Source organism: Bartonella sp. AA168HLJHH (genome assembly GCF_042197365.1).
Classification (GTDB): domain Bacteria; phylum Pseudomonadota; class Alphaproteobacteria; order Rhizobiales; family Rhizobiaceae; genus Bartonella.
Map to the genome: position 1 here is coordinate 57,672 of NZ_JBHIRS010000004.1, position 57,671 is coordinate 115,342.

Below are 57,671 nucleotides of genomic sequence, written 5' to 3' on the forward strand. Positions count from 1 at the left end.
ATAAGGAAAAGTGCAGCATATTTACACATTTGATAAAAAGACCCTTAACAAAACTTTATTCGAATCTATTAACGGACTCATAAAGATCATTGATTCGAGAGATTAGAATGTGATCTCTCCATTTTCCAGAAATCATCAAATAGTCTTTGGCATAGCCTTCTTTTTCAAAATGAAGGCATTTTAATAAACGTTCGCTTTTTATGTTCTCAGGTCTATAATTTGCCATCACTCTATGTAGATGATAAACATGAAAGATATGGCGTATTAGAGCCGATAAACTCTCAAACATGAGACCTTTGCCTTGTTGTTTTTCATCAAGAGAAAAACCAAGATGACAGGCTTGAAAAACACCCCGAACCACATTTGTAAAATTCACAACACCGATGACTGTGTTTTCATTTTTTAATCGTACAGCATATCGGTATGCTTGTCCCTGTGCACTTTCATAAGCAAATGCATTGGCTCGTGTTTCCCAAGCTGTTAGGCTGTGGTAACCATCAGATCTAACAGGTTCAAAAGGACGCAGATGATTCGCATTACGGAGGAAATAAGAAGACAGTTCAGCTGCATCTTCTAAACCGATCAATGTGGAAATTGTTCGCTTTGTTTTAATTGCCATCATTTCCTCCTCCTAGACAATGTCACAATAACACGTTGATTTATCTTAACAAATCATCATTTTTAAACTTAAATTATAACATCAAATACAGTAAGCTTTTCTCATCACAACACTTCTTACGTTAGAATTAATAAGGATCATTTGCTTTTCCGTCATAAGTGGGGGTGGTATGTTTAAAGCATAAGGTAAAGACAAGGGCATGTTTCTTATGAATGCTCTCAAATTCCAAGGGGCGCTATAGCAACACTAAGAGCGAGCAAAATATGCAATGGAACTGGCATATTTCCATATACGAAATTTTGAAAAAACTCACGGCAAAGATAGTTTTGTTTCTTTGCCTTGTAAGCTCAGAGCATGCTTGTTTTAGGCTACCATATCACTACCCCCGTATACAAATTCCAATGACCATCACCTTGAGATGCTATATGTTACAGTGCGATCTAAAAAGTCTCTGCCATAACCCGTCAACAACACTGTTCGCGCTAAATCAGCCACAAACTCTTGTAACAAATCAAAGAAAAGCGATGATGCAATACGAATTAAAATGCTTAGATCTTAATATCTGAAACATTACCGTGAACACGCTTCCATTTCTTCGCGTAAAATTTCAAGTTCTAACCACTCTTCTTCTTTTTGTGTGCAAGTATTTTTCTTTTTTTCCAACGCTGTTGATAAACGCTCAAAACGCTCTTTATCACTGCGATAAAGGGCTGGATCAGAGAGTTCTTGCTCAATTTTTTTGATTTCGTCCTGCAAAACAGCAATTTCTTCAGGCAATTTTTCTAATGCATAAACCTGCTTATAAGACAATTTACCTCGTGTTTTTTTCTCTCGCCCTATCAAGCGATCATCTGTTGATGTGTCCTGCTTTGAAAGCTCTCCCGCATGAGATTTTGAAGGTGCTTTACGTTGCGATAATTCTGTTCTTTTGCGTTGTAAGCGAAGAGCATGCTGGTTTTGCGCCATCATATCACTATAGCCGCCCGCATACAAAACCCAATGACCATCACCTTGAGGTGCCAACATATGCGTTACAGTACGATCTAAAAAGTCTCTGTCATGGCTGACCAACAATACTGTTCCCGCAAAATCAGCAATAAATTCTTGCAACAAATCCAAAGTTTCCATATCCAAATCATTGGTCGGTTCATCAAGAATCAAAAAGTTTGCAGGACGAGAAAGAAGTCGTGCAAGCATGAGGCGTGCTCTTTCTCCCCCTGAAAATTCTTTAAGGGGAGTGCGTGCTTGTTCAGGTGAAAATAAAAAGTCTTTCATATAAGAAACCACATGCCGCTCCAGCCCATTGATCACAAGAGTATCACCTCTTCCTCCCGTTAAATAATGCGCTAAAGTTTCTTCTTCATTTAAAATACGTTGCTGATCAAGCAATGCCATGGAGAGGTTATAGCCATGCCTCACCGTTCCACTATCCACGGCTTCTTGCCCAATTAATGCAGAAAGGAGCGTTGTCTTTCCGATACCATTGGGTCCTACCAAACCGATTCGATCACCCCGCTGAATGCGCAAAGAGAAATCTTTCACGATAATGCGATCACCATAGGATTTTGAAATTTTCTTTGCTTCAAGCACCAATTGCCCAGAATCATGACTTTTTGCTGCTGTCAAAAGTGCATTTCCTGGCTGCCCTTTATAGGTTTGATGACGCTGTCTTAAGTCTTTTAATTCGCCCAAGCGCCGTACATTACGCTTACGCCGTGCGCTCACGCCATAACGCAACCATTGCTCTTCACGAGCAATTTGGCGCCCCAATTTATGCTGTTCGATGGCTTCTTCTTCCAGTGCTTTATCACGCCAATTTTCAAACTCAGAAAAACGCTTTTCCAGCCTTTTGGTTGTACCACGATCAAGCCATACCGTTGACCGTGTAACATTTTCTAAAAATCGTCGATCATGGGAAATCACCACAATCGCTGAACGCAAAGAAGCCAAAACAGCTTCCAGCCATTCAATAGTTGGTAAATCAAGATGATTGGTTGGTTCATCTAAGAACAAAATATCGGGTTTTGCAGCAATGGCTCGTAACAACGAAACACGCCGCTTTTCGCCTCCCGAAAGCGTTTCCAATTTTTCCGTCCCAGAAAACCCTAAATTTGTGCGAAGCGTATTAATCCACTGAACATCAGATATATCATCCAGCCCCGCTTCCATATAAGCGTTAATATCTTCAAATCCTGAACAATCCGGATTTTGTGAGACATAACGGAGCGTTACTCGCGGGTGGCGAAAAATTTCGCCACCATGAGGTTCTAATATTCCTGCGGCAATTTTTAACAGGGTCGATTTTCCACAACCATTACGGCCAACCAACGCAATACGCGCCCCCTGCTCAACCGATAAAGAAGCTTGATTGAGCAAAGGCGTTTTTCCAAAATTTAAGAAAATGCGGTCAAGCCGCAAAAGCGGCACCGCCATTAACGAACGCGGCGCGGACAAGGTGCTTTATACATCACCCCTCTTGCATCACGGTAAGCACACAATTGCCGTACAGGAACTCTCTGTCCACAAGGTGCTTGGTAAACATGCCCTCTACGACCACGATACGTGCACAATTGTGATACCTGTCTTTGTTGTTTTCTTTGATTTGCAGCTGCACCTGTTACTGTTCCAGCCAAAGCACCAAATGCTGCACCGGTAAGTGCTGCTCCAGGCGTACTTCCAGCAATAGCAGTTCCAGCCAAAGCACCGATTGCTGCTCCTCCTACGCCGTAACGTGCAACGCGTTCATCGTTTGTAGTACAAGCGACTGAACTGAAACCAATGGCTGAAACAACGGCCACTTTAAAAATTGATTTTAACATATCAAAACCTTTCCTTCTCAAGATCAATACATATATCGTTTATGTCGGCACTTCATCACTAGGCCCCCCCCTGCCTTATTCAGAATATATTGGAAGAGCTTTATGGAATAGATACAGACGCTAACAATATAGCTTTTCCAGAACCTAAATGGCAAGAAAAGGTTCCACAAATACGGTTAGAAAGTGTTAAAGAAGAGCCAAATGACACATTTTTGTCACAAATTGGCCATTTTACCCCTTTAAGAGTTAAGCTCTTTAAATCAGAAAAGCCGATAATACTAAACAAACATCCCTTAGGCAAATCATACGAACAAGGTTTTGACAAAACCGGCCAACCTTCTTCCGAACCGCTTGTCAACAACACTGAAATACCCCTTTCAGCCATCATCAACGCTTGCGTCATATGAGAAAGGCTATGATCACTTCGCTCCCCTCCCAAAGCACCGCACAAAATAAGCTTTTTAGCGCCATTTTGCAGCGCTCTTTCACATGCCAGAGCACTATCTGTCATATCTTTATCAGAGGGAAAAACTTCACGCGGAACATGACTATATTGACGGATTAAGTTCTCATCTGATGAATCAAAGTCCCCTAACCACAACTCAGGCGTCACATTAAGCGCTGCCGCATGACGCATACCACCATCAGCAGCAATTACCCGACTGTTTTGAATTTGATTAAGCAAACGATCAGTGATATGAACATCCCCATTTAATAATATCGTAAATGTTGTCATGCCATACTTTGCCTTTCACAAAATTTTCTTTACAGTGCATCTTTTTATAAGTGAGAGTCATTTTTTATAAACAAAAAGCGTGATATAGCCAAACGAATCCTTATTCTTAATGCCTTTCTTAAAGAAACATACGATACAAAGATACAAATGCAATTTGCCAAATTACTCCGCAGAAATAATGTGCACCATGGTCCAACGCACCCCATTTTTCACCGCAATTTTCTTTTTCGCTCTTGCCTGTATAAAGCCACTCTCATAAGTCTAACGTTTCTCCTTTCGGCTTGTCATACACCACTTTCTCAAAATGATAGGCTTTCTTCCACTTCTTCTAAAACGATCAAACGTACCAACAACCACAATATCTATGTCACATTAAGCGCTCTGCAACACCCACGTATTTTGCAAATGTATGGTGGCGCTTATCATGATGCAAAACTTGAACACCTTTTAGCAAAGATTGTCCGTAAACTGGCAGTTGCATCCCATAGTTCTCATCAAAGCTATTCTGTAACAATTTTAAACTCAGAAACTATCAACGCTTTTGCGCTCCCCAACGGCTCGATCTACATCACTCGTGGTATGCTGGCATTAGCCAATGATTCTTCAGAAGTTGCAGCCATTTTAGCCCATGAGATAGCACATATCAGAGCCAATCATGGCATTTTACGCCTGCAAAAAGAAGCCCAATTAAAGATGACCAATCACATGTCTTCACGTCTTCTTTCTTCTATTGGCAAAAAACTTCATAACCCTATGCAAAACAAGCAACAACTCGCGCAATTTTCCCGCAATCAAGAGCTGGAAGCTGATTCCCTTGCGCTCGAAATGCTCCAACAATCAGGATATGATCCTTTTGCTTCACCGCGCTTTCTTCAAACAATGGAAGCCTATAGTGCTTTTCGTAATATTTCTGGCACCCAAAATGCCTCTCTAGATTTTTTAGCCTCCCACCCAACTACCCCTCAACGCATTCGGCTTGCGATAGAAAAAGCGCGTAAAATCAGTAAAGGGAATAGTAAAATATCCGATCATGATTCTTTTCTCAAAAGCATTGATGGCATAATTTTTGGAGGAGGCTTTTATACAGGTTTTGTACGAGGCAACCAATTTATTCACCCACAATTGCGCATAGCTTTTTCTGTTCCAAACAATTTTACAATAGAACATTCAGCACACACTGTTTGGGCCAGTGGACCAGATAAAATTGCGATTCGTTTTGACGCCATCCCACATCCTGCTGAAATATCTGCGAGTGATTATTTGAAAAGCGGCTGGATTATCGGTCTAGACCAATCATCTATCCGCCCCATCACAATTCAAGGACTTACAAGTCAAGGTTTTCAAAGCCAAAGTTTACTTGGAGCGCGGGCCCATGCTACCAATGATCAATGGCAATTTGATGTGGTTGTCATTCCATTCAACAACCACATCTTTCGTTTTTTGACGGCCGCTCCACATAATTCTCGAAATTTTGCAGAGGTTGCCCAAAAAACGCTACAAAGCTTTCATTCTCTTTCATCTTCACAGTTAAAAAAATTGCAGCCCTTAAAAATCCGTGTTGTCCGTGTTAAACAAGGAGAAACCGTTGCCAATCTTGCAGATAAAATGCAATACACACCCTATAAAGAAAAACTCTTTCGCATCCTCAACGCCCTCTCACCAGCGCAAACTTTACCTGCAGGTACAAAAGTGAAAATTATTACAGAATAAGCCTTTCTTCTCATCCGTTACAGTTTTGATTCTTTTACAGTTTTGATTCTTTTCTGTCTGTATCACGCCCTCCGCCTTAAAGCATATTCGAAAATAAAGAGGAACACTTTAAAATCCAACTTCATCATGCCTTTATAGGCCTCCGTGTGATACATATTTCCTCCAACTAACTGTGCCCCCTATCTTCCTCTGTTTATCAGTAGCGCCCCCAAGGAGGCATATTCCTAAACAAATATGAACACCCCCTAAAACTGACTTTATCATATTCTCATATGCCCCCACTTAATACATTCTCTTTCCTCCCCCCCCCCAAAGCCTTTCACTGCTTATATATCGTAAGCATCTTCTGAATGAACCGTAAGGAGAGCAGAACGCAATTTTTGCAAAGCCCTAGCTTCAATTTGACGCACGCGCTCTTTCGAGATTCCTAACTTTTCACCCAAAACTTCAAGAGTCGCCCCCTCTTCATTTAAGCGACGAAAGCGAATAATTTCCAACTCCCGTTCGTTGAGAATTTGCAACGCATCGTAAAGCCATTGTGTACGCCGTTGACCATCAATGACTTGCTCAATTAAAGCATCAGGAAGAGGACTATCATCCACCAAAATATCCATCTTAGCAATGGGATTATCACTGTTCTCAGAAACAGAAACACTCAAGGAATTATCAGAACTGGAAAAACGAAAATCCATCGTTTCAACATCGCGCACGGAAACACCGAGTTTTTCAGCGATTGTGCGAAAAATATCCTGTTTTGACAAAGCACTATCATCTTGTATCAGTTTTGCACGCAAACGCCGAAGATTAAAGAAAAGTGCTTTTTGCGAAGAACTCGTTCCCCCTCGAACGATTGACCAATTTCGCAAAATATAATCTTGAATAGAAGCGCGTATCCACCACGTTGCATATGTTGAAAAACGCACTTCCCGATCAGGTTCAAAACGTGCAGCTGCTTCCAATAGTCCCACATACCCTTCTTGTACCAAATCCCCCAATGGCATTTTGAAACGTTTAAAGCGATTAGCAATAGCAATCACTAAACGCATATGAGCCGCTGCAATTTGATGCATGGCATCATCATCACGTTTGTCTTTCCACCGCAGAGCCAAATCATGCTCTTTTTGTCGTTCAAGATAAGGTGCTTGCATAGCAGAACGCATCATATTACGTCCTAAGCTTTTGTCTGCATCGCTATAATTTTTGCTGCTTTTATAAACAGCATTTGAAAGATTACCCATAATAACCCCTTGCGATTAAAATTATCAAAATTGATTTGGCAACGACATCATTGTTCTTCGCTTAAAAAGAACGCAAAAGTTGTTAACTTCTGTGACCACTACTTTAACGTGTAATTTTATAATCGCAATTGTTTTTTTTACTGTCATGGTAAAACTTCTTGTCATAAGACACAATTTCACCTGCAAAATGCCTTTACAATATGCCTTTTAGCCTATGAAATATTTGAAAAAACTTTCTCTTCACTTTTCATGACAAAACAGCAAAAAAATAAAGTGATCATGCAAAAGAAATGCCGTTTTTTGATAACCGGTTCCGTTTCCTTTTAAATTGAAGAATTTATTTATGCTTTTAGCTTTACAATACAACTAATAAGTGTAATTTGCAAATATAAAGCATCCAAACTGAATGAAAACTGAATGAAAAAAGAATCATTCAAGTTTTAAAGGCGCAAAGAAACAGCAAAAAATGACAAGAGTGATTGAAGCAAACGCAACAAACGTGTTAAAGAAAGAGCACCATTATGAAATTGTCGCAAAAAGCTTTTGACCAGTGTCACACTGAGAAAGAAAATGATCATGGATAGCAAGATTGTTCAACAGAATGAGATTCTTCAAGATGATATTCTCATTGAAAAACACGGAAGGGGTAAATTTGAAGGTTTTCGTTTTTATGCCAACAAAAACAGTACCGATCAAATAGCTGAGAAGCAAATTTCAACAGAGAATGAGAGTTTGATTCTTGCTTTTTCCAAACGCGCGACACGTTTTTGTGCTTCTGCAAATGGAGATTTTACCCTCAGTTCTGATGGAATTGTGCGCTGGATTGGTCAACCCGTAGGACAACTTGTAGCAACAGAAGATTTTTTCAAACCAAAACTGATTGTTTTAGCAGATGAACAACTCACGGGAGAATCCCGCAATAACGTTGTGAAACGATTAGAACGCTTTGTCACCTTTCATTTTGAAACGACTTTAAAACCCCTGTTTGATTTGCGCAATGCTGATAATTTAACGGATTCAACAAACAGTCTTGCTTTACAACTTTTTAACTCTTTAGGGATTTTACCACGCCGCGAAGTCTTAGACATTGTCAAAAACCTTGCGCAAGAATCACGTGCCGTTCTTCGGCGTCTAGGCGTGCGTTTTGGCGCTTTTCATATCTATGTTGCCGGAATGCTTAAACCTGCTCCGGTTCAAGCCATTACTCTCCTGTGGAATCTTCAAAATGCGGGACAAGATCAAACTGGTTTGGGTGAAGTTTTTTCAGCATTATCTGCTGGTCGAACCTCTTTAATTGTTGACCCTACCTATAACCGCCAATTTTATCAATTAGCCGGCTACCGAATCTTAGGACAACGTGCTGTACGGATTGATATTTTAGAACGTCTTGCCAATCTCATCCGTCCCGCACTTCATTGGAAACAAGGAAGTGATCCCAGACCCGATGGAGCCTATGATGGCAAAAGTTTTTTTGTTACACCAGCCATGATGTCCATTCTTGGGGCCAACGGAAACGATATGGAAGAAATCCTCAAAGGACTTGGTTATCAATCGTACAGCATAAGCAATACTGTTTTTGAACAAAATCTCTTTGCACACCAAGCCTCTTCCCCTGTCAATAGGGCAATGCAAGATGTTCCTGCAGCAGAATGCGTTGGAAGTCAATGGCAAACAATAAGCGATTTAGAAACAACACGAGAAGAAAAAAATATCTCATACCCAAACACTGCATCCTCTGGTATTGAAAAACATCTCCATAAAACCAATCGTTTACCAGCAGCTGAACCTGTTGGGAATTTTGCCAAATCCCCGCGCTCTACAGAAGAAGATAAAGTTATTTTGTTATGGCATTATAAGCATCAATTTCCCCACCATGCACAAAAAAAACGTGATAAATTAGGAAATAAGTGGCAAAATAAATCGAAGAACGCTGTAAAAAAAGCGGAATACAAAAATGAAAATTCCCCTCAAGAAGCACCATCACAAGCAAAACGCTCTCATAAGTTCCACAAATCCCAAGGAAAACATGCAAATCATAAGCCCTTTCAAAAAGAAAAGCGCCTTAATCCTGATTCACCTTTTGCGAAACTAGCTGTACTACGCGATCAACTCACCAATCATAAAAACACGCACACACTTTCCTCTAAAGAGAATTAAAGTAACAAATGGAGTTTGATCTTGACCCACGTAGTAACCGACAACTGCATTCACTGCAAATATACGGATTGCGTTGAAGTCTGCCCAGTTGATTGTTTTTATGAAGGGGAAAATATGCTTGTTATTCACCCCGATGAATGCATCGATTGTGGTGTTTGCGTGCCAGAGTGCCCAGCAGAAGCGATTTTACCTGATACAGAACCAGGATTAGAAAAGTGGTTAGAACTCAATCTTCATTATGCAAACAAATGGCCTAATCTAACCACCAAAAAAGATCCTCTTCCTCAAGCAAAAGAAATGGATGGTGTTCCAAATAAATTAGAAAAGTATTTTTCAGAAAATCCAGGAAGTGGCGAAGAGTAATGATAAAGTGTACACTCTCCTCCTTCAACGATTGAAAGACTTCTCTTGTAAAAATAAAAAATCCTTAAGCGAAATGATTGATTCTTTTAAATTTTGATGTTAGTGTTATTTTAACATGATCATCTTTCTAAGTATTTTTCTTTGCTTGTTATAGTAAAGCGGTGTATTTTTTTTTGATTTAAAAGTACTCGGCTTTTATGCTCACTTAATTGGTACAATATACTTGGTTAAAGAAAACTCAACCCTCAGGTTTATAACCTGTTTTCCGATACATTTGTTGATCATAAGGGAGTAAACTAAAATATGGCATCCCAACATGGAACGTCTTCCAAGACCAAAGAATTTGCAACCTCTGAATATATCGTCTACCCTACGCATGGAGTAGGACAAATTATAGCGATTGAAGATCAAGAAGTTGCAGGACATAAATTAAAACTTTTTGTCATTCATTTCGCGAAAGATAAGATGGATGTCAAAGTCCCCATTGCAAAAGCCCTTTCCGTTGGAATGCGTAAATTATCTGCTAGTGATTCTGTCGAACGTGCCTTAAAAGTTTTACGCGGAAAAGCACGCGTTAAACGGACCATGTGGTCACGTCGTGCACAAGAATATGATGCTAAAATCAACTCAGGAGATCTTATTTGTATCGCTGAAGTGGTCCGTGATCTTTTCCGCTCTAATCTACAACCTGAACAATCTTACTCTGAGCGCCAACTTTATACAGCTGCTCTTGAAAGAATGGCCCGCGAAATTGCGGTTATTAATAGTCTTTCTGAAACAGAAGCTATCAATCTCATAGAGATGCATCTCTCCAACAAGCCGGAACGCGAGTTTAAAACTGAGAGAGAAGAAACAGATGAAAACAGTAAAGCTGTCTACGCTGCATAATACACTCTTTCATCATAATGATGATATTTCGATAAAACCAGCGAAAAGCTGGTTTTATTTTTTAACATCCTCTCTGCCCTTAAGGACAAAGTTTCTTAACCAGCGCCAATCTATAAACAATCTAACTTTTCGACAAATTCCTCTTCCTCATTTTCTTTCTTCATAGATAATAAACTGATTAATCATCATAATCTAGCATTATTCATTATTAAATTAGAATCTTGAATATGGTAAGATTTCTCATTTCAAATTTCTCTCATGTTGAAGCAATCAAATCACTTGCTTGTCAATCACAAGTGGAGTTGATCTGTGGGTAAAAACTGTACAAAAAGAGCGAGACACTGTCTCAAGCACCAAAGGATATACCAACATTGGAATCTGGCAAGATGTGTAAGGGCGGAGCTTGCTTTTTTATTAAGCGTAAAGATCATAGTGCCGTTTATACACTACACCGAAACTTTACCATTGACCCCCTTCTACAAAACCATTGTAACATTCAAAAACGCCGTCATAAAATGGATGCCACAAATATTGAAAAATATTCCTTTAAAAAAATGCGTGACAGTACAACATAAGATATTTTGTCTTGGGCGCTCTATTTTGCATGAGAAGCATTCCCCCCATTAAAGAACGCGATAAAAAAAGCATGAACTAAAACCATCATCTCCATTCTGTAAAAGGCATTCCAAATACTTTTGAAAGCTGTAAAACTAACTTAAAAAATAACAATAAAAATGAACGTTAGCATTGCCCCTTTCAATTTCATATTTTTCCCAAATGAGGTTTCTCATTTCAGAGATTACGAGATATACGCAATATTCTTACTCCAATCGAACACAAAAAATCTAGAATGATTCATAGAACTCTTAAAAGTCTTAATCTCTATTTCAAACAGACTTCTAAAGATTGGATATTCTCAGCAGGAATTGTCCAGCTATCATCTTCAATCTGATCTTCACGAATATGACGCAAAGGATTAGTACGAACGCCTGTCAGGATAAGCAAACGCAAAGCCAATTGTGTTATGTTTTGTGTTTTACAGAGTAACTTATAAAAGGAAAGAACATCTCTCCAATCCATGGCTGGTCTATGAGTGGTTTTATGACGTTGTTTGCCTAAGAAAGCGCGTGCTTTTTCTGTTGCTTGTAAATCAACATCTAAACCCAAGGCAGCCGCATGTTTGAGACAAAGATTAAGATGCTTCAGTGCTTTATCTGCTGTTGCAGCTTTTGCATGCCAAATAGAGACAAGAATACTTCTTAGTTTGCGTAATCTCTGAAACGGGTAGACAGCCTAATTTGGGGAGAATATGGAGGCGTAAATGTAAAAACCAATTACAAGCTTCACCATCATTTTTTAATTCAGCTTTACGGCTTTCAAAAGCATCTAGAGCAATGTTTTTTAAATAATGGAGATTACGCATTGCCTCACACTTTTGTTTCTCACGTTCTTTAATGGGATCACGCCCCTCACGTAAAACAGCCCACCATCCAGTTGCCAATTCACGGGCTTGTTTTAAAAAAACATCTCGCAAGGCACCCAAGCCCATTTCACGGCGCCGACCATGAATGGTATAACGATAAAGCCATTGAGCACCACCATCTTTACGTTTATGAAGAAGCAAGCCGGCACCATCATTATATTTGCTAGCCCCCAATGTTGCGACAACCCTTGGCTCTTAAGACTCTTCATAAGAACCATTTTTAGTTCTTTCTTATACAAATTTTATCCACACACTCATCCCACTTGTGACGTGCAAACGAGTGGTTTTGATTGATTCTAGATAGAGAGATTTGAAATGAGTGAATCTTACGTTATTCGGGGTTCTAATTCAATAGAAAAAAGTGAATTATATATATAAATCAATATGTTGTCTAATTATGAACAGATAACAAAAAATCATAAACTTAGGTAAGCAACACCATAAAATCATTCATAAACAAGCTATGAACTGGAGAGTCGTACCGGCTTTGATAAAATACTTTGCTCACCCCCACACATAACATATTTGGTTTTAAGTTTACTTATTTTTACAAGCTGTTCGCAACAAATCCCTTATATTCACAAAAATAAGAAAAATATATAGACAATTCTTAGTTCAAAAACATGAAAATACAGCGTGATATTCATAGAAAAGTCTCATGTACCTTTATCATAAAAAGCACTAAAGGTTATTGAATGTGTACACCTTCTGTCTTGTAACGGTTTTCTCTTTTCTGCTCATAAGAAAGCACGCTGGCATCAGCATACACTTAACCCCAATGTTACAACAATTCTTACATTTGAAAATATGCATTATAAACATTTTTCCTTTTTTATAGAGTTTTCACCCACATGCCAGCCCCACTTGTGACCGAAAAGCAAGTGATTGTCATTGATTCAACATGGGGGAAAATTTGAAATGAGAAAATCCTATGATAGACCTTCCATTCAAGGTGCAAAACAACAAATGATCTTTATAAATCAATGTGATGTCGATCTCTATTTTTTTAAGGAGAATCACATGTCACAATATAAGCCTATAGACAAACCATTGCCTTAAATATTCTCATAAAAAACACCGGTATGCTTAAAGCCTTACATGGATCAACCGCCTTAAACGACGATATTTTACGGTCTAATAGGATTCTCTCTACAGTCAATAAAGATTAAGTGCGATACAAAATGATTTTATTACTGAGCTAACTTATATCAATACCCAAGCTCTTAACGAAGTCATCATAAAAGACACTGATACAAGCAATCCCTTATAGCCTCTCAAGAAAACAAGAAAATCATCTCCCACAATAGAATCATTTCTCTACAGCAAAACTTTATCCCACACATGTTCTCAAGAAAAAGTGAAAAACGCATCTTACCCAATGCATTCACTAATGAAATAAAAGAAGTTCACCACTGGAAAAGAAAGAAAACGCTAAAGTTTTATAACCTCTAAAACGGAACATCCACGATACATTCCCTGTTCCACATCGATAGAAGACGATGCAAGGGAACCTCAACATTCATCTTAAAGCGAAAATGCACGCCCCAAGCGTGCATTGATCGATGAAATAAAAGAAGTTGACCTCTGGAAAAGAAAGAAAACGCTAAAGTTTTAACCACTAAAACAGAACGCCCACGATATATTCCCTGTTCCACATCGATAGAAGACGATACAAGGGAACCTCAACATTCATCTTAAAGCGAAAATGCACGCCCCAAGCGTGCATTGATCGATGAAATAAAAGAAGTTCACCACTGGAAAAAAAAGAAAACGCTCAGTCTTTAACCACTAAAACGGAACGTCCGCGATACATTCCCGTTTTCAAATCAATGTGATGAGGACGACGTAATTCACCAGAATTTTTATCTTCGATATAAGTCGGCGCCTTCAGAGCATCAGCCGAACGGCGCATGCCCCTCTTCGCTGGAGAGGTTTTTCGTTTAGGTACAGCCATAAAAAGACACTCCAAATCCATTAAAACAGAAAAAGCAATGTCAAAAATGACAATGCTTCATTTAAAATACCATAAAATTTGAGTATATTATACACTGATAAAAAAGAAGAGGCAATGTCAAAATGATCCTCCTCTTACCAAAAATGACCTTCCTGTTATCAAAAATGGTGTCACAATAATCAAATGAATATCAAAAACACTGCAAAATTTAAGAATTTTATACACCAATGAAAGCTTTTTTATAAGCCCTTCATTCAATTTTTATTTGGTTTAAAAAGGGATTTGCGCATACAGTAGAGATACAGATAAAAAGAGAAGTTGATTTTTAATAAAAAACGACGCCAATTTATGAAAACAAGAAAAAGCAACAACCTTTCTCTTTAAACTTCATAATTTCATTTTTGTAAAAACAAAGGAAGCAAGAATGCACGAATTTACCACCCTTCTTGCAAAACATGGAAATACCGTTGAAAAGCGGCTTGATACCCTGTTAAGTGATCAAATCCAAACTGGTGAAATTTCACGCCCTAAAAATTTAATCAAAGCCATGCGCTATGGTGTGCTGAACGGTGGAAAACGCTTGCGTCCTTTTCTTGTAATTCAAAGTGCTGCACTTTTTGATGTCCCTGTAGAACATTCTCTTGATGTTGCGTGTGCCTTAGAATGTATCCATTGTTATTCGCTCATTCATGATGATCTTCCCGCTATGGATAACGATATACTCCGGCGTGGAAAACCCACTGTCCATGTAGCATTTGATGAAGCAACAGCAATTCTAGCAGGCAATGCCCTCTTAACATTTGCCTTTGAAATCATTGCCCATAAAGCTAGTAATCTATCTACAGATATTAGAATCAAGCTGATCACGTCTCTTGCACAATCGGCAGGACTTGGCGGTATGTTAGGTGGACAAATGCTGGACCTTGAAGCTGAAAAAAGACCGCAAGAAAGTACTGACATCATCACTCTACAACACATGAAAACAGCAGCCCTGATAAGCTTTGCTTGCCAAGCAGGTGCCATCATTGGCAATGCATCTAAAGAATTAACTGAAAAGCTTACTGATTTTGGTACCTATCTTGGTTTAGCCTTTCAATTAACCGATGACCTTCTTGATGTCACCGCCAACACGCAAACCCTAGGAAAAACGGCTGGGAAAGATGAAACGGCACAAAAAGCCACTTTTGTTCACCTTTACGGCATTAAAGAAACCCAAAAAAAGCGAGATACACTCATCAGTAAAGCAGAAGCATTCTTACATCCTTTTGGCGCTAAAGCACTCCCCCTCCAACAAGCAGCACACTTTAGTGCAATACGCCAAAATTAAACTTCATCCACCCTATTGTACATAGTGTACACCGTCATATTTATTGAATGCATAATAGACTTTTCCAAGAAACATTACCATTAATCTCCATTATAGTCCTTATCATGAAATGGGTGCGACAAATCTTAAGAGGAATTTCATTAAAACAAGCCGCGTAAATTTATAACACAAATGCATTCTAGGTATCCTATTTTGCATGAAAAATGCCTTTCATTAAAGACTAAAAGAAACAAAATGTAAAACAATGCGTAATCACCATGTTTTAAAAGATATTACAGTGGATGCTTTAAAGCCGAATAAAAAACAACCGGAAAGAGGAAAACTCGTTTTCTCCTTTATGTCTTTAATCTTCTAACGATAAGGCAAAAATAAACAGAATAAGTATAAAACCAGGCATTTTATAAACCCGCAAAAAACAATAAGAGAAGTACAATGCCCTAAGTAAATGCCCTCAGTAGAGAGTCGTAATTTTTATGCCTTTCCACGCTATCTTGTTATAGAAGATCAAATATGGTTACATTCTGTAAATTCAGTCGTGTATTGCTTGCTCTCTAAAAACACTTTTACAAAAATGCTCGTTGTTTAGTTTAAGCATTATTTTTTTGAAGCTCGTATTTAAAATATCAGAAAAAAATGAATATAATGGCTATTTTGATTTTTATGCCACCCTCAAAGAACAAAGTCTTTTAATCCAATCTGCTCTGTAAACAGTCTAGTGTCCTACCGAGTAGGTTTCTCTCGTTTTCCACGCATGCGATTCACTTAAACTAAAGACGCAATAAACAAGACTTAAGAATATTCACCATGCAATTTTTAAAATATTTAATGTATCAAACAAGATACCTTCACCACCCCTCAAATGACAGTATGTTACGGCATAACAGGATAAATAAAGCCATTAATTTCAATAGAACGAAAGACCAAAAAAATATTATTACCGATCTCTCTTTTCTTAGCAAGAAATATATAATACATTGATTTATAATGATAATTTGCGGTTTTTAACTTGAATAAGAACCCTGAATACCGTAAGATTCTCTCATTTCAAATCTGTGTATGTTAAATCAATCAAAATCACTTGCTTGCACGTCACAAGCGGGAAAAGCCGTGTGGGGCAAAACATCAAAGAAAAGACTAAAAAATGCCTCTTATGAACCGTCTTAAAAACCAAGGGCAGTCCGCAACATTAGGGGCTAGCAAAGTGAATAATTGTGTCGGCATGCTCCTTCAAAAGCAGAAACATTTTTATTTACAAAAGTGTGTAATAACTTCAATTGAATAATAATCATGATCACTGTACAACTTTAATTCATCACGCTCTTTATCTCGTTTATTCAATTCATCACATAAAAAGAGAATTGATAAGATTAAACAGAGAATGATCATTGCAACAGAAAGATAAAAAAAGTCCTTATTATTATATATAATAGCGCAATCTAATTTGTGATAAGTAGTTTTTTCAATCCAAGTGCAAATTTCCTCCTTTAAGTGCAATTTTCTTATTAAGATGAAAAGCATCATTGTAAGTGAACCTATGCCTGTTGTAAAAGCTGGAAAATATGTCCACCTTTTGAAGCCATAATAAAAAAACATGCAACATGGCCAAGAAAATGCCGCGATTATCAAGAGTATTATAGCCATTTAATATCCTTTGAGAGAATTTTTCTCATTATCCATTCAATGTCATTTGTAAATTCTTCTTGGTTTCATCATGTCATATATCGTGTTTAGCTCTATGCAAAAACGCGCTATTTGTTTAGTGTTGTCACCATGACCAGCTCTCATACTAGACACAAGGTCAATAATTTGTGTTGTTGGGCTGATGCCATTTCCGCTGGAAGAATTAAGAAATTTTTTCGCGTAATCAATCATGGGGTCGGTAGAATTCATAGACATATTATAGGCCCAAATAAAATCGCTTTCTCTCCAATTATAGTCATTACGCAAACTGCTTATGACATTGGGTAGCATATCTGCTGATATCCATTCATTATAATCACCACGCAATAAATTAACGAAGCGTCCACATAAAACAATCAGTATGTGACGATGCCGTATAATGTCAAACTTTGGTACGATATTCTGATAGCCATGGCTGTATACAAATTTTTTTGCTTGTTCATGCTTTTGAAAATGTTCAAAAGCGCCGTAATTTTCACTGATATATTTTTCGTAAAGTCTATCGTACTGTTCTAGACTATCCACGCGCGTACATCCCACCAATACAAATACAGAAAAAAGAGTTATCAATGTTACAACACGCGTTATGGATAACGATTTCATCGCTTTACCTTTTAATGACCATAATTTGTACGGCTTAACAGATTCCTATCAAATATATCAATATATGCTGTTTTCTTGTGGCTTATTTGTAGCAAATTGTACTCAACAATATTTCTGTACTTGGTTTTATTCCCTCTCAAAGAGGGGAGATATCATTCAAAGTTTCCATAGATAAGTTTACTATCTGGATTAAGAGTATTTTCTAACATCAGAAAATACAGAGCTAACACCACAATCAAAGAGAGAATACTCAAAAATGAGCCATAATGAGAATGAAAGATGTAAGAAAATATCTCAACAAGATGATTGATATTTTAAAGGAGGCAATGGTAAAATCCGCTAAATATACTAACAATAAAATAGATCATCAAAATATCAAAATCGATCATAAGGGAATTCTGATGAGGACAGGCTATAAATTGTCCGACTGTTTAAATTAGCTCTAATGAGATAAAGTGTTACCAGCAAGGAACCAATGAAAATGGGAAAACTGCTCCATCACCATTCCTTAATAAGCATATAATCTGGCACAATCATTTTCTTTATCAGCGTCCAATCTTATCAGCAACTCTTTGTGCAATATTCATGAGCAGCATTTTTATTTCCTTTTTAACGATTATTATGCCAAGCCCACTTATAATGTACAAGCAGATGACTTTGATTACTTCAACATACATAGATTTGAAATAAGAGTAACTGACACTATTCAGTCTTTCTCATTCAACATGCAAAAACAACGATGTGCCTTAATAAATAAAAGCCTTGCCCCACTATGAAACCCTATAAAACACGTATCGTAATAAGTTAATATTCTCACTGAACTTTTTTGAGAGTTCCTTCTAAAAAAAATACTGCTAACAAGTAAATCAATAAATAAATAGCAAAAATATAAACGAGTGAGAAAAAGCCAAATATATTGACCATATACGCACTCATGTAAAAAAATACCAATAAGCTAAATCTCCCAACAGTTGACAAGAAAGATTCATATGTAGCCCTGAAATAATCACTAATACTATCATGCAAAACAACTTCTACACGAAGATATGTATACTTAATGAGATAAAAAATCATACAGACTAAAATGACAGCCATTTCTTTTCTTGGTTCAAAGAAAGCAACGGTAAAAATCAGTGAAGCCGAAAGAAACAACAATAAAATAAAATTCACTCTTTCACTTAGTTTTATAAAGAGAAGACTAGCCAAGAGCTGAGAGAACAATATAAGTGAAAATGTCACACCAAGATCAAAATAAGTGACATTAATATTATGATCTTTAAATATCCACTGCCAATACTGCGAGAATATATTGAAAAAGATCAATGAAAAATAAAAGCATAAAGAGATATAAGGAACTTTAATAAAAATAGACAACATCTCCTTAGCTTCACAAATGAGAGAATTCGCTTTATTTGGTTTTTTCTCCCCCTTCAAGTCATCAAGAAAAAACAAACCAAATAGTGTTGTCATCAACATTAAAAACGCCGCGATATACCATATATATTGGCTAGAATAATCAGCAAAATATGCCCCGATTAAACTGAATATAAACATGCCGATGTAATTATATTGAGAGCTGGAACCAAGCACTTTTTTAGTGGATGTCACTTTTGCTTTTGCATATTGAACAAGTAAAGCATTATAGGCTCCAGCAATTAATGTTAGCGATAAGGCATTAAAAGTTTCTGCCAAAAGAAAACCATAAAAGCTTGTAGAAAATCCCATGAGAAAGAGCCATGTGGCAGCAAAAGCAGCTGCCAAAACGATCGATATTTTATAACTTTTTCGATCAGCAAAATATCCCAGAGGAATATCGGTAACCATCATAATAAAAGCCTGAAATGACTTAATGATCCCAATATCAATAAGCGTTAAGCCTTTTTCAAGCATATAAAAAACAATAAAGGCGCCTGTTAAAATTCTTATACCATTAAATAAAAACCCGAATGCTAATATACTTGTCATGCATTCCCCCAATAACGCCAAAAAAGGCACCCGTATACATCATTTTATATCAATATAAAAGCTTACATTTTACGACAAATAGGACTATAATCGCTATAAGGATTTCCAATCCTATCAATTTGATACCCCAAAAAATGCTGGGAAAATGCCTGAAAAATCAATAAACAATGTTCTTTCTATAATTTGATATTTGAAGAATCCGTTAAATATTTTACTGTCTCAAGAGCAGCCAAAAAACCAGCAACAACATTTACGGATCTATTAAAGTATTCATATCGTTTTGCTTAATAGTCTTAACACACTCAAACTCATTAATATCCTTCATAAGCTTCTGATTCTAAAACAGGCATATCATCTGGTTTTACCTAAAATAATAAGCAACCAAGGACAGTATTGACCATAGCTAAAGCAGCAGCATACAACAGCACCATCTTCACATTGAAGACAGCTAGTTTAAAAAAACGACACACCCTTTTTACTTCAACCTTATGCGATTTTACCTCAACCTTGCCCAAAGCGTGTATGAATATAATCACTCAAAAGCGCTTCAAATTCTTCAGCAATGTGATCACCCCGCAAAGTTTTTACCTTTTGTCCCTCAATAAAAACAGGTGCCGCTGGACTTTCCCCCACTCCAGGCAAAGAGATTCCAATATCCGCATGTTTTGACTCCCCCGGTCCATTGACGATACATCCCATCACAGCCACCTTCAAACTTTCAACGCCAGGGTATTTTTCACGCCAAACAGGCATATTTTTGTATAAATCTGCTTCAATTTTTTGCGCCAATTGTTGAAAGACCGTAGAAGTTGTGCGCCCACAACCAGGACAAGCCGCAACCACGGGCAAAAATTGCCGAAACCCCATCACTTGCAAAAGTTCTTGCCCCACCTTTACTTCTCGTGTCCGATCACCACCAGGTTTTGGTGTTAAGGAAATTCGTATCGTATCGCCAATCCCTTGCTGTAATAAAATACCCAAAGCCACCGAAGAAGCAACAATGCCCTTTGTTCCCATCCCAGCTTCCGTTAATCCCAAATGAAGAGCATAATCACAACGCGCCGCCAAGGTGGTATAGACAGCAATAAGATCTTGGACATCACTCACTTTAGCAGAAAGAATAATTTTATCACGCCCCAACCCTAACTCTTCTGCTAAAGTAGCCGAAAGCAAAGCCGACTGCACAACAGTTTCCCGCATCACTTCAGCCACAGATAAGGGTTTTTCTTGCTGTGCATTTTCATCCATAAGCCGTGTTAACAACGCATTATCAAGAGAGCCCCAATTCACGCCAATGCGAATAGGTTTATGATACCGACAAGCAATCTCTATAATTTCTGCAAATTGACGATCTTTTTTTGCGCCAAAACCAACATTTCCAGGATTGATGCGATATTTTGCAAGCGCCTCAGCACACGCAGGATGCTCAGATAAAAGCTTATGACCAATATAATGAAAATCCCCAACCAATGGTACAAAAAATCCTAACCTCTCCAATCGCTCCCGTATTTTTGGTACAGCCGCCGCCGCTTCATCGCGATCAACAGTAATTCGAACCAATTGTGAACCAGCTTGCCAAAGAGCAGCTACTTGAGAAACAGTTGCATCAACATCAGCGGTATCTGTATTGGTCATTGACTGTACAACTATCGGGCTCTGCCCCCCAATAATCACATCACCAACAGCAACACCAACAGATCGACGACGCTCAAGTGGTTTAGATAAAAAATAGGTCGTACTCATCAAGTCCTCAAATTTTTAAAACCTGCGCTATCAATCATTATTTACATTGACTTCCTCCGCGCTTCAAAGGACGAAAATTACACCGCCCACCAATCTTAACAGATTGCTCTCAAAAGGTTCTACCTACTAACACTGATGCAATACAATTCATAGGTAGATTCATTCTATAGACGCACCGGATAAGTTCTACTACTTCTGTTCAAGTTTATACTTCTACACTTGGTTGCTTCAAAAAGAAACTGAAACAAAACAGAGACAATACTGTATTTTTAAGTTGCATGCCGATACCTTAATCAACGTCACCACAAAACAATGTTTTACAACACAACAGATAACGCCTAACAAAGCGCAATTTTTAAAAATGCATGAAAGACATCGCCAAATTAATCCAACATATTGATTTATAATAATCTATTTTTTACAAATTTGAATAGCAACCCCAAATATCGTAAGATTTCCTCATTTTAAATCTTCTTAATTGAATCAATCAATACCACTCCCTACAGCCACAAGAGAATAGATAGATAAAAACTCCTTATAAACTATTTCAAGTGCCAAAAGCTATCCCAACACTTTAAACAAACAAAAAAATGAAGACATCGCCCACCATCTTTATGAATGAATCTTACACCATTTTGTAAAAATTTTTACCTTACATCCTTAACAAACACCATCACGAAATGAACTCAAGCACATTAAGAAATGCCTCATTAAACCCAAACTTTTAATTCTCATCTCACCCACGCGCGGCATTATCAATGCAACCTTTCAATTTTCAAGCCGTTATAGCAAAACCCCAAACACAATTCCAACTGTCACGCAACAATTTAACACATGAAGGAGTCAATAAATGTGTCTATTTTCACCCCATAGAAAAAATGCTAAAATTAAAAAACGTATAGCACAATTAAAAAGAGAGCTGGTCCCCGTAAATCATTGGAGTTTTCAAAATGATAGCTTTGAAAACATTTCTGAGCTGTTTAACACATGGAAACAAAAAGGCCGTCACGCACTTTATCACCTCAACGAACATGCTACAGAATTAAAGAAAAAAGCGAAAGAAAATCCTAAAAAAACCCTCGCATTAGCAGCAGGAGTCGTTTTAGTAAGCTTCTTACTGATCCGTAAAAATTAATAACACAACCAATAACCTTCCCTTTTAATGCCCGCCTCAAAACGGGCATTTTTATGGTTTACAAAACATAAACTTTACGTCTTTCTCCTAACTTTACGCCCTCACCTAAAAGGATAAGTTTCCCATCCGACCCAGTCTATAATCCAATTTTTTATCTGGCTTCCCCCTACCCCCATCTTCCAAACATGCGGTGACACCACACCTCAAAGGACAGTGTTGTGCAAAACCACAAGCAAAGCTTCCAATACTCCACCCCCCCTACTGAGTTAGTTCAAAAGAAATGGAAGTGAGTAAAGATGCATGCGCTTTAATATTCTAAGGAACATTATTTTACATCATGACATAAAAGTATAAGAAGCCTAAGAGCTTTAAAACATGTAGTATAGCAAACCAAACGAAATCTTCCAATGTAAACAACCACTTGCTATAAGTAAATGACGCAAAAATTAAACTGAAAAAACCCAAAATTTCATCCTCCAGAATCGACTCGCTGCGAAGTATCTACATAGGTAACTACGGACATGCCAGGAATGAGTTTTTCAATCCCTTCCTGCCCAGGATCTAAAGCAATCCGTACTGAAATACGTTGCGCAATTTTGATAAAATTACCAATTGTCGTATCCGTTTTTAACAATGAAAATTCTGAGCCTGTAGCAGGTGCAAAACGAACCACACGCCCTGTTAACTTTTTGTTGTTCAATGCATCAACAGAAAAAACAACCGGTTGTCCCACACGCATCTGAGAAAGTTGCGTTTCCTTATAATTAGCAATAATCCAAATATCATCAGAAATAACAGAGACCAATTGTGTCCCTGGCATAACATATTGCCCTACCCGCGCTCCAACTAATCCAATATAGCCTGTTCGAGGAGATAAAATCTTTGTGTGATCGAGATTAAGTTTTGCCAACTCAACACTCACCTTCGCTCCCGCAATTTCTGACTGTAAACTTTGCCGTTCAAGATCCAATTGTTTTTGCAATTGGCGTTTTGTTTCGAGAGCTGTCAAGAGTTGTGAAAGAGGACGCGAAACAGAACTTGCCGCATCACCAAAACCTAACTTTTTACTATCTGGAACAACATTGGAAAATGCTCGTGAACGCGCCAATTCCACCTCTGCTGTATTAATTTCGCCCTGCAAAAGCTGTGCTTGTAATTCAATACTTGCCAGTTTTGCATTTTTTGAATCGAGAACAGCCTGTGCCCGTGCAAGCTGCTGCCGAAAAAGAGAATCATCGAGCTCAAAAAGCAGCATTCCCTTTTCAACGCGTTGATAATCTTGCACATAAATCCGTGCGATTACCCCAGAGATCTGTGAACTAACCAGAGTAACATTGCCCTTAATAGAAGCATTATCCGTTATTTGAATGTTACTCACAAAAGGAGGAAGCCTCCAAGCCCACAAAATCAGCAAAACACCCGTAATGCCCGATAGGAATGCAACAATCGTAGCTTTTGACCGTAATTTTTTTATCATTTTTTTTTGCACCCCTCTTTTTATGACATTACTCTACTTTTCTAATGCACGCAAAGAGCATGACTTAACAATCATTGTGACAAGAAAAATAACGAATACAACCATTGAAATATAAAAATAAAGCCGAAAAACGTCATCATAAGCAAAAATATTTGCTGTTAACTTAAATTTCTCTATCAACATAGAAGTACCCTGCTCACTTCTCAAGCCATTGAGAACAGAAACACCATAAGAAGGCGAAAATAAAGTATTCATCTCACCAGAAATAAGCGGATCAGTAATAATAATATTTTGTGTTAAGGACTCAAAGTTCTTATGGGCAAAATAAAACTGAAGGCTGCCAAAAAAAGCCGACCCCATCAATCCCCCTGTCACTTGCGTTAGCAAAAAAACAGCAATAAAACTTAAAACGTAACGCGGTCCTCGCTCACCAGCGATCACAAACCCTTTGAGAAGAGCCGGAGGCAAAAAAAGTGCATAACTAAAACTCACCAACCCTTGGCTCAACATCATATCTTGTGGGCGCGTTAAATGGTTTACATGACTATCTAAATAAGCTCCTAACGCCAAACAACCCAAAGACAACAAATAAAAATAATCCTCACGCCCCGCCCGTAAAAAAAAGACACAAACAGCCCCCCCTAACAGAATCCCTAATGTCACCGCAAGATACATGGGCGCCATCTCACGATTGAGCAAACCAAAAAGATTAAAAAACCCTACGGGCAAATTTGACCGCTCCAATAAAAAAACATGAAAAATAAATAAAATAAAAACAGATTGGACCATTTCTTTACTGAAAATCCAACGGAGATCAATCAACGGTTTTTCTCTATTAAGCTCAATAATAATAGCAATAGCCAACGAGAAAATAGCAAGTGCGAGCCCCCAACCAATCCATGGTGCTTCATACCACCAATACAATATGCCAACAGACATGATCACAGCATTTAATCCAAGACCAAGAGCAATCAAACCATAGCTTATCCAATCTAATTTTTGAATAACCTTACTACGCACAACAGGAGTAAGAGGCAAAGTATAGATACAGACCAAGCTGATAAGAACCAACCCCATTTCCAGAGCGGAAAGACTGGAAAAACCACCATTTTCCAGCAAATCAGGAGAAATCAAACGTGATAAAGGTGCCGCTAAAGCCGCATTCATATAATTCAAACTAAGACCAACAGTAAACTTCTTTGCTGGAGCAAAAGCCTCCATCATATAAAGCAGTGCAAGCGAAGCCAAAGGAGCAGCAGCAATCCCAGCAAAAAAGCGAATAATCAATGCAGAACGCAAATCCGTAACAAAGAGCTGCAACACGCAAACCAAAACAAAGCCAAGAATTGATAATTCAGCAAAAGCGCGCAGCCCAAATTGATAGCGGATTTTGATCAACATAATCGCTACACTCACATTTGGCGCCATATAAGCCGCTACCAGCCATGTCGTCTCGGCCAAAGTTGCATGAAAATCACCCGTAAGATGGACAATGTTAGACTGAACAATATTAGCCCCTAAACCATAAGCCCATTGCAAAATAAGAGAAGCAAAAATATAAACAAAGCACTTTGGCAAAGGTCCCGCAAAGACACGACCAGGACGAGGAAAAGGTTTTGCACTCCTTTTAGCAGACACAACCGTACTCTTTTTTCCGCTCATGTCATCTTTTCCTGTATACTCTGCTACGCTTCTATCAACACAGCACCATCAGCTGACAACTGCTGGAAAAAAGCCTCTATTTTATGATTGTCCTCATCACTTGTCCCTCCTTCTAACGTCGCTTGAATCTGCAAAATCTGCTGTTCTAATACATCAAAAGAAAGATTCTCTACAGCCACAACGTGCTCTACCAATAAAGAGCAGCCTGAAAAGGTAATATTTGCAACACCCCCGCATACAACAAATAATTTTTCACCCACAGAGGTGCGAACACGAACACTGCCCAACACAATACTTGCCACCAATGGCGCATGATGCGCCATAACTGTCAAATAACCTGAGGCTGAAGGAAGAACAACAGACACTACCTGCTCTGAAAACACAATTTTTTCAGGCGATACAAGCTCAAATAAAAAATGCTCTTCTCTATTGTTTTCCACAAAAGTCTCCAAAATACCCGATATAAGGACTCTCCGTTTTCTCCAACGACTCGTCCTTTTTAACGAAAAATACCCATGACAGTTTTCTCTTGAATAAGAAGCTTCTTACTAAGAAGCCTCTGCCATGAGACGCTTTCCTTTTTCAAGTGCTTCATCAATCGAACCAACCATATAAAAAGCAGCTTCTGGCAAATCATCGTAATCGCCAGCACAAAGCCCCTTAAAGCCTTTGATTGTCTCTTCCAAAGGAACGAGTTTCCCCGGCGAACCAGTAAAGGCTTCCGCAACATGGAAAGGTTGCGAAAGGAAACGTTCAATTTTACGTGCCCGCCCCACCAGCAATTTGTCATCTTCAGAAAGTTCATCCATTCCAAGAATAGCAATAATATCCTGAAGCGCTCTATAACGTTGTAAAATGGTTTGCACTTGACAAGCAACCGTGTAATGCTCTTCCCCCACAATCAATGGATCCAACATACGCGAGAAAGAGTCAAGCGGATCAACCGCTGGATAAATCCCCTTTTCCGCAATAGAGCGCGAAAGAACAGTTGTTGCATCCAAATGAGCAAAAGACGCTGCCGGCGCCGGATCCGTCAAGTCATCTGCCGGAACATAAATTGCCTGAACGGAAGTAATAGAGCCTGTTTTTGTACTGGTAATACGTTCTTGCAACGCCCCCATATCTGTTGCCAAAGTCGGCTGATACCCAACAGCAGAAGGAATACGCCCTAAAAGAGCAGATACCTCAGCTCCTGCTTGCGTGAAACGGAAAATATTATCCACAAAGAAGAGAACATCTTGTCCTTCATCACGGAAACTTTCTGCAATTGTCAATCCTGAAAGAGCCACACGCGCACGCGCTCCTGGTGGTTCATTCATTTGCCCGTAAACAAGGGCACACTTTGACCCTTCCGTTGAACCATTATTCTCTTTTGGATTCACATTCACGCGGCTTTCGATCATTTCATAATAAAGATCATTTCCTTCACGTGTACGTTCTCCCACACCAGCAAATACAGAATAGCCACCATGTGCCTTTGCAATATTGTTTATAAGCTCCATAATGAGAACGGTTTTTCCAACACCAGCACCACCAAACAAGCCAATTTTACCCCCTTTAGAATAAGGGGCTAACAAATCCACGACTTTAATACCGGTTACGAGAATTTCCGAAACAGTCGATTGTTCAACATATTCAGGTGCCTCTTGGTGAATAGAACGTGTTTTGGTTGAAGCGATTGGTCCCACATTATCCACCGGTTCCCCAATCACATTCATAATACGTCCCAACGTTGCTTCTCCTACAGGAACGCTAATTTGTGTGCCTGTATCCACAACCTTTTGGCCCCGCATCAAACCATCAGTCGTATCCATAGCAATCGTACGCACAGTATTTTCACCCAAATGCTGCGCAACTTCTAATACCAAGCGATTGCCTAAATTCTCTGTTTCCAAAGCGTTGAGAATTTTTGGCAATTCACCTTCAAATTGCACATCAACGACAGCACCAATAATCTGCTTGATTTCACCAACAGCGCCTTTTGCATGCTCTTCTTTTTTTGCGGATGTATCTTTTTTTACAGGTGTATCTTTAGCTGCATCACGCGCAGGTACAGAGGAAGCCTTTACATCCACTTGAGATTTCGAAGCGGCTTTTTTCACGCCGGAACGAGCAGCTGGTTTCTTTTTTTCACCTTTTTCTGTTCCTTTGCTTGAGGTTACTGCTTTTACCATCAATCTTTACCTTCTCCATTTAAAGCGCTTCAGCGCCCGCAATAATTTCGATCAATTCTGTCGTAATCTGTGCTTGACGTTGACGATTATAAGCCACCGTCAATTTACTAATCATTTCACCCGCATTGCGCGATGCATTATCCATAGCTGTCATCTTGGCGCCCATTTCACCAGCAACATTTTCTAGCAAAGCCCGAAAGATTTGCACCGAAAGATTACGTGGTACAAGGGCCTCTAAAAGAGACGCAGCATCAGGTTCATATTCATAAACAATCGATTGTGAACCTTTGTTATGATCGGTTTGCTCCACAATATCTATTGCCCCAACAGCTGCTTTTGGAGCAACCATTGGAATCAAATCCAAAGCTGTTGGACGCTGATTAATTACGGAAACAAATTCAGAATAAAACAGCGTACAAACATCGAAAGCACCTTCATTGAATAAATCAACAATCCGTTGACTAATCATCACTGCCTCTGCAAAACCAATTCGCTTTACAGCATGCAAATCGATATGATCAATTATCAAGCCTTTGTAATCACGCGATAAAATATCCGCGCCTTTTTTACCCACAGTGATAATTTTTACTATTTTATCAGTCGCCAACAATGCCTTAATCTGTTCACGTGCACGACGAGCAATTTGCACATTAAAAGCACCACATAAACCGCGCTCAGCAGTACACACCACCAAAAGATGCACATCATCGCGCCCCGTACCACGCATAAGAGTAGGCGCATCAACACCATCTACATCAGCAGCAACACTGGTCAAAATATCAGCCATTCTCTTCGCATAAGGGCGTGCAGACTGCGCTGCCTCTTGAGCACGATGCAACCTTGCCGCTGCAACCATTTGCATAGCTTTGGTAATCTTTTGTGTTGCTTTAACCGAAGCGATACGGTCTCTAAGATCTTTTAGTGAAGCCATTCAAGCATTCCATCAATTCATCACGAGAAATTTTTCGCATAAGTATCAAGAACAGTTATCAACTTATCTTTCAGCTCATCTGTTATTTGCTTTTGCTCAGCAATTGCCTTTAAGAGATCTTGATAATCACTACGCAACAGCACTAAAAGTCCCTGCTCAAACCGCGCAACATCAGAAACCGCCAAAGCATCAAGATAGCCATTCACACCCGCAAAAATAACCACCACCTGTTCTTCTGTTTTGAGTGGAGAAAATTGCGGCTGCTTCAACAGCTCTGTCAAACGCGCACCCCGATTTAACAGACGCTGGGTTGACGCATCCAAATCAGAGCCAAACTGCGCAAAAGCTGCCATTTCACGATATTGCGCCAATTCACCTTTAATCGAGCCAGCAACTTGCTTCATTGCCTTAATTTGTGCAGCAGAACCAACACGTGATACAGAAAGACCAACATTTACAGCAGGACGAATTCCTTGATAAAACAAATTAGTCTCTAGAAAAATTTGCCCATCAGTAATCGAAATCACATTTGTAGGAATATAGGCAGAAACATCATTTGCTTGCGTTTCAATAACTGGCAAAGCTGTCAACGACCCAGATCCATTTTCCGCATTCAACTTCGCAGCCCGCTCTAAAAGACGCGAGTGCAGATAGAAAACATCTCCCGGATAAGCTTCACGACCTGGAGGACGACGCAATAAAAGAGACATTTGACGATACGCCACCGCCTGTTTTGACAAGTCATCATAACCAATCAAAGCATGTTGCCCATTATCACGGAAATACTCACCCATAGCACACCCAGCAAGAGGTGCAATAAATTGCAGTGGTGCTGGATCAGAAGCAGTCGCTGCAACAATAATAGAATATTCCAGCGCTCCACGTTCTTCTAAAACTTTAACGAACTGTGCCACCGTCGAACGTTTTTGACCGATAGCCACATAAATACAATAAACTTTATCTTGCTCTCGTCCAGCCCCTTTTTCATGAAAAGGTTTTTGGTTTAAAAATGTATCGAGCAAAATTGCTGTTTTTCCTGTTTGGCGATCACCAATCACCAATTCACGCTGCCCCCGTCCAATAGGGATGAGTGCGTCAATCGCTTTCAATCCAGTCGACATCGGTTCATGGACAGACTGACGCGGAATAATTCCAGGAGCCTTAACATCGACACGACGACGCTCTGTTGCTTTAATGGGCCCCTTACCATCGATAGGGTTTCCCAACGCATCAACCACACGCCCAAGCAAAGCGGGACCCACAGGAACATCGACGATAGCACCTAACCGCTTTACACAATCACCTTCACGAATATCACGATCTGAGCCAAAAATGACCACACCAACATTATCAACTTCCAAATTGAGTGCCATACCACGCACACCGTTTGGAAAGGCGACCATTTCCCCTGCTTGGACATTATCCAAACCATAAACGCGAGCAATACCATCCCCTACAGAGAGAACCCAACCAATTTCTGAAACCTCAGCCTTTTGGTCAAAGTTTTTGATTTGCTCTTTTAGAATTTTTGAAATTTCAGATGGTCTAATATCCATCAGCTGACCTCTTTTTTCAATGCAAGCTTAAGTGAAGACAATTTTGTGAGAAGAGACGTATCAATTTGAGACGACCCCACACGAACGATTAATCCACCAAGAATTGTTGGATCCACAATGATGTGCAGCAAGACTTTTCCTCCAACAACACCTTCCAAAGCCTCACACAACTCTTGTCTTTGTTGAGAACTTAAGGGGCGCGCAGAAACAATTTGCGCAGTAACCTGCCTACGAGCGCGTGCAACACAATGCTGGAAAGCACGTAAAATACCAAATACAGCACTAAGCCTACGGTTTGTGGCAATAACGCGTAAAAAATTACCAATGACCTGCCCTGCATTTTTATCAGCAAATTTGATGTTTGCACAAACAGATTGCATCACCTTAATTTGTTCTTTAACTGAAAAGAATGGACTAAGCACAAAGCGTTTTAAATCCTTATGCTCCAAAACAAGCAAAAGATCCTCTACTGCCTTTTCAACCTTTTCAACGTTTCCGGCTTCTTGAACGCAATCAAAAAGCGCTTGCGCATAGCGTTGATCTACCAACGGCAGCGGTATGAGAGAAAATGAATCCGACACGAAATACCGCCTCTTTCCCTTGAGCGACTCTCTGATAGTTATCAGATGAAATGAAACAGACATTCTCAATCTTAAGAATCTTTTTCTTAAAACCTAGAACAAAAATCACTTGGTTTCTAGCATAGACATAGCCGACTCGCAACACCACAAATCGCTGCTTTTTAAAAATTTTAATAAAATATTCAAAATATTTTTGAAAAGCATTTTTTTTAGATATACAGGATGGCATCACAGTTTTTTTATGCCTCTTTTTGACATTCTCTGAGCGATTTTTTCACTCTCTTTGATTTTTCTTCAAATGCCCTTGCCACCAAACGCTCTTGTCACCATAAAAAAACACTCCCTTTATCACCACAAGACCTTTAATGAGATGCAGCTGCGATTGAAAAAGTCTATTATTTCAAACTGATAAGAAAGAAAAAACAATGAATATCCTCCTAAAAATTAAAGAAAACATTGCTCTTTTTTCTTCAAATACCCACTCCTTTTAAAAAATTTCACCAAGTAATATTTTCTTGTAAGCACACTCTTTAAATATACAAAACATTGATTTATAATGATAATATATCATTTTTCATACCGGATAAGCTTCAAATATCGACAAATTCTCTCTTTTCAAATTTTTTTATCAAAATCACGCCCTTCATTAAGCCCGCGTAGCTTCACTTTATATGGCACTATATTGCACTGATTTTAGAAGAAACATAGATCAATATCAATTTGAACGCGAATAGAATTGGGTATTTTGGGTGTACAACTAAGCATTTTCAGCCCTTATAATCCGCCTATCAAAAGAATACTGTCCCTCATACAAAAAAGAAGTAAAAGCCGAAATGATAGTGCCCTCGAAGAAGAGAGGCCCTTCTGCTGGTTCTATAACAAAGATATTTTTTCCCGTGGCTCCACTTAATGCAATGGACATGTATCATATTTTGCTGCCTAGATGCTTATTCTGAATAATATAAGAGTTCAAGTAAAGCACCTTAAGCAAAGAGACCTTCACTTTATGCGATACTGGTTTTAGAAAAAACTTTGCGGATCAATATCAATTTGAACCCGAACGGAACTGGGCATTTTGGGTGTACCGCTAAGCATTGCACGTATAAACCCTTGTATATCAAAAGAACGCTGTCCTTGCAGCAAAAGCCGAAAACGATAACGCCCCCGAACCAAAGCCAAAGGCGCTTCTGCTGGTCCCATAACCGAGATATTTTTTTCCCGTGGCGCTGCCTGACGCAATGCGCGCGCATAATATTCTGCTGCTTGGCGCTGTTGTGCAGACACAATCAAAGAGGCAAGCCGCCCATAGGGGGGCAAATGATAATGCTGACGCGCTGCAATCTCACGTGTGTAAAAATCTTCTGGCTGGCATGCAAGTAAGGCTTTGATGACCGGATGATCTGGTTGATAAGTTTGCAATAATCCTAAACTTTTCAATCCCACACGCCCTGCTCTTCCGGTAACTTGAGAAAGCAGCTGATAGGTACGTTCACTTGCGCGTAAATCGCCATTGGCAAGACCAAGATCAGCATCAATAACACCAACCAGAGAGAGCTTGGGAAAATGATGTCCTTTAGCGACCAACTGTGTTCCAATAATAATGTCCACATCGCCATTGGCAATGGCTTGTAATTCGCTTCGCAACTTCCCAATCCCTCCTTTGAGATCTGTTGAAAGGATCAATGATCGCGCTTGAGGAAAAAGCATTTGTGTTTCTTCGGCAATTCTTTCCACACCTGGTCCGCAAGCCACAAGATGATCTAAGGTTCCGCATTCAGGACAGGCTTCAGGAAGTGGTTCATGATATCCACAATGATGACATTTCAGTTGCCCTTGCGCACGATGTTCTACCAACCAACTTGAACAATCGGTACAATGAAAACGATGTCCGCAAATTCGGCATAAAGTCAAAGGTGCATAACCACGACGATTAAGAAAAAGAAGAGCTTGTTCGCCCTTATCAAGCGTTTGTTTTAAAGCCCTTTCAAGAGCAAAGGAAATAAAGCGCCCCTTTTGCACCCCCCCTTGGCGCATATCAACCACCCGCAACTGTGGAAGTGCTGCTTCTTTAAAACGGGAAGGTAAATGCACCTTTTGATAACGCCCTTTTAAAACATTGGCTTGGCTTTCAATCGACGGTGTGGCTGAAGATAAAATAACAGGAAAATGCTCAAAAGAGCCCCGTGCAACAGCCATATCACGCGCATGATAAAAAATGCGCTCTTCTTGTTTATAAGCGCTATCGTGCTCTTCATCGACAACAATCAAGCCAAGCTCATGAAAGGGAAGAAAAAGTGCTGAACGAGCCCCCGCAACGACACGCACCCGCCCTTCTGCAACTTGCCGCCAGACGCGTTCTCTACGACGTGGCGTCAAATCAGAATGCCATTCTGCTGCCACAGCGCCAAAACGTGCATAAAAACGATCTAAAAACTGCTGTGTTAAAGCAATTTCCGGCAATAAAATTAAAACCTGCTTGCCCCCTTTGAAAGCTTGAGCGACCGCTTCAAAATAAACTTCTGTCTTTCCTGATCCCGTAACACCATCAAGCAAAAAAACTTGAAACTGAGAAGATAAAACACCTTCCCGCAATAATGTTGCTGCTTCACTTTGCGCTCCCTGCAACTGAGGGGGACAAAAATCAGGATCAGGCATTGCCACAAGATCAGGAGCAGGAACCTTAACATCTTCAAAAATTCCTAGCGCTTTTAAACCTTCAACAACAGAAACCGAAGTTCCAGCCGCATGTGCCAGACCAGAACCTGTCCATATCTTCTCATTACGCACCAATTCCAAAACCCGTGACCGCGCTGGTGTGAGACGTTCTACATTTCCACCACAATATCGCAAACCCAGCATCTGCGCTTCCGGCTCTAAAGCAGCCGGTACCGACAAAACCAATCGTGCTACAAGACCAAAAGGTGCCATTGTATAGCGACTAACAAAACGCAAAAATGTGATCATTTCTGCCTTTAATGGGGGACAATCAAAAACATGAAGAAGAAAGCGTAATTTTTCACGCGCCACAGGAGCAGACTTTTGCCCATCGGCTGTCTGCTCTCCAACATCCACAACAAAACCGCAAAGCTCACGCCCCATCAACGGAACCCGAACAAAGGAACCAACGTTCACCTCCATAGAAGATGGAACTTTATAACTATAAGCGTGAGCAACAGGAAGAGGAACCAATACGGATACAATCTTTTCCTCTATCATGTTTGAATTCATCTTTTAAACCAATCTACGACCTATTGAGCACCAACAGGCCTAAACCTTAATCTTTAAACACTCTTATAAAATTCATTGCAGGATTCAATCCCCCCGATTACAACACTTTTCTAACAAAAATTCTTTTTAATACTCATTTCATCACCAAAGTGCCAGTAAAAGAACCAATCTCATCGTCTATAACAAAAAACTCTATAGCAAAAAAACCAGCGCCATTCTTCTGTGTAAATAAAGCGCATCACTATTAAGCATTCAACATGCTATCGGTTAAGTGCATCCTTCAACAAAGCGATCCCATAGTGTGACCTCTTCCCAACACACACGTTTATTTTTTTACCGCCTCATATCTCAATTTATCTTCAACAAACTGATTTATAAAGATATAATCATTATTTTACCTATTGTAATAAAACCCTCAATACGATGAATTTTTCTCATTTCAACCCCATCGAGGAACATTTGTAAATCCTTATTGATGTAAAGAGTATCCCATGATTTTAATTATAGGGAGAATAATATTGCAAATGGAGCCGTTACAATATTCACCTTGGCTTTGTGCCAAAACGTGAAAACACGTGTATACATCTTTCAGCTTGATTGAGAATCAAGCAACAATACAAGCAGCACAAAAGCGTATTGTTGAAGAATGGAGAACACAGAATAAATCAATGTAATTGACTATAAAAAAAACCCTTCATGCGTAAAATTTTACAGGCGTTCTTCAACAGTGTTTTACGACAAAATAAATCCATCCGCTTTCATCAAAAACAAAGTTAAACATACCTCCTAAAAAAGGAAGGTATCTTATGATGCACTCTCAAATATCAAGAGCAATCGCAAATAGGAAATGAGCAAAGTGTTTGATAATGCTAGCTTATTTCCATAAATATAAAAACACCGCTACGCAAAGATGCCAATACGCAAAAATATTGGTACGCAATGAATTCTATGCCTTATCACGAGTAACACTATGAAATAGGTGTGGAAACGATAAATCATATTTCTTTACCGAAAACGGGTACATGATTAACACCATAGCATTCTTGTTCTTTACACAGATATTAATTCTTTCTCTTGCTTTTGCAGTCAACAATAGCGCATAACAAAAAATAGGATAAAGCTAAAAAGAAGAGGTTAGAGATGAAATTTTTTGTGGATAGCGCCAATATTGAAGAAATTCAAGAGTTACAGAATTTAAGCCTTGTTGATGGTGTCACAACCAATCCCTCTCTTATCCTAAAATCAGGACGCAATATTCTTGATGTTACAAAAGAAATTTGTGCTCTCGTTAGCGGACCTGTTTCTGCTGAAGTTGCAGCAACAGAATTTGAAAACATGATGAAAGAAGCAGCTGTTTTAGCAAAGGTTGCCGACAATATTTGTATCAAGCTTCCTTTAACACTCGATGGATTAAAAGCCTGTAAAGCCCTCACAGCAGCAGGACTAAAAACAAATCTCACACTTTGTTTTTCTGCCAATCAAGCCTTATTAGCCGCCAAAGCAGGCGCAACATTCGTTTCACCTTTTATTGGTAGACTTGATGATTGTGGAAATGATGGAAGTGAACTGCTTCATGAAATTCGCACAATTTATGATAACTATAACTTTGAAACACAAATCTTGGCCGCTTCAATCCGCACCGTTAATCATGTCAAAGAAGCAGCACTCAGTGGTGCTGACATTGCAACAGTTCCACCAGCAATCTTAAAAGCACTGGTCAAACACCCTCTCACCGACAAAGGGTTGCAAATATTCCTCGACGACTGGAAAAAAACAGGACAAAATATTGCTTAATATCTAGAATTTTTATTGGAAAGATCTTTTGAAAGTAACAAAAAGATCTGTTCAGCCAACTCTTCCGCAACACGTTTTTTTGCATCTTCTTCTGCTTGCAGCGTTGCATATTCTTGACGAAGTCGCTCAAAAGATGCATTCATCATTGCTGTTCCTTTTGCAACAAGAGTATTTTTCATATCCTGCAAAGTGTAAGAAGCTCTGCTCATAACAGTTCCAACAGAAGGTCGTCCCTTTCTCTTTTTCTCGAAATCAACCTCTATCTGCATCGATTCTCTGGTAAAGACGGATATCTGCAATGCCAATTGATAAGCAGGTAGAGAAGGTTTAGCACCATTTCCATACAAAAGAAATAGAAGATGATTGCGCACCATTTGTCCAAAACGATCCGAAGGTTCTTCCACAACAATAGAAGCAAGCTTTTGCGCTAATCCCAAAGAAGCTTGTCCAGAAGCAGGATTCCCATAAGAAGCAGAATCCATTGTCATTGCACTCTGCAACTCTTGACGGTAAAGCGGTTCAACTTTGCATCCACACAACAGTGTGAATACACCAGCTAAAATGACAAGAATAGAACTTCTAAAAAACGACATTCACAATCCTTTGTGGAACAACAATGATTTTTTTCACAGGCTTTTCAATCAGCTGCGCCTTTACAAAATCTAACGCCAAAACCGCTTCTTTAATCATCACCTCATCAGCAGTTGCTGCAACGCTCACCTCACCACGTTTTTTACCATTAATTTGTACTGGCAAAGTATAGCATTCCGCAACGGTTAACGTGGGATCATAAATAGGCCAAGCAAGCGCAGATATTAAATTTTTTCCCCCTAAAGCAGCATGACATTCTTCTGCTAAATGGGGCATCATGGGTGCAATCATAGCAAGAAAAAAATCCATAGCTTGACGTAAAGAAGCTTTCATTTCATCGTCAACACTTTCTATCCTATTTAACAACGGCGCCATAATATTCAAGAATTCATAAAGGCGTGCAATAGCCCGATTAAAAGCGAATTTTTCCAAATCATCTTCTACAGCGCAAAGCGTGCGATGTGCGACCTTTGAGAGTTCCAAAGCCGCTCCCTGATGCCCTGCACAAGGCGCCACATCCTTTAAAATAGAAGCACTCACAGCCACATGGCGCCAAACACGCTGTACAAAGCGATGTGCACCTTCAACACCAGATTCTGTCCAAATGACATCCCGCTCGGGAGGAGAATCTGACAACACAAACCAACGCACAGTATCAGCGCCATAAGATGCAATAATATCATCAGGATCAACGACATTCTTTTTTGATTTTGACATTTTCTCAATCAAACCAATCGTCACTTCACTTTGATCGGTTAATTTATAAGCACACCGCTTTCCATCTTTTTCAACAATCGAAATTTCTGCTGGAGAAACCCACCCTTTACCATCTCGATAGGTTTCATGCACCACCATACCTTGGGTAAAAAGCCCCTTAAAAGGCTCATCTACCGTCACATGACCGACCAATTTCATAGCACGCATAAAAAAGCGTGCATAAAGAAGATGCAAAATGGCATGCTCAATTCCACCAATATATTGTTGCACAGGCAACCATTCAGCTGTTGCTTGTTTGTCAACAGGTCCCTGCGCAAAAGGAGCCGTAAAGCGTGCATAATACCAAGAAGAGTCAACAAATGTATCCATGGTATCGGTTTCGCGTTTGGCAGGTTGACCACAGGAAGGACAAGTAACATTCTGCCATGTTTCATGTCGTGCAAGAGGATTTCCTGGTTGATCAAAAGTAACATCATCAGGCAACACAACCGGTAAATTAGCACGTGGAACAGGAACAACCCCACAAGTTGTACAATGGATCATCGGAATGGGGCACCCCCAATAACGTTGACGCGAAATCCCCCAATCACGCAAACGAAATTGCACTGTTTTCTTCCCTTGCGGTTGCCCATTGAGCATTTGTTTTTCAAGCTTTTTAGCAGCTTCTTCAAAAGCTTGTCGGGGTGTCAAACCATCCAAAAAACTAGAATTGATCATCACCCCATCACCCGTATAAGGTGTTTCAGTAATAACAAAATCTTCTGCTTGCTCTCCTTTTGGCAAAACCACGGGTTTTATTGGAAGATCATATTTACGCGCAAAATCGAAATCTCTCTGATCATGAGCTGGACAACCAAAAACAACCCCTGTTCCATAATCCATAAGCACAAAATTCGCGATATAAACGGGAATATGTACTGTTGAATCGAAAGGATGAACAGCCAAAAGGGGCGTGAGAAACCCTTGTTTTTCAGCTGTTTCAAGTGCTGCCGTTGTCGTTCCACCACACCGACAATTTTCAATAAAAGCACTCAACGCTTTGTCTTTTTTTGCCAAAGCTTGTGCAATAGGATGATCAACAGACAGAGCCAAAAAGGAAGCGCCAAACAGTGTATCAGGACGCGTTGAATAACAAACAACCTCATCAAATTTCTCACAAACATCATCAGCATCACCCGCCGACTTTAAAGCCCAACGAATCAGCAAACCTTGTGATTTTCCAATCCAATTTTTTTGCATGGTGCGAACTTTTTCCGGCCATTGGTTCAGCTCTTCAAGCCCTGCCAAGAGATCTTCACTAAAGTCGCTAATTTTGAAAAACCACTGCGTCAACTCACGTTGTTCCACCAACGCACCAGAACGCCATCCCCGCCCATCAACAACCTGTTCATTGGCCAAAACAGTATGATCAACAGGATCCCAATTCACCTTAGCCACTTTACGTGCTACCAACCCCTTTTGATAGAAATCAAGGAACAACATTTGTTGGCGGTGGTAATATTCCACATCACAAGTCGCAAATTCCCGAGTCCAATCTATCGAGAGCCCTAATTGCTTTAATTGCCCACGCATCACCGCAATATTTTGATAAGTCCAAGTTTTAGGGTGCACTTTATTTTGCATAGCAGCATTTTCAGCCGGCATCCCAAAAGCGTCCCACCCCATGGGATGAAGGACATTAAACCCCTTGGCGCGTTTATAGCGTGCAACCACATCCCCCATGGCATAATTGCGCACATGCCCCATGTGAATGCGCCCAGAAGGGTAAGGAAACATCTCTAAAACATAATATTTTTCACGAGCATCTTCTTGGACAGTCTGAAAAATTTTCTTTTCATCCCAAATTTCTTGCCATTTTTTTTCTCTCGCACGTGGATTATAGCGTTCGCCTATCTTATAATGCTCAATCGTCATTCCCATTATACTCTTTTAATAAAACTGAACCAAAAAACTTGTTTTATTATGCTTGACCATGGATTAACCTCATCGTCAACATTTTCGTGAAATATTTCCCTAAGTATTTTATAAAACTTTAAAAAAAACGACCAACTCTTGAACAAAAAAGGTAAAGCACAAAAACATGAATACACAAACGCCCCTCGATGCCCCTTCCATTGAAGCATGGCAAAACCTTCAAAAAGACATTGCTGAAACATGTCAAGAGTTACAACGCCCTGTAGAAGAAATTGAACTTATCGCTGTTTCAAAAACTGTTTCTGCTATTGATATACGACCCCTTTTGCAAGCAGGCCAATCTTTGTTTGCAGAAAACCGCGTACAAGAAGCAGCACAAAAATGGCTCAGGTTACGTCAACAATTTGAAAATATTAAACTCCATCTCATCGGTCCCCTACAATCGAATAAAGCCGCTGAAGCTGTCAAACTTTTTGATGTCATCCAAACGGTTGATCGTGAAAAAATAGCCAAAGTTTTGATGGAAGAAATGCAAAAGCAAAAAAGGCATCTTCCCTGCTATGTTCAAGTCAATATTGGCTTAGAACCGCAAAAAAGTGGTATCGCACCACAAGAAGTGATCCCTTTTGTTTCTCAATGCAAAAACAATTATGGACTTGATATCATCGGACTTATGGGCATTCCCCCTGTCGACGAAAACCCCGGCCCCTATTTCGCGCTCTTAGCAAAATTAGCAAAACAAGCAGGTCTTCCAAAGCTTTCCATGGGTATGTCCAGTGACTTCAAAACCGCTCTACAGTTTGGCTCTAATGTCCTTCGCATTGGCTCCGCTTTATTTGGAAAACGCCCTGTGTAAAGCAATTTCCCCTCATATAAATTCCCATTGAAAATTCTACGAACAAGCCAAAAACAGCAGAAATGAGAAAAAATATTTCCTTCAATATCAATAAAAGAGCAATTCTAGCAAAAAAGATTTCAGTCCTTCTTTCATCCTGTTAGCAAAATAAGCAAAAAAGCTGGTCTTCTCAAATTTCTCACCGGCACATCCACAACACATACAATAGCTTCAAGATAGCATTGCAATTTTGCTCTCATATTATCGCACATTGCTTCTACTTTACTCCCCTCTGACCGCCTCTCCAGCAAAAGCAACATAAAAAATAAATCCTTATATAAAAGCAAAATGATAAGAGGGGCGTTGAGCATGAATGAAAAAACTGTCGCAAAATCACTAATAGCAAAAGAATATTGAATACGATTATCGCAATGATTTTCATTGAAAATCACGCATTCTCTTAACTTCTCCAACATGCGTAAACAATTTCCCCGCATGCCAATGGCGTAAAGCAGGCAAAAGAGGCTTATGGCTGCATAATACAGTAACAAAACTCTTTCATGTAAGTCACTTGAGCAAAATAAACATCTCAAATACCCAATAGAGCACCAAGAGCCGCGCTAAACAACATGCTAGCAATCTATAAGATCAACGTAGCATAGAGGCTTTCCATGCTCTACAAAGCATAAAATACGGTTAATATTCGCCTGAAAAATAAAAGAACGAATCCCATGCATATGCGCATAATACATGTAGGCAAAACAATGGCAATGAGATCGATCCCAATAACGATATTTCTTTATCATTATTTCTTTATCTTTCTCGTAAACAAAGAGAAAAACTTCAACTTTTCATATGCGCAATTTTTCTGATTTTAAACTTTAATTAAGAAAAACCATGGGGTATTTCTTATATTTTAAAATATTGTAAATAATATTATTATCTTTTTAAGAAAAATATTAATATATACATAACATATATATGATTTATATAGTATTTTTATTTCCATTTTTAAAATTTATCTTTGACAATGATCTAAAATACGTAATAACCATTTGAAATGTATCATTGTGATACTACTTTTAATGTGGATAATTAAGGAGAATTAATATTTTTGGTTCATTCAACACATTCGGTCATATGGCGACAAAGATATCTCTGAAATTAAATAATTTTGTAAGTATATTTGTAAGAATATACCAAAATTAAATATCTACATCTGTGCATAAAATAATTTTCAGAGATATCTATTGTGGATCACATCTTATAATCAGGATTTTTTTATAATGAATATTTGTTATGAAATCGTAAGAATGTTTTGTATTCTCATTGTCTTTATCCCTATATATGCTATTGGTTTTTAAAAGTGGTAGTTACAGTTGGAAAGTAACTATAAAATAAACTTTATATACAGTAATTCTTTTCATTATTTTTGATATTTTGGTTTAATTAATTATTAATAAACTTATTCTTTTTTTAATAAGGGAATACAAAATAAAAAACATTTAAAGCGATAATCAATAAAGCACCTTCATCTCCCTTTTTATATGATATTTTTTAGTGCCTTTATGCTTTTATAAAAAGCTCTTTACTACAATAGATTCTGCCACATTTGAATATCCTAAAAGCATAAAATACTCTCTTGAATACAAACGTATCAGATTTTAAAAATTGACTATTCTAATCTTTGTCATTTAGTCTAACCTCACAATGAAAAGCTTTTGGGAAAACTCTGCCACAAATATAACCATACAAAAATACAGAGGCAGATTTTTCCAAACAATAAAAAGAGGGAAACATGACTGAAAAAATTTATCCAATATCAGAAGAGATCAAAAAAAATACTTTACTCGATGAGGAAACTTATCAACAATGGTATCGAGAAAGCATCAATGATCCAGAAAGCTTCTGGGCCAAACATGGTCAACGCATTGAATGGTTTAAACCTTTTACAAAAGTAAAAAACACTTCTTTTAACGGAGATGTCTCCATTCAATGGTACGAAGATGGGATAACAAATGTTACCTATAATTGCATTGATCGCCACCTGAAAACCCATGGAGACAAAATCGCGCTCATTTGGGAAGGAGATAATCCTTATCATGATAAAAAAATAACCTATAACGAGCTTTATGAACATGTTTGTCGTTTTGCTAATCTTTTGAAAAGTCGTGGCATTAAGAAAGGCGATAAAGTAACCATTTATCTTCCTATGATTCCCGAAGCAGCCTATGCCATGCTTGCTTGTGCTCGCATTGGAGCTATTCATTCGGTTATTTTTGCTGGCTTTTCTGCTGAAGCAATAGCAGGACGCCTTGTCGATTGTGAATCAACCTTTATGATTACCGCTGATCACGGCTTGCGTGGCGGCAAACGGATCAACTTAAAAGACAACGTTGACCATGCCATTGAGATAGCCGCGCGCCAAAACGTGCAGGTGGACCAAGTCATGGTTATACGGCGGACTTGTGGACCCATTCAATGGGTAGAGGGGCGTGATTTTTGGTACCACGAAGAGATAGCTCATGCCAAAACAGCTTGTCCAGCAGAACCCATGAATGCTGAAGATCCGCTTTTTATTCTTTATACTTCAGGCTCCACCGGCAAACCTAAAGGTGTTTTGCATACCACAGCAGGCTATCTTGTTTTTGCCTCGATGACTCACCAATATGTTTTTGATTACCACCCCGATGAAGTTTACTGGTGTACGGCTGATATTGGTTGGATAACCGGCCATTCTTACTTGGTTTATGGACCTTTATGTAATGGTGCGACCACTTTAATGTTTGAAGGCACACCAACCTTTCCTGACAAAGGCAGATTCTGGGAAATTGTCGACAAGCATCAAGTCAATACACTCTACACCGCACCAACAGCTATCCGCGCCTTAATGGGAGCAGGAAATTCGTTTGTTGAACACTCAGACAGGACGTCGTTGCGTCTTTTAGGCACGGTAGGCGAACCGATTAACCCAGAAGCATGGGAATGGTTTTATCATATAATTGGAAATGACCGTTGTCCGATTCTCGATACATGGTGGCAAACGGAAACAGGAGGGCATATGATCACACCCTTGCCCGGTGCAACCCCCCTCAAAGCAGGATCGGCCACACGTCCTTTCTTTGGTGTTCAACCCCAAATTGTTGATGCCCAAGGCAATGTTTTAGAAGGTGAAGCAGAAGGCACTCTTTGTATCAGTGATTCATGGCCCGGACAAATGCGCACACTTTATAAGGATCATGAACGCTTTATTCAAACTTATTTTTCCTCCTATAAAGGAAAATATTTTTCAGGCGATAGCTGTAGGCGCGATAGCGACGGTTATTATTGGATCACAGGACGAGTTGATGACATTCTCAATGTCTCTGGGCACAGATTAGGAACTGCTGAAATTGAATCGGCTCTTGTTTCTCATCCCGCTGTATCAGAAGCAGCTATTGTGGGTTACCCGCATCCCATTAAAGGGCAAGGAATTTATAGTTTTGTGACCCTCATGGAAGGAACAGCGCCAAGTGAAGAATTGCAAAAAGACCTTATCAAGCATGTGAGACAAGAAATAGGTTCTATTGCCATATTGGATAAAATTCAGTTTGCTCCACAGCTTCCCAAAACGCGATCAGGGAAAATTATGAGACGTATTTTACGAAAAATCGCTGAAAACGATTTTGATACTCTCGGAGATATTTCAACCCTTGCCGAACCACAAGTTGTTGAAGATCTAATTGCCAACCGACAAAACTAAAAAACACGACGCAATACAACATACGGTGGTTTTTGTTTTTTTTGCTAAAATTATCTCAGCATTATTACGAAAACCACCGAGGAGAATAAAAAATAAAACAATTCACGAGAAGCTCAATCATTCTAACAACAAACGCTTTTTTTCATAACAGGTAAGAAATAATTTAAGCAAAAACCTCAGGATTGGGATGCGAACAAGAATAAGAAAGTAAGATAAAAAGAGCAACATAGCTTTTTAAAATCACCTAATGTCCACTCAATGCAAAAAAAGCCTCTGAGTAAGAAGGAAAAATAGTTCTGATGTTTATGCTAGAATCCCTTTGAAATTCCTGCTAAAATCATAAATAAGGCTAAAAAAAGAAAGTATAAGTGATAATATTCTTGAGCAAAAATATTTATCTATAACGAGGGTGTATAAAAAATATTGAAAACCATGAAATCTAAAATAAACAAGCTTACAACAAAAATCTAAAGCAATGAAAGTAAGAGTTTTTAGAATAAATGATGCAATATAAAATCAGGAGTAATAATAAAAAGTGATTCATTTTGAAAATGTCGGCCTACGCTATGGAATGGGCCCTGAGGTCCTTCGTGATATTAGCTTTCATATTCCTCCTGGATCATTTCAATTTCTCACAGGTGCCTCTGGAGCAGGGAAAACGTCGCTGATGCGTCTTATGTTTTTGGCACTCAAACCCACCCGCGGTCATATTGATCTCTTTGGAACAGACACAGCATTGCTCAAACGACAAGAGCTCCCTGCGCTGCGACAACGTATCGGGGTGGTTTTTCAAGATTTTCGTTTACTCGACCACATGACCACTTATGAAAATGTCTCCTTACCTTTACGCATTAAAGGACAAGAAGAAGCAACCTATCGCAGTGAAGTGGAAGATCTTCTCTGTTGGGTAGGTCTTGGAGATCATATTCATGTTTTACCACCGGTTCTTTCCGGTGGGGAAAAACAAAGGGTAGCCATTGCACGCGCACTCATTGATCAACCTGAAATTCTACTTGCCGATGAACCCACCGGAAATGTCGATCCGCCCTTGGCAAAACGCCTACTGCGTTTGTTTATTGAATTAAATCGTTTTGGAACAGCTGTTATCATTGCTACCCATGATATTGCCTTAATGGAACAAGTTGCAGCACGACGTATGCTTCTCCATAACGGACGGATGACGATTCATGAATAAGTCTTTCCCCATTTTTACAAGCAATAAAAAAAATACAACAGCGATTATTCCCAGTGGTAATATTTCTGGAAAAGCATTAGTTGCCGTGATTGCTATTATGACATTTCTTTCAAGCCTCACCTTAATCGGTGTTGATTTGGTCCAACGTGCCGCCCAAAATTGGAGTAATCAGATTAGCTATGAAGCAACAATACAAATACGCCCCATTGACAATGTTGATATCAACAAAGCACTCCGTGATGCCGTACAATTGGTTAAAACATTTTCTGGTGTACAAGATGCAAAAATTGTTGACCAAAAAGCTACAGAAAAGTTACTGGAGCCATGGCTTGGAACAGGCTTCAATGTCAATGAACTACCCCTTCCCCGCCTCATCATTGTGACCCTGAATGGGGATGAAAAAATCAATTTTTCAGCCATTAATCACGCCATTAAAACCCAAATTCCAGGAGGTCAATTTGATGATCACCGTGTTTGGGTTCATCGTTTTGCGACCATGGCACACACCACTGTTTTCATTGGTTTTTCAATTTTAGCATTGGTTTTAGGCTCTCTTATCCTCACCATCATTTTTGCCACCCGCAATGCATTGGCAGAAAATGCACATATTATCAATGTCTTATATTTCCTTGGTACTGAAACTCTTTTCATTGCGCGCCAATTTGACTGGCATTTTTTTAAAACTGCGCTGCGTGGTGCTTTATATGGTGGTCTTACAAGCATATTTCTGTTTTCAGCCTTTTGCTTCTGGACGAATTATAACTTGGGAAGAGTAGAAGCTAGCCAAGTAACAGCTTTGTTTGGACATCTTTCCATAAGTTCCATCCCCTACGGAAAAATCACTCTGCTTATTATTTTCGTTTCTTTTCTCACCACCCTTACCAACCGCATGACTATTTTAGCGCAACTGAAAAAAATCGATCAATGTGAAAACGGTTTATTTTAATTTTATGACTCACAACAGCCCCAACTCATTGATGCAAAAAAATTTAGAACGTCCTCTTCCAAAACGGCCCCACTATAATAGTTGGTCTCCCTGCTTTTTATTTCGCTATTTTCCACCGACAACCCTTACTCTTTCAATCATTGTTTTCATTTTCTGGAGCGGTTTTATCATTTTTTCTGAAAAAACTGAACGACTTTCTCCCCCAACACCTCTCCCCAAAGCGGATGCCATTATCGTGCTTACAGGTGGAGAAAACCGAATAGAGACAGGACTTAATCTCTTACAAAGGGGGTTTGGTTCACGTCTCCTCATCAGTGGCGTAAACACCACAACCAATCTGAAAAGTCTCATGCACAACATGCATATTACCCCACGGCTTATCTCCTGTTGTATTGACATTGGGCATCAAGCGATTAACACCAGAGGAAACGCCGAAGAAAGCGCCGCTTGGATCAAAAAACACCACTATAGAACCCTTTATATCGTCACCCATGATTACCATGTGTGGCGCTCAATGCGAGAACTTAAATATTTAATGCCTGATATCCATTTCATTGCCTATCCTGTTAAAAAGAACAATGCTGAAAGCGCAATACAACAGATCAATCAAATCCGCATTCTTATATTCCAATATATTAAAACGCTCCAAGTCTATATCAGAACCGCATTCTAATCTTTATCCTTCTGACTTTTTAAAAACCTTGCCACCCACGAACCGCTTCATACCCTTCCACACGAGTTGCCTCTATAAAAGCTCGACAGAGCTTACCCTCATACAACGCAGAACATCCCAATGCACGTGTCACTGTATTTGCACGTTCACCCAAAACATCTCTTACATCCCAAACATATCTCACAGCGCGGATCTGTACATACCATCCCAATATATAAGCTCTTGTAAATAGAGCCCCCAGACAGCCATAAGATTTCCAGACTTGTCATAAAAATCTATTTATACCACTGTCTTACCCTTCATAAAAAATGCAAACCGCCTCACCCTATATTTTGCCACCCCCCAAGTATTACGATAGCTCTTAAACCTCTTGGGATGATTGGTAAGAGGCATGCATTACCCCTTTCTTAAACACGAACATACCAACCTTGTATGACATGCAAAAAAATAATTTTAATAGATTTAAAATAAGAAAATTTATAATAGTTAGATTTCTCATTCAACAGAGAGAAGGTTAAACTATCATTATAAATCAATACATTAGAAACAATCTCTTCATTATACAAAGCGTCTTCATAAGAGCATTTTAGATCACAGATAGGAATAAGCTCAAAACGCACACCGCGACAAATACCCTACGTTTTTTATCGCAATCTTTTTTGAAATCATTTCGCTCTCTAAGATCACCTTTTGTCTGGTTTCATCCCCAAAAAGAACGAAAATTTTTAAACTCTATTGATCTGTAAACAATAATAACTCAGCTTCTTGTCTAACGCGTTCCACCTGCTCACTTCAATATCAGAACACCTCAAAAGACAGATTTCATGAGAATTTTCATTTCCTCTCAACATCTCAAAAGGCGACGATTCTTATTAGCAACGATTTGTAAACAATCCACTTTCTCTGAACAGGTTCCACTCAGCTTCCCCATTTATATGGTTTACTCACATAAAGCTAGACAAGAAAACCCTGCCTGAGAATATTCATCACTACCGCTAAAGCTCATGCGTCATAATTTTAGCGACCTCACTGCCTAAGGTGCTTTATCACATACAATATATTGATTTATAATGAAAATTTATTACGCTACAACTTGAATGAGAGCTCTCAATATCATCAGATTCTCTCATTTCAAATCTGCTCTCTATTAAATCAATCAAAACCATTTTCTTGCACATCACATAGGACTTGCACATCACAAAGGAAGAGAGCCTGCGCAGCGTAAAACTGTACAAGAAAGACATGCCTCTTATGGACTTGTCTCAAGTGCCAAGGGCTGTCGCAATACCCACGAGCTGACAAGGTGTGTGATAGTGCCAGTTTGTTACGACACAGCGCTATTTTACCGCACAATGGATAATTTAACCTTTTCAGTTTCTCTCACTTCCAATTTTGGCAGGTTGCGCACAATTTTCATTGTTTCCAAGCTTACAGTAATAACCCGCTGAAACAATTCCAATGGATAAGCTGGATTACCCACCGTTTCAACAGCATAGCGATTGGCATCATTCACAATCCCACTCGCTTTATCCGTTTTGACAACCTGCCGCTCCATAACCCATTCAAGAGCAGGCCTGCCATTGATCACATACTCATAAGCTTCAAGAGGAATATTCTGCATCGTGATATTCGCATTATAAACCACGGTGGTTTTGTCAATAGCACCACGCTTACCAGCAAATTTCATTGCTTCAACACGATAAAAACCCTTCTCATCAGAAATCACCCAAGTTCTTGGATCACCCTGTTTATAGGTAACGGGATAGGGTTCAACCTCTTCATAATTCATATGCAAATCACCAAGCTTGCGCCCCGCTGTAACAAAAGCCCAAAAATCCTCTACCTTTTTAACTGTTGGAATACGCGGCAATTGTTTAGACAGATTATGCGCATAACGAGCACGATAATCTTCAGAATGCAAAATCCCATAAACATAATAAAACAAATCATCCTTTGTTATCATTTCACCAGGATAAGCTGCCTTAAAATAAGCCAACCCTTCGTCCGTAAGAGCATCACGCCGCTCTAAACCAGTTTCTTTGCTTTCCTCTGCAAAATTTGCAAACAAATGAACCTGATCCCCCTCCTTATTTTTCAAGGACACAGCATCTTCATAAACATACCGTGGAAAACATTGACCAGTATCCATTGCATGAAGATTAGATAAATTCTTAGTCATCAGAACAGAAAAGCCACTGCTTGCTCCAATTCCCGTAACTTGTATCACCTTATTTTCAGCCGCTTGTTCCAGAGGAAAAATACGTGGCATTTGTAAAACTCTATGGTTAAAAACACGATTGTAATAGAGCCACTGTTGTGTAAAAGGACGATAAAGGCTCTGGGTAATATACGTATCTTTAAATTTAAAAGCTTTCCCCCTTATTAATTCTTCTTTAAGGCTACTACTCCAACTAATCTTTCTAGAATCTGTATTGACAAAATCGTTCACAGCATTTGCACGTGCTTTGCGATCAGAATGTAGATACGCAGCATTAAAACGCTCTACTTCACTGTTATAAAAAGCAATCATATTGCTCATATTCTTTGCTAAAGCTTCACGACTTGAGTTATATGTCCAAGCATCACGACTAGTTTGTATACCGCCAGAAAAATTTTCAAAGAGCCTTTTATCACTGCCTTTCTTGTCACCTAAGGCTAGAAATTTTTCAAAATCATTATTGCGCTGATTCAGCCAATCGCCATGCTCATCAGGTGTAATCATCTGCCAGCTGTGTTCACGTGTGATACCACTAATACTCCCCAACCTCTGAAGTTCACGGAGCTTTTCTTTTGCTGTGAGATAATCTCCAATATCACGAAAATATATTTTCCCATGCTGTTGTGCATCCGGATTTTTAACCAAAATGGAAATCGCAATAGGTGCGCGAGACCCAGAACCAAAAATCTTTCCCCCCTCCTTTCGAGAGAGCTCTCCAGAAGTTCGTTGATTCCCCCGCAAATGGAAAATATAAAGGCTGCTAAATTCCTCGATTAAACATTTTCGTAAACCATCCGTAGAGTAACTACTGATAAAACCTGCATTTGTCACAAAACCAATAACACCACAGTCTTTTATACGGTCACTTGCCCAACGAATGGCACGAATATAACTGTCATAAAGTCCATTAACATTGCTTGCTTTAGATTGAGCGGCATAGGTTTCACGAATGCGACGATCCAATTTAGGATAGCCAATATTCTGCGCATTGTCGTTTTCACTTTTTTGTCCAGAAGAATAAGGGGGGTTGCCAACAATAACACGAATATCCAGTTCCTTCTGGTGCGCCCGACGTGTACTGTTATCCACCAGCAAATCACTGATCAGGTCTTTTTCTTGCTCATAAAGCTGGAATGTATCGGTCAAACAAATTCCCTCAAACGGAACATAATCGCCCCCCATCAGACCATGATAGGTCGTCTCAATATTAATGGCTGCAATATAATAGGCTAAAAGCACAATTTCATTGGCATGAATTTCACGACAAAATTTGTGTTTCACTTCTTCTGGCTTTATCAGACCCGATTGTAAAAGCCGCGTGATAAAAGTACCCGTTCCAGTAAAAGGATCCATGATGTGCACACCCGGTGAGCCAAGCGTTTGCCCAAATTCTTGCTCTAAGACATCATTGACAGAGTGCAAAATAAAATCCACAACCTCGACGGGGGTATAAACAATGCCTAGTTTTTCTACAGTGCGTGGAAAAGCATAACGAAAAAACTTATCATAAAGCTCTACAATCAACCTCTGTTTTGCTTTTGGATCCGTAATGCCACTGGCTCGTAATTTTACACTTGCGTAAAATTTTTCCAGATCTTTGGATTCCTTATCAAGATTTGCCTCATCAAGCACATCAAGCATACGCTGCATAGCACGCGAGACAGGATTCTCACGTGTGAACTGATAGCCTTCAAACAACACCTGAAAGACAGGACGCGTGATAATATGCTGTGCCAACATCTCAATCGCATCAGCTTCTGTAACAGCATCATTTAAGTCATCACGCAGTTCTGCCACAAACCTGTCAAAGGCTTGACGCGCCTCAGTATTTGGCTCTGCCAGAATGCCTGTTAAGCGCGTGATATGATTCTTAGCAATTTCAGCAATATTGCTCGCCCAATCCTCCCAATAATCACGTGTCCCACATTTCTTAACGATCTTTGCCAAAATCGCACGAGAAAGTTCATCTACGCAGAAAGAAAACTCCTCGTTTACCTGCTCTGTAAGAAAGCAATCATGCTCCAGACTTCCAATTCCCGCTCGTGCAGGCTGTGAGCGAACCGGAAGATTGTCTACAACAGCCGTAACAGCCTGTAACTCAATGCTCTGCGTGACACCAATAATCTCAATCACATTGCTGATATCTTGCCCGAGGGATGCCTTATTAATCGTCGCATCAAAACGATCATCATGCGCACGCAAAGCATTTAAAATTTGCCAGATAACCCGATATTTATCATTGTTGTTCAAAGCCTGTTCCACTGGAGTATCAGGAGGAATACCAATTGGCAAAATGACATATCCCATCTTTTTACCTTCAGAGCGACGCATCACCCGCCCAACCGCTTGCACAACATCAATCTGGCTTTTGCGTGGATTTAAAAACATGATCGCATCAAGAGCCGGAACATCCACCCCCTCAGACAAACACCGAGCATTGGTCAAAATACGACAAACATCCTCACCACTATCAGCTTTCAACCAGTCAAGTAATGCACCACGATCCTTCGCATTAAAAGTGCCATCAACATGCTCAATTTCACACTTCAGAAAATGCTCATTTTCTGTATCCTCTTTCGTATAATCAAGATATTCTCTAACAACCGTAGAAAACTCATCACGCACAAGTTCAGAACTTTTAATAGTTTTACAAAACGCTAAAGCACGATGCATAGGATATAAATCCGCACCAACATCAGCCTTCATATTTTGTTTTGTCAAAGCCTTATAACAGCCAATAATCTTTGTTGCATCATCAAGAATAAGCTCAGTATCGCTATCACTAAGGCGCTTCTGAACAGCGGAACTGACCAATTTTTCGTCCATTGCTAAGACAATAACCTTATAATCTGTTAAAAGATCATTTTGTACTGCCCATGAAAAACCCCGATAAAAAAGTGTTTTACCAAAAAGCTTTTCATCATCCATCGAAGCAAGAACGGCATTAACTTCATTCGCACGACTTTTTGCGTTATCACCAAAAATGCGTGGTGTCGCTGTCATATAAAGGCGTTTCTTGGCGCAAATAACATCATTAGAATGCACCTTAACAAAATTGGATTCATCCTCGCCCACCAGCGTTGCCCCTGTTGTACGGTGCGCTTCATCACAAATGATAAGATCAAATGTTGGCAAACCATAGTTTTTCTGAGCATCAGCAATCACCTGAATAGATTGATAGGTTGCAAACACCACGGTCATCTTATCTGCAACACTCTTCGCCACCTGTTCTGCAAGTTTAGCAGCATCGGTTGTCGCCGGAAAAGCAAGATCAAACACATCAATTTCAGCAACATCATCACTATTTTTACGACGCTTTCCCACTTGTGTATCGGAACAAACAGCAAAAGATCTCAATCCGATTCCTGCATCCGTTGTCCATTCACGAACCGTCTGTGACATCAGTGCCAAGGAAGGAACAAGAAACAAAACAAACTTGCCTTCACCCGCCAAATCCTCAGCAATTTTAAGACTGGTAAATGTCTTACCAGTACCACAAGCCATAATAAGCTTCCCCCGATCTGCTTGAGCAAGCCCAGCACGCACATCACGCAATGCTTCCAATTGATGTGGACGCAACTTCTTTTTATCCTCCAAAACAACTTTGCCCTGGGCTGCAAAAGTTTCCCAACGGATCGGACTTTGTTGTATATCGGAAAGATTAATCCGTATAACAGGAATATCCTGCCCCCGTATCATTGTTTCAGCGTTATCACTCCAAGTACTTTCAGTACTATCTATAATAACACGCCGCTTGAATGGAGCTTTCCCTGATGCCGAAATAAAACTATCAATATCTGCTTTTCTAATCCGATAAGCTGCATCATAAAATTTACATTGGATTGCTGCAAATCCCTCTTCATCACGAAGCTTTGCCACAAGATCAATACCGGTATCCCGACCATCCCAAGCATTTTCACGAGCCCAATCTTTAAAGGTTTGAACCTTCTCATAACACCCAGACTGAAGAGGATCATGTATCAGATAAGCAAGAGCAAAACGCTCAAAATATGTACCTTTATCTCGTTCGGTACGCGCTTCATCACGATATGTCTGTAAAAGCGATTGCAGCGTCATGCTTCTCCCCAATGAAAAATACCTTCAACTATCGAATCTAAACCAATTCGTCAATGCCTCTTGTTCTACCCAAAAAACTTAAAAAAGCTTAAAATTGCTTGATTTTAAGACATTTCTTCTATGCTTAATTAAATCAACAAGAGAGAATCTTTTGATCTTTTTGAGTATCCCCCAAATCATATGATGCATTTATTGATGTCTATATCCCTATGGAAATAAACGGTAAGGCGTGATGATTTTGAAAATATTTTTTGCCTTTTGTTAAGAATACACAATAAAGTGCGCAATAATTTTAGGATTTAGCTTAAGAATGAGAGGAGGAAATGGATAGGACACCTGCGAACACACAAGATACCAAGGAAGAAACTCCACACACAAAACAGCGCATTTTACGAACGATCATGCATATAATTTCACTATAAATACGCAAAATATTAGTTGTGATATTCAAAATATTGATTTTTGAAATATTTCTTTGTCTTTTGTTCTTTCGTAGACTAATTATTCGCTTCTTATACTTTATAGCGGGTGGTTTTAGAATTCTTTTTTATATGTACAATATATTGATTTATAATGATAATATAGCATCATTCATATTAAATTAGAACTCTGAATAACGTAAGATTTTCTCATTTCAAATCTGTTTATCTTGAATCAATCAAAACCACCCGCTTGCACATCACAAGCGGAATGAGTGTGTGGAGAAAAACTGTACAAGAAATGACTAAAAATGGCTCTTATGAACCGTCTTAATGCAAGGTCTATCGCAACACCCACGAGCTGGCAAATATAATGATGGTGCCCGGCTTATTACTTCATAAGCGTAAAGATGGAGGTGCTCAATAGATTTACCATGAACAGCGTCGCAAAATAGGCTTGGATACCTTGAGAAATCTTTCTTTAAAACAAGAGTGTCAATGTGCAACACAATGGCGCTCTGTATCGGACTTGTAGCAGGAGGAAGAATACCATACCAACTAGACATACCATTGCTCATCACTAGCGCCATTATGTTCTTTAGCAACATAACTGCAGCTTGGTATTACGGTGTTCTCTTACTTCATCTCACACCTGCTGAATATGAGCTTATTCTTTTTCAATAAATGAAAGCCCTTTTCATTCATACATCATTCAACATAAGAAGCCATCCGCCTCTCAAACTTTTTGTCTTCCTCACCAAACTCATGAAATCAAACCCGCATCTCACGGTATTAGTTCTTAAGATCACGCCCCCTACCGAGTATCTGACGGCATCCTTACCCTAGAAACTCAAATGGCTTGTTTATCCTTCAGCTTCAAAATCATGAGATAAGGCAGAAAAAAGCGATGCCTTAAACAAAATATTCTAAAGAAAGCTAAGTTACTCGCATAAAGGAACAGAAAATGGCTGTGTCTTAGGTCACATTTTAAAACTTGAGCACGATCATAATTTATTTGCATAAACCTAAACACCTATAATTTGCACCACCCTCTGCAAAACTAAAAGTGAGAAATCCTCATAACCTCTTTTCCGAAAATCTTAAAAAGACTAAACGAAACCTCTTAAACTGCTCAACTATCTCGATATCAGTTCATTTTTTTGGAAGAACGGAGGTTTAAGCTGTTTTTGGCATCAACCTTCTTTTTTGTTCTTTTGTTTGTTAGCAAATATACTATTCACTTCCCCCGCCTCTTTTTAGATTAAATCTTAAGAATCGTCGCGCAGTATATTTCATTTGTTCTCCTCTTCACATCTCAGAAGACGAGAATTTTTAACAAAATTCAGTCTGCAAGCAATCTCATTCTAACGGGTTCCATTTAACTTCTCCTTAATAGGATTTACTTCCATAAGACTCGACAAGAAAGATTTAAAAATATTCATCATGCATTCTCAAAACATTTAATGCCTCAATAAGGCTTATATGCCTACCATATCTCACATGATAGGGTGCCCTATAAAACGTTCACCTCTAGTGGTACGCTCCACTTAATGAACAAAGCGTTTTCTAAAATAGAGCAGCAAATAATGCTAAACTTTTTCCATTCATGTTTCGCTTCATAAATGCTTCATCCAGTGGAAAGCATCACGAACAAACATGCCCCAATTGATAAAGCTTAATCGCGTGAAAGAGCGACAACAGGGTCAAGCCGTGAAGCTTGCCGCGCTGGAGAAAAGCCAAAACATATTCCTATGAGGGTTGAAAAAGTAAGAGACATAATGATCGATTCAATGGTATAGATAAGATGGATAGGTGCCTTAAACAGAAGAAACAAGCCACCGATAGAAAGCCCAAGCAAGATCCCCAAACCACCACCAATGACACAAACCAACACCGCTTCAATGAGAAACTGCTGCAAAATATCACTTTGGCGTGCACCAACTGCCATACGCACACCAATTTCATTGATCCGCTCAGAAACGGTGACCAGCATAATATTCATCACCCCAATACCACCTACAATCAGGGAAATCGCTGCAATTGAAGAAATTAAAAGTGTTAAGATATGTGTACTCTCCATGATACGTTCACGAAAGAATTCTGAATTTCTAATGAAAAAATCTTCTCCACCATGCCGCATAATGAGAAAACGTTTCACCATGTTTTCCGCTAAATGTGAATCGACATCATCAGCAATCCTAACAGTAATTGCACGAACTTCTGTTGTACCAAGAAAACGCGTTTGCACTGTTGTATAGGGCAAATAAAGCTGTAATGTATTTGATGCATTTCCATTTGCGTGATTTTGCGAATCAACAACACCAATAATACGCGCTGGAACATTACCCACATGCACCACTTTGCCAAGAGGGCTTTCATGGCTATGGGGAAAAAGAACAGACAATGCTTCTTTTTCAATCACGAGATCAACCGCCCGATCATGGACACTTTTTTGATCAAAAAACTGTCCTTTGAAAACTTTAAGCCCCTGTATCTGAAAGAATTGTTCTCCCACCCCCACAATGACAGCATTGACTTCAACTGCACCAAAACGCACTTTTGAGCTTGTTGAAATCTGAGGTGTTACACCAGAAACATAAGGTAACCCAGACAAGGCTTCTGCATCAGCTTCAACCAAACTGGTTATTTTTTCTGCTTGTGGATCAGAAAAACTTTTGCCAGGAAAAATGGTTAATGTATTAGCACCCAAACTTTTAAAATTTTCCAGAATTTTCTCTCGTGTACCATTCCCTAAAGCCACCATAGCAATAATCGCCCCAATACCGATAATCACCCCAAGCATTGTTAGAAAAGTCCGCATGCGATGTGCATTCATTGCCAACAGAGCCATCACAAACGCCTCACGGAATCGCTCAACAAAAGAACGAAAAAAGCCCAGTTTTTGTTGGCCTTTTAGATTTTGTTGTTCCTGAAGAGATTTTCCACCAACTTTTGTTTTTGCAACCCTTGACCGCTTATCAGCAATAATTTCCCCATCACTGATTTCGATAATACGCTCTGCTCTTTCAGCCACCTGCATATCATGGGTTACAATGATAATAGTACGTCCCTCTTGATGAAGTTCATCCAAAATATGCAATACTTCTTGCCCACTCTTTTTGTCCAATGCACCAGTTGGTTCATCTGCAAGAATGACCTCCGCATTATTCATGAGCGCCCGAGCAATAGAAACACGTTGTTGCTGACCACCGGACAGCTGATTTGGACGATGATTTATCCGATCACCCATGCCCAAACGTGTTAAAAGATCCTGTGCCCGCTGTTTCCTTGCTTCCACGGCACTTCCCGCATAAATAGCCGGAATTTCAACATTACCAAGAGCTGTCAATTCATTCAACAAATGGTAACGCTGAAAAATAAAACCAAAATGATTACGTCGCAAAGCCGACAATTCATCCGCAGAAAGGGAAGCTATTTCTTTACCAGAGATCCAATAACGGCCAGAAGTTGGGCGGTCAAGACAGCCTAAAATATTCATCAAGGTAGATTTACCTGAACCGGAAGCACCTACAATTGCCACCATTTCACCACGTTTAATGGTAAGATTGATGTTTTTCAAAACGGTAACAAACGCTTCGCCCGCAGGAAATTTGCGCACAATATTTTCCAAGACGAAGACAGCATCTGCTTGATTTGTGCTCATGCTTTAACTCTCGTCTTCGCTATGCATGTTAGAAGACTCGGGCATCAATCCATCAGACGAACTGGTGACGACGACATCACCCTCGTTAAGTCCTGAAATAATCTCTGCCATAACCTTATTATTCAACCCAACGCTCACCTGTTTAGTAACCAACTTATTTTCCCCCACCAAAACAGAAACCCATGCTTTACGCTCTCTTGTCTCATCGCGTAAAGCATTACTTGGAACCAACAAGACATTCTGTGCGCGCCCTAAGATAATATGAACTTGAGCAGTCATATAGGTTCGCAAAAAATTGTCCGCATTATCAACATGTAGAATTCCATTGTAATAGATAGCCGATGATATTAAAGCACTAGAACCACTCACCATACCAGGATTAATACTCACATCAGCACGAATTGTTTCAGGAGCCGGCTCTACTTTTTCTAAAACGCCTTCATAACGACGCTGTGAATTACCTAAAACTGTAAAATAAAGTGGTTGTCCAGCTCGGACTTTAAGAATATCTGCTTCTGAGATTTGCGCCTTAATCGTCATCTTTGATAAATCACCCAAAATAACAATTGTTGGCGCCGACTGAACCGCATTCACATTCTGCCCTTCTTCCACAACTGTTGCCAAAACCGTTCCCGCTGCAGGGGCAGTGATGCGTGTATAACCTAAATTAACCTCTGCACTCTCCACATCAATTTGTGCTTGCACAATCTGCTGACGAAGTTGTTCAATTTGCGCCTCGCGTATTTTCACCTGTGTCGCAGCCTCATCGAGGTTCGCCCGTGAAATCGCCCGTGTTTCAATCATTTTTTTCTGACGCTCTAAATTTTTCTGTGCAAGAGAAAGATAGGCTTCTTGTT

Annotated in this window: 38 protein-coding genes and 1 pseudogene (1 of these 39 only partly in view); 14 read left to right on the forward strand and 25 right to left on the reverse strand. The window is 39.3% G+C overall.

Annotated elements, in window-relative coordinates; genetic code table 11:
* Window positions 1-55: 55 nt before the first annotated feature.
* The 4 genes from rimJ to ACFINM_RS04140 form a co-directional block, all read right to left on the reverse strand.
* On the reverse strand, window positions 56-619 hold the full coding sequence (gene rimJ / locus ACFINM_RS04125) for a ribosomal protein S5-alanine N-acetyltransferase (protein ID WP_375640609.1): 564 nt from the start codon (window positions 617-619) through the stop codon (window positions 56-58).
* Between the two features lie 570 nt (window positions 620-1,189).
* Window positions 1,190-3,052 carry an ABC-F family ATP-binding cassette domain-containing protein gene (locus tag ACFINM_RS04130; RefSeq protein ID WP_375640693.1) on the reverse strand — a complete coding sequence of 621 codons (1,863 nt, stop codon included), beginning with the start codon at window positions 3,050-3,052 and terminating at the stop codon, window positions 1,190-1,192.
* Window positions 3,052-3,438 carry a hypothetical protein gene (locus ACFINM_RS04135; protein ID WP_273790493.1) on the reverse strand — a complete coding sequence of 129 codons (387 nt, stop codon included), beginning with the start codon at window positions 3,436-3,438 and terminating at the stop codon, window positions 3,052-3,054. Before ACFINM_RS04135 ends, ACFINM_RS04130 begins: the two co-directional genes overlap by 1 nt.
* Before the next feature lie 100 nt (window positions 3,439-3,538).
* Window positions 3,539-4,174, reverse strand: a complete 636-nt coding sequence (locus tag ACFINM_RS04140; protein WP_375629683.1) for a thiamine diphosphokinase — start codon at window positions 4,172-4,174, stop codon at window positions 3,539-3,541.
* 147 nt (window positions 4,175-4,321) lie between these two features.
* On the opposite strand from ACFINM_RS04140, the gene ACFINM_RS04145 reads away from it, so the two are divergent.
* Window positions 4,322-5,884 (forward strand): M48 family metalloprotease, encoded by a 1,563-nt coding sequence (locus ACFINM_RS04145; RefSeq protein ID WP_375640613.1) that lies wholly within the window; start codon window positions 4,322-4,324, stop codon window positions 5,882-5,884.
* Between the two features lie 326 nt (window positions 5,885-6,210).
* Here ACFINM_RS04145 and ACFINM_RS04150 read toward each other — a convergent pair whose 3' ends face one another.
* Complete coding sequence (locus ACFINM_RS04150; protein WP_375629677.1) at window positions 6,211-7,122, reverse strand: RNA polymerase factor sigma-32; 912 nt, start codon at window positions 7,120-7,122, stop codon at window positions 6,211-6,213.
* Window positions 7,123-7,698: 576 nt separating this feature from the next.
* On the opposite strand from ACFINM_RS04150, the gene ACFINM_RS04155 reads away from it, so the two are divergent.
* The 4 genes from ACFINM_RS04155 (at window position 7,699) to ACFINM_RS04170 (ending at window position 11,105) form a co-directional block, all read left to right on the forward strand.
* Complete coding sequence (locus tag ACFINM_RS04155) at window positions 7,699-9,279, forward strand: hypothetical protein (RefSeq protein ID WP_375629674.1); 1,581 nt, start codon at window positions 7,699-7,701, stop codon at window positions 9,277-9,279.
* Between the two features lie 21 nt (window positions 9,280-9,300).
* Window positions 9,301-9,642 carry a ferredoxin FdxA gene (gene fdxA / locus ACFINM_RS04160; protein WP_015856977.1) on the forward strand — a complete coding sequence of 114 codons (342 nt, stop codon included), beginning with the start codon at window positions 9,301-9,303 and terminating at the stop codon, window positions 9,640-9,642.
* A gap of 303 nt (window positions 9,643-9,945) precedes the next feature.
* On the forward strand, window positions 9,946-10,530 hold the full coding sequence (locus ACFINM_RS04165) for a CarD family transcriptional regulator (RefSeq protein WP_273790499.1): 585 nt from the start codon (window positions 9,946-9,948) through the stop codon (window positions 10,528-10,530).
* A gap of 386 nt (window positions 10,531-10,916) precedes the next feature.
* Window positions 10,917-11,105 carry a hypothetical protein gene (locus ACFINM_RS04170; protein WP_375621011.1) on the forward strand — a complete coding sequence of 63 codons (189 nt, stop codon included), beginning with the start codon at window positions 10,917-10,919 and terminating at the stop codon, window positions 11,103-11,105.
* A gap of 331 nt (window positions 11,106-11,436) precedes the next feature.
* Here the strand turns inward: ACFINM_RS04170 and ACFINM_RS04175 are convergent.
* Both ACFINM_RS04175 and rpmF read right to left on the reverse strand, forming a co-directional pair.
* Window positions 11,437-12,187, reverse strand: a pseudogene (locus ACFINM_RS04175) (tyrosine-type recombinase/integrase); the annotation flags it as partial.
* A 1,600-nt stretch (window positions 12,188-13,787) separates the two neighbouring features.
* Window positions 13,788-13,967 carry a 50S ribosomal protein L32 gene (gene rpmF, locus ACFINM_RS04180; RefSeq protein ID WP_005774555.1) on the reverse strand — a complete coding sequence of 60 codons (180 nt, stop codon included), beginning with the start codon at window positions 13,965-13,967 and terminating at the stop codon, window positions 13,788-13,790.
* 424 nt (window positions 13,968-14,391) lie between these two features.
* Between rpmF and ACFINM_RS04185 the strand changes: the two genes are divergently transcribed.
* Window positions 14,392-15,294, forward strand: a complete 903-nt coding sequence (locus tag ACFINM_RS04185; RefSeq protein WP_375632065.1) for a polyprenyl synthetase family protein — start codon at window positions 14,392-14,394, stop codon at window positions 15,292-15,294.
* A 1,683-nt stretch (window positions 15,295-16,977) separates the two neighbouring features.
* Here the strand turns inward: ACFINM_RS04185 and ACFINM_RS04190 are convergent.
* From ACFINM_RS04190 to ispG, 3 genes are all read right to left on the reverse strand, one after another.
* Window positions 16,978-17,577: a hypothetical protein gene (locus ACFINM_RS04190; protein WP_375640617.1), complete on the reverse strand. Its 600-nt coding sequence runs from the start codon at window positions 17,575-17,577 to the stop codon at window positions 16,978-16,980.
* Between the two features lie 813 nt (window positions 17,578-18,390).
* Window positions 18,391-19,542: an MFS transporter gene (locus tag ACFINM_RS04195; protein ID WP_375640621.1), complete on the reverse strand. Its 1,152-nt coding sequence runs from the start codon at window positions 19,540-19,542 to the stop codon at window positions 18,391-18,393.
* Between the two features lie 501 nt (window positions 19,543-20,043).
* A complete protein-coding gene (ispG, locus tag ACFINM_RS04200) occupies window positions 20,044-21,285 on the reverse strand; it encodes a flavodoxin-dependent (E)-4-hydroxy-3-methylbut-2-enyl-diphosphate synthase (RefSeq protein ID WP_375632068.1) in 1,242 nt (413 codons plus the stop codon).
* A gap of 850 nt (window positions 21,286-22,135) precedes the next feature.
* Here ispG and ACFINM_RS04205 point away from each other — a divergent pair.
* Window positions 22,136-22,420 (forward strand): hypothetical protein, encoded by a 285-nt coding sequence (locus ACFINM_RS04205; protein WP_375611728.1) that lies wholly within the window; start codon window positions 22,136-22,138, stop codon window positions 22,418-22,420.
* Window positions 22,421-22,889: 469 nt separating this feature from the next.
* Here the strand turns inward: ACFINM_RS04205 and ACFINM_RS04210 are convergent, their stop codons facing one another.
* From ACFINM_RS04210 to ACFINM_RS04245, 8 genes are all read right to left on the reverse strand, one after another.
* A complete protein-coding gene (locus ACFINM_RS04210; protein WP_375611727.1) occupies window positions 22,890-23,897 on the reverse strand; it encodes an HlyD family secretion protein in 1,008 nt (335 codons plus the stop codon).
* Window positions 23,898-23,930: 33 nt separating this feature from the next.
* Window positions 23,931-25,559, reverse strand: coding sequence for an MFS transporter (locus ACFINM_RS04215; protein WP_375640626.1), 1,629 nt, complete (start codon window positions 25,557-25,559; stop codon window positions 23,931-23,933).
* Between the two features lie 23 nt (window positions 25,560-25,582).
* Window positions 25,583-25,999: an ATP synthase F1 subunit epsilon gene (gene atpC / locus ACFINM_RS04220; protein WP_375611725.1), complete on the reverse strand. Its 417-nt coding sequence runs from the start codon at window positions 25,997-25,999 to the stop codon at window positions 25,583-25,585.
* Window positions 26,000-26,107: 108 nt separating this feature from the next.
* The gene (atpD, locus tag ACFINM_RS04225) at window positions 26,108-27,733 is read right to left on the reverse strand and encodes a F0F1 ATP synthase subunit beta (protein WP_375640631.1); all 1,626 of its coding nucleotides are present in this window, start codon (window positions 27,731-27,733) and stop codon (window positions 26,108-26,110) included.
* A 19-nt stretch (window positions 27,734-27,752) separates the two neighbouring features.
* Complete coding sequence (locus tag ACFINM_RS04230) at window positions 27,753-28,664, reverse strand: F0F1 ATP synthase subunit gamma (protein WP_375613175.1); 912 nt, start codon at window positions 28,662-28,664, stop codon at window positions 27,753-27,755.
* A 20-nt stretch (window positions 28,665-28,684) separates the two neighbouring features.
* On the reverse strand, window positions 28,685-30,220 hold the full coding sequence (gene atpA / locus ACFINM_RS04235; RefSeq protein ID WP_273790513.1) for a F0F1 ATP synthase subunit alpha: 1,536 nt from the start codon (window positions 30,218-30,220) through the stop codon (window positions 28,685-28,687).
* Window positions 30,220-30,801, reverse strand: coding sequence for an ATP synthase F1 subunit delta (gene atpH, locus ACFINM_RS04240; RefSeq protein ID WP_375621019.1), 582 nt, complete (start codon window positions 30,799-30,801; stop codon window positions 30,220-30,222). Before atpH ends, atpA begins: the two co-directional genes overlap by 1 nt.
* 1,020 nt (window positions 30,802-31,821) lie before the next feature.
* A complete protein-coding gene (locus tag ACFINM_RS04245) occupies window positions 31,822-34,017 on the reverse strand; it encodes a primosomal protein N' (protein WP_375621020.1) in 2,196 nt (731 codons plus the stop codon).
* A 1,152-nt stretch (window positions 34,018-35,169) separates the two neighbouring features.
* Here ACFINM_RS04245 and fsa point away from each other — a divergent pair.
* Window positions 35,170-35,823, forward strand: a complete 654-nt coding sequence (gene fsa, locus ACFINM_RS04250; RefSeq protein WP_375621021.1) for a fructose-6-phosphate aldolase — start codon at window positions 35,170-35,172, stop codon at window positions 35,821-35,823.
* Here fsa and lptE read toward each other — a convergent pair.
* A complete protein-coding gene (lptE, locus tag ACFINM_RS04255) occupies window positions 35,820-36,416 on the reverse strand; it encodes an LPS assembly lipoprotein LptE (RefSeq protein WP_375621022.1) in 597 nt (198 codons plus the stop codon). The genes fsa and lptE overlap by 4 nt on opposite strands.
* On the reverse strand, window positions 36,403-39,045 hold the full coding sequence (leuS, locus tag ACFINM_RS04260; protein WP_375621052.1) for a leucine--tRNA ligase: 2,643 nt from the start codon (window positions 39,043-39,045) through the stop codon (window positions 36,403-36,405). Before leuS ends, lptE begins: the two co-directional genes overlap by 14 nt.
* Window positions 39,046-39,211: 166 nt before the next feature.
* Here leuS and ACFINM_RS04265 point away from each other — a divergent pair, with 166 nt between their 5' ends.
* Entirely contained in the window at window positions 39,212-39,901 is a 690-nt protein-coding gene (locus ACFINM_RS04265) for a YggS family pyridoxal phosphate-dependent enzyme (RefSeq protein ID WP_375640633.1), read from the forward strand.
* 131 nt (window positions 39,902-40,032) lie between these two features.
* Here the strand turns inward: ACFINM_RS04265 and ACFINM_RS04270 are convergent, their stop codons facing one another.
* Window positions 40,033-40,356, reverse strand: coding sequence for a hypothetical protein (locus tag ACFINM_RS04270; RefSeq protein ID WP_375621024.1), 324 nt, complete (start codon window positions 40,354-40,356; stop codon window positions 40,033-40,035).
* 1,322 nt (window positions 40,357-41,678) lie between these two features.
* Between ACFINM_RS04270 and acs the strand changes: the two genes are divergently transcribed.
* The 4 genes from acs to ACFINM_RS04290 all read left to right on the forward strand — a co-directional run bounded on the left by acs (window position 41,679) and on the right by ACFINM_RS04290 (window position 46,436).
* A complete protein-coding gene (gene acs, locus ACFINM_RS04275) occupies window positions 41,679-43,622 on the forward strand; it encodes an acetate--CoA ligase (RefSeq protein WP_375621025.1) in 1,944 nt (647 codons plus the stop codon).
* A 535-nt stretch (window positions 43,623-44,157) separates the two neighbouring features.
* Window positions 44,158-44,817, forward strand: a complete 660-nt coding sequence (ftsE, locus tag ACFINM_RS04280; RefSeq protein ID WP_273723097.1) for a cell division ATP-binding protein FtsE — start codon at window positions 44,158-44,160, stop codon at window positions 44,815-44,817.
* Window positions 44,810-45,763 carry a cell division protein FtsX gene (locus tag ACFINM_RS04285; protein WP_375621026.1) on the forward strand — a complete coding sequence of 318 codons (954 nt, stop codon included), beginning with the start codon at window positions 44,810-44,812 and terminating at the stop codon, window positions 45,761-45,763. Before ftsE ends, ACFINM_RS04285 begins: the two co-directional genes overlap by 8 nt.
* Window positions 45,764-45,767: 4 nt before the next feature.
* Window positions 45,768-46,436, forward strand: a complete 669-nt coding sequence (locus ACFINM_RS04290) for a YdcF family protein (protein ID WP_375621027.1) — start codon at window positions 45,768-45,770, stop codon at window positions 46,434-46,436.
* A gap of 19 nt (window positions 46,437-46,455) precedes the next feature.
* Here ACFINM_RS04290 and ACFINM_RS04295 read toward each other — a convergent pair whose 3' ends face one another.
* Together ACFINM_RS04295 and ACFINM_RS04300 are read right to left on the reverse strand one after the other, a co-directional pair.
* Window positions 46,456-46,590 carry a hypothetical protein gene (locus ACFINM_RS04295; RefSeq protein ID WP_375611713.1) on the reverse strand — a complete coding sequence of 45 codons (135 nt, stop codon included), beginning with the start codon at window positions 46,588-46,590 and terminating at the stop codon, window positions 46,456-46,458.
* 1,188 nt (window positions 46,591-47,778) lie between these two features.
* Window positions 47,779-52,731 (reverse strand): DEAD/DEAH box helicase, encoded by a 4,953-nt coding sequence (locus ACFINM_RS04300; protein WP_375640636.1) that lies wholly within the window; start codon window positions 52,729-52,731, stop codon window positions 47,779-47,781.
* Window positions 52,732-53,648: 917 nt separating this feature from the next.
* Between ACFINM_RS04300 and ACFINM_RS04305 the strand changes: the two genes are divergently transcribed.
* Window positions 53,649-53,834, forward strand: coding sequence for a hypothetical protein (locus ACFINM_RS04305; protein WP_375640640.1), 186 nt, complete (start codon window positions 53,649-53,651; stop codon window positions 53,832-53,834).
* A gap of 991 nt (window positions 53,835-54,825) precedes the next feature.
* Here the strand turns inward: ACFINM_RS04305 and ACFINM_RS04310 are convergent.
* Together ACFINM_RS04310 and ACFINM_RS04315 are read right to left on the reverse strand one after the other, a co-directional pair.
* A complete protein-coding gene (locus tag ACFINM_RS04310; protein ID WP_375621029.1) occupies window positions 54,826-56,814 on the reverse strand; it encodes a MacB family efflux pump subunit in 1,989 nt (662 codons plus the stop codon).
* Window positions 56,815-56,817: 3 nt separating this feature from the next.
* Window positions 56,818-57,671 carry the 3' portion of an efflux RND transporter periplasmic adaptor subunit gene (locus tag ACFINM_RS04315; protein WP_375621030.1) on the reverse strand. The gene runs 373 nt beyond the window's last position, so the window shows 854 of its 1,227 coding nt (coding positions 374-1,227); the start codon falls outside the window, past its right edge; its stop codon occupies window positions 56,818-56,820.

Excerpts from the sequence above, each read along its gene's own strand:
- rimJ (WP_375640609.1), bottom strand. The coding sequence starts at position 619 with ATGGCAATTAAAACAAAGCGAACAATTTCCACATTGATCGGTTTAGAA.
- ACFINM_RS04130 (WP_375640693.1), bottom strand. The coding sequence starts at position 3,052 with ATGGCGGTGCCGCTTTTGCGGCTTGACCGCATTTTCTTAAATTTTGGA.
- ACFINM_RS04135 (WP_273790493.1), bottom strand. The coding sequence starts at position 3,438 with ATGTTAAAATCAATTTTTAAAGTGGCCGTTGTTTCAGCCATTGGTTTC.
- ACFINM_RS04140 (WP_375629683.1), bottom strand. The coding sequence starts at position 4,174 with ATGACAACATTTACGATATTATTAAATGGGGATGTTCATATCACTGAT.
- ACFINM_RS04145 (WP_375640613.1), top strand. The coding sequence starts at position 4,322 with ATGCAATTTGCCAAATTACTCCGCAGAAATAATGTGCACCATGGTCCA.
- ACFINM_RS04150 (WP_375629677.1), bottom strand. The coding sequence starts at position 7,122 with ATGGGTAATCTTTCAAATGCTGTTTATAAAAGCAGCAAAAATTATAGC.
- ACFINM_RS04155 (WP_375629674.1), top strand. The coding sequence starts at position 7,699 with ATGGATAGCAAGATTGTTCAACAGAATGAGATTCTTCAAGATGATATT.
- ACFINM_RS04165 (WP_273790499.1), top strand. The coding sequence starts at position 9,946 with ATGGCATCCCAACATGGAACGTCTTCCAAGACCAAAGAATTTGCAACC.
- ACFINM_RS04170 (WP_375621011.1), top strand. The coding sequence starts at position 10,917 with ATGTGTAAGGGCGGAGCTTGCTTTTTTATTAAGCGTAAAGATCATAGT.
- rpmF (WP_005774555.1), bottom strand. The coding sequence starts at position 13,967 with ATGGCTGTACCTAAACGAAAAACCTCTCCAGCGAAGAGGGGCATGCGC.
- ACFINM_RS04185 (WP_375632065.1), top strand. The coding sequence starts at position 14,392 with ATGCACGAATTTACCACCCTTCTTGCAAAACATGGAAATACCGTTGAA.
- ACFINM_RS04190 (WP_375640617.1), bottom strand. The coding sequence starts at position 17,577 with ATGAAATCGTTATCCATAACGCGTGTTGTAACATTGATAACTCTTTTT.
- ACFINM_RS04195 (WP_375640621.1), bottom strand. The coding sequence starts at position 19,542 with ATGACAAGTATATTAGCATTCGGGTTTTTATTTAATGGTATAAGAATT.
- ispG (WP_375632068.1), bottom strand. The coding sequence starts at position 21,285 with ATGAGTACGACCTATTTTTTATCTAAACCACTTGAGCGTCGTCGATCT.
- ACFINM_RS04205 (WP_375611728.1), top strand. The coding sequence starts at position 22,136 with ATGTGTCTATTTTCACCCCATAGAAAAAATGCTAAAATTAAAAAACGT.
- ACFINM_RS04210 (WP_375611727.1), bottom strand. The coding sequence starts at position 23,897 with ATGATAAAAAAATTACGGTCAAAAGCTACGATTGTTGCATTCCTATCG.
- ACFINM_RS04215 (WP_375640626.1), bottom strand. The coding sequence starts at position 25,559 with ATGAGCGGAAAAAAGAGTACGGTTGTGTCTGCTAAAAGGAGTGCAAAA.
- atpD (WP_375640631.1), bottom strand. The coding sequence starts at position 27,733 with ATGGTAAAAGCAGTAACCTCAAGCAAAGGAACAGAAAAAGGTGAAAAA.
- ACFINM_RS04230 (WP_375613175.1), bottom strand. The coding sequence starts at position 28,664 with ATGGCTTCACTAAAAGATCTTAGAGACCGTATCGCTTCGGTTAAAGCA.
- atpA (WP_273790513.1), bottom strand. The coding sequence starts at position 30,220 with ATGGATATTAGACCATCTGAAATTTCAAAAATTCTAAAAGAGCAAATC.
- ACFINM_RS04245 (WP_375621020.1), bottom strand. The coding sequence starts at position 34,017 with ATGATAGAGGAAAAGATTGTATCCGTATTGGTTCCTCTTCCTGTTGCT.
- fsa (WP_375621021.1), top strand. The coding sequence starts at position 35,170 with ATGAAATTTTTTGTGGATAGCGCCAATATTGAAGAAATTCAAGAGTTA.
- lptE (WP_375621022.1), bottom strand. The coding sequence starts at position 36,416 with ATGTCGTTTTTTAGAAGTTCTATTCTTGTCATTTTAGCTGGTGTATTC.
- leuS (WP_375621052.1), bottom strand. The coding sequence starts at position 39,045 with ATGACGATTGAGCATTATAAGATAGGCGAACGCTATAATCCACGTGCG.
- ACFINM_RS04265 (WP_375640633.1), top strand. The coding sequence starts at position 39,212 with ATGAATACACAAACGCCCCTCGATGCCCCTTCCATTGAAGCATGGCAA.
- ACFINM_RS04270 (WP_375621024.1), bottom strand. The coding sequence starts at position 40,356 with ATGTTGGAGAAGTTAAGAGAATGCGTGATTTTCAATGAAAATCATTGC.
- acs (WP_375621025.1), top strand. The coding sequence starts at position 41,679 with ATGACTGAAAAAATTTATCCAATATCAGAAGAGATCAAAAAAAATACT.
- ACFINM_RS04285 (WP_375621026.1), top strand. The coding sequence starts at position 44,810 with ATGAATAAGTCTTTCCCCATTTTTACAAGCAATAAAAAAAATACAACA.
- ACFINM_RS04290 (WP_375621027.1), top strand. The coding sequence starts at position 45,768 with ATGACTCACAACAGCCCCAACTCATTGATGCAAAAAAATTTAGAACGT.
- ACFINM_RS04300 (WP_375640636.1), bottom strand. The coding sequence starts at position 52,731 with ATGACGCTGCAATCGCTTTTACAGACATATCGTGATGAAGCGCGTACC.
- ACFINM_RS04305 (WP_375640640.1), top strand. The coding sequence starts at position 53,649 with ATGTGCAACACAATGGCGCTCTGTATCGGACTTGTAGCAGGAGGAAGA.
- ACFINM_RS04310 (WP_375621029.1), bottom strand. The coding sequence starts at position 56,814 with ATGAGCACAAATCAAGCAGATGCTGTCTTCGTCTTGGAAAATATTGTG.